A 57,671-nucleotide genomic window follows, 5' to 3' on the forward strand; every position below is an offset into this window, starting at 1 on the left:
ACCACGTCCCCAAGGTCGGTGACTTCATAGATATCGTCGCCGAGACCTCCAGCCATGGTATCGGCACCGACACCCCCGATGAGAATGTCATTGCCCGCGTCACCATTGAGGATGTCGTTGCCGCCCAAGGCGTTCAGGATGTCGTTGCCATCACCTGCGCTGGCCACGTCGTCGCCTGGCGTGCCAGTCCATATGTCAGCACCCGCGGTACCGACAAACACAACACCGACCACTGTCGTTGCGGCAGAAGTGACTCGCTCAAGTGTGCCGAGGTCATCGGTGTAACTCGCGACGACACGCAGTTGCTGACCGGACTGCGCCTGGCTGGGCGTGAAGGTCGTGCCCGTCGCGCCGGCGATGTCGGCAAAGATCGCACCGTTCCCCACCTGCCACTGATGGGCAATCACCGAGGTCGTGGTCCCGTTGGCGTCGGTGAACGCATCCGTGGCGGTCAAGGCCGAGCCTGGCGTCGGAGTCGTATCGCTGATCAGCACCGTTCCAACCGGCAGGACATTGACGGTGCCGGTACCGGCCGGCGTGATCGGTGCAGTCGGTGCCGAGAACACCTCCTCCAGCACGCCATTGGCGTCCTTGTAGACCGCCCTGACGCGCAGAGCCAGTCCGGTTGCCACGACGAGTTCCGGGATAGCCGGCACGGCGCCAATGAGGGTAGCCGGTGGTGGGACCCTGAGTTCCGAACCCACCGTGACGGTCGTGCCCTCCGCGCGCGCGACCTCTCCGGCGGCAAAGAAGGTGATGTCTTCGAAGACGCCCGAGCCCGCGCGCGGTTCGAACTGCCAGAAGAAACTGATGGGCCCGGTGATCGCACCGCCGGTCGCGGTATTGTCGGCATCAGTGATGTCTGCCGCCGATACCGTCAGCACCTGCCCGACGGCGGGCGTGGGATCGTCGATCCTCAACGAACCGACTGGCTCTGAGTTCACACCGCCGAGCACGATCGACTGATCGGAGAACTGCACCCGCTCGATATTGCTGAGGGTGTCGGTGCCGTCCCTGCCAGCGACACTGTCGGTGACCGTAACGGTGCCGTTGACGTTTTCGACCACGGTGTAATCCGCCAAATTGCCGGAGAACAGCGCGGTGTCGAAGTCGGGACCGGTCGCCGTCAGGATTTCGCGGACGACCTGGAGCTGGCCGGGGTTATAGGTGCCGTTCAACATAAGCGGGACCAGCGGCGTCATGCTGTCGAAGCTGGCGATTTCCGGTCCGGTGCCATCGATGTTCTGCCGCACACTGATGCGCACGTTGAGCCACTTGTCGCCGTCGATGAGGTCATCGCCGCCACGGCCTTGGAGCACGTCGCTACCGGCGCCACCCAGGACGATGTTACCCCCGTCGAACTTATCGTCGGCCGTGCCGGCGATGCCATCCGCGCCGTTGCCGGCGCTGCCGACGAACGCCCGCAGACCGCTGATGAGGTCGAAGTTGGTGAGCACGCTGCCCGTGGCGCCGGCAACGGCGAGCAATGCTGCAGTGGAGTCGTCGCCGCTGAGGAAATCGGCGTGTGCCGATCCCGACAGCCCTTCCACCAGGTCCAGGCGGGCAAGGATCGACGCGGTGGAACCGGGCACCGCCGGTTGATCGAAGAAGCGCAGCCTGGAGTTGAGGTCCATGGTCACGCCGACCGAATCGTCCTTGTAGGTCGCCCAGTCGTAACCGGAGAACCCGATGAAAACATCCGCCTCGCTGGGGCTGCCGACCATGATGTCATCACCGCCTTCCCCGTCGAAGTTGTCCGGTCCTCCATCGCCCATGAAGACATCGTTGCCATTGATAGGATCGTTGCCGAATGGGTCGAAGTTGTCGCCGGCAGCGCCATCGGCGGATCCGTTCTGGATCCAGTCGTCGCCTTCGCCGCCGCGCGCGAACTCGTTCGCCTTGCTGCCGAGGATGAAGTCGTTGCCCAGGCCGCCACTGCTGTCGGCCGCGTCCTCGCCGGTGATGATGAAGTCCTGTCCGGCCTGGCCGAGGATCAGGTTCAGGCCGTTACCGGCCTGGATGACGTCGTTGCCGTCCTCGCCGTGGATGACGTCGTCGCCGCCGATGTCGGTGATGATGTCGTCACCGGTACCGCCAAGGAGTTGGTCATTACCGTAGCCGCCATCGATCCGGTCGTTACCGGCATCGCCATAGACCGTGTCATCGTCCGAGTCGCCGGCAATGAGGATATCGTTGCCGGGCGTGCCGCCGAGCACGACCGTATCAGCGCCGGTGTAGTGCAGGTAGTTGGTATCCAGACCCGGCGTGGCGGGGTTGTCGCGGATCACCAGCGGCGTCAGAAAATCAGTGCGCGGTGAGCCAATCGGGTGGACCGACGGGCCAAAGGGATCGGCGTTGACTGGCAGATCATCGACCGTGCCGACGATGCCGTCGGGCCCGGCCACCACACTCGGGTTGTACTGGCGCGTCTGGTCGGTTTCCAGGATGTAGGCCGGCGTCAGGAAAACCCTGGCCGAGAGGTGTGTTGCATCGGTATTGGCCATGACCAGCGCGGAGAACGTGTTGTTCTCAAGCTCCGCGCCAAAGTCCATCGAGGCGGTACGCTCCAGATAGTAGAAGCGGTCTCCGTCCTGGAGTTTCTCCATCTGGTTCTCGAAGACGAAGTTGAAGGTCGAGCCGAGCATGCCGCCGAAGGGCATCTTCTCCTCGGCCAGTCCGCCAACCCAGAAGTCGACGTTGTCCAGGCCGGTGATGGTCACGTCGTCTGCGGTGTTCAAAATACCGTCCGCGCCGGCGTTGCTGGCCCAGACACCCGTGCTGTTCAGGAAGTCGACACGGTCGGCCGGTGCGGTCGCGCCGCCTAACACCAGGTCCGCAGCCGCGGCGCGCTTGTCCGCCAGCGTGATGGCGCCGGTGATGGTCGCGTGCGTACCGTAGGCGGCGATGAAGTTGATCAGCGATTCCGGATGCTTCATGTGCTGCACAAAATCGGCCCAGCTGGTGTAGGGCTTGAGCTCTGCGTCGCCGGTGGGCCCATAGAACTCCCGCCGCGCAGCGTTCAGCGACGGTATACCGGTATCGCGGCCGCGCGCCAGGTTGATGGCGGGCAGATCGAGCGGCAGGCCCAGCAGGTTATTGCGCAGGGCTTCGGTGACGAACTCGTCGATCTCGTTACCCACCTGGCGGGTTACGCCGCGCACGATGGCACCAGCCGCCTGTTCCGGGGTCGGACCGCTGCCCGCGAACTCGAGCGGGTTGAGGAAGGCCTGAATCAGCCCGATATCGCTCGAGGCGAAGTTCGGATCCAGCCGGTCGACCTGCTCCAGCAGCATCGAGTGCCCGAAGCGATAGACGGTGTGCGCGAACTCGGCAACGATGCTTGGATCGATCGCGGTGTCGTACACCTGGCCCGGGGCGAAGAAGGGATCGACCATCGGCTGGATCGTGCGCGCGAACTCCTCGAACACCAGGTGCTGGTACTGCATCTCGGTGCCGAACTTCGCCGTCTGGAACAGGCGCTCACCGTTCCAGTCGAGGGTCGAGGTATCGGCGGGAACGGCAGTGACGGGCGTCAGCAGCCACTCGTTCAGGAAGGACACGTCGCCGCTTGCCGCTGTCGCCAGGGCCACCGCCATGGTGTGATCGACCAAGCGGTTGTGCTCATGGTGAAAGATCGAATGGACGGTGGTCAGGCCGATGTTCTCGTTGACCCGGCCGTCGCCGGCAATGTAGTGCGCGTCCAGCAGTTCGTTGTCGTAGAAGCCCGGCGCAGGTGTACCACCCACGATATTGTCCGCATCGGGCAGGAGTGCTGCGCCGGTCTGGTCGTCGATCGGAACGGCGGTGTGCGCGATGTCGTTGAGGAAGGCATGGCCGGTGCGCGCGGCGTTGACCAGGCTGATGGGCGCCGCCGGATTGCCTTCAACGAGCACATCGTCGGCCGTGCCGGCAATGCCGTCCGGGCCCAACATCACCACCTGTGGGAAACCATTCGGACCCTTGATGAAATTGCCGTAGGCGTCGGTCGCCAGCAATGGCACGTTGTTGAAATCGGCATCGGTGAGGTTGATGCCGAGCAGATCATGGGCTTGCGCCTTGACCACCTTCCAGGTGGCCATGCCACCGATCCCGACGTCGTCGGCCGTACCGAACACGCCATCGGCGCCCAGATCACGATTTTCGATCAACTTGCCGGTGGCCACCGGATCGCCCGCTGCGTTGAGCTCATAGGCACGCAGGAACACCTGGTGCGAAGGATGCGAGCTGTAGGTCTGGTTCTGGTCGACAAACGGCGAGGTGGTGTTGGTGTTCTCGTGGATGTCGTCGGCCGTGCCCAGGATGCCGTCGGGGCCGGGCTGATTGGTGGCGCGCGTCAGCACCATGAAGTTGGTCGGGCTACCGGGCACGAACAGCGGGTCATCCGGCTGCAGCGGAACGAACACGGTGCCCGAGCCGCCCTTGGTGACGAGGTCCAGGCCATGGTCGAAGAACTGGCCAAAGAACGTCATCCATTGGTTGAAGGGCGCGGTCAGGCCCGCGTCGGGGCTCACGTTCGGGTCGAAGAAGGTCTGGAACGTCGTGCCGTCGGTGCGGGTTCCGGTAACCACCTGCGCACCGGCCTTGAGGACATCGTCAGCGGTGCCGAGGACGCCATCCAGGCCCGGATCAAACGTGGCCGCGACCGCCGCCGGGTTGTTGGCGGTCTGGTCGACAATCAGGTTGCTGATGGTGCGCGGCTGCGAATCGATCACCAGGCCGCTGGTCTGGGTGTAGCTCGTGCCGGCGTCGGTCGTGCGCAAGTCCGGCGTGGTCAGGCGCGGGAATACGTTATCGGCGGCACCGAACTCGGGATGGAGCAGGTTGTTGTCCGTCCCTTCGACCGTGCGCAATCCGTACGGCACTCGTACGTTCGGCAGCAGCGAGTTCAGGTTCTCACCGGCCGCGTGGTGTTCCGCTATCTTGATCTGGTCAAGGATGAACGCCAGGTCGGATTGCGTGTAACGCACACCGTTGCTGGCGGCCGTGGTCTGCGGATCGATCAGTGAAGGCGCCGCTGCGGGGGCCGGCGCCCCGGTCACTACTGCCGTGGTCGGTGCCGAGAATACCTGCTCGGTCACGCCATGATCGTCCGCATAAATGGCTTTGACGCGCAGCGCCAGTCCGGCGAGATCCGACGTCACCGTGAACGTGGGCGCGTCCGCCCTTACAAACCCGATACCGATGCGGCCTGGGCCGAGGATGATGTCCTCGAAGACGCCCGAGCCCGGTGTCGCTTCAAACTGCCATATGTAACTGATGGAATTGTGGATCGCCCCGCCCGCGTTGTCTGCATCGGTGATGCCTGCCGCCGACACGGTCAGCGTCTGGCCAACGGTCGGCGCGGTGTTGTCCACCGTCAGCGCGCCCACCGGCTCAGCGTTGAGCCCGGGCACGAGGACCACGGACTGATCGGAGAACTGCAGCCGTTCGATGTGGGTGAGACGGTCGGTTTCTTCCTTGCCGACATTGTCGGTCACGGTGACGATGTCGTCGGCAAAATCGAGCGCAGTGCCATTATCGTTGACGGTGACTGTGTAGTTCGCCAGCGGGCCCATGAAGTTGACGGTGTCGAAGCCGCCCACGCCCGGCAGGATCTCACGCACGGCGACGAGCTGGCCGGGATTGTACGTGCCGTTCAACATCAGCGGGATCATCGGCGTCATGCTTTCGAAGGTGGCGATCTCCGGCCCGGTACCATCCACGTTCTGACGCACGCTGATGCGCACGTTGAGCCACTTGTCGCCATCGATGAGGTCGCTGCCGCCACGGCCTTCGATGATGTCGCTGCCATCGTCGCCAAGGATGATGTTGCCCGCGCCGAACTGATCGTCGGCTGTCCCCCCGACACCGTCGGCACCGAAACCGGCGCTGCCGACGAAGGCCCGCAGGCCGCTGACGAGATCGAAGTTGGTAAGGATGCTGCCCCTGGCCGTGACGTTGGCGATGATGGCCGCGTTTTGTTCATCGCCGCGCAGGAAGTCGGCGAAGGCCGACCCCGACAGGCCCTCCACTTCCGCGAACCGGTCATAGACCGAGTCGGGCGATTGCGCCACCGCGCCCACGATATTGCCCGCGGCATTGGGCACCGCGTGATACGGACTGAAAAAGGGAACGACCATGTCGACGGTCACGCCGTACTTGTCGTTCTTGTAGGTGGTCCAGTCGAACCCGGACATGCCGTCCATCTTGTCCTGGGCGTCGCTGGCGACGAAGGTGTCGTCGCCGCCTTCACCGATCATTTCATCGAATCCGCCGGTGCCGATGAAGATGTCGTTGCCGGGCACATCGTCGGACAATGTCGGGCTCATGTTATCGCCGGGCGCACCGTCCTGGGTGCCGCCCTCGATCCAGTCATCGCCTTCGTTGCCGGTCGGCGCGAGGTTGACCTTGGCGCCGAGGATGAAATCGTCGCCCGCACCGGCGAACGTCAAGGTGATGTCTTCGGTGGTGATGATGAAATCTTTGCCCGCGCCGCCGATGACCAGATTGTTGCCGGCGAGGGTCGAGTTACCGGCCTGGATGACGTCGTTGCCATCCTCGCCGCGAATGACGTCGTCGCCGCCAATGTCGGTGATGATGTCGTCACCCGCGCCGCCGAAGAGGTTGTCGTTGCCGTAGCCGCCGTCGATCCGGTCGTTGCCGGCATCGCCATAGACAGTGTCGTCGTCCGAGTCGCCGGCAATGAGGATGTCGTCGCCGGCCGTACCACCCAGCACGACCGTATCGCCGCCGGTGTAGTGCAGGTAGTTGGTATCCGGGCCCGGTGTGGCGGGGTTGTCGCGGATCACCAGCGGCGTGAGAACGTCAATCCGTGGTGAGCCAATCGGATGGTCCGACGGGCCAAAGGGGTCGGCGTTGGCGGGCAGATCGTCGGCCGTGCCGACGATGCCGTCCGGGCCGGCCACCACACTCGGGTTGAACTGGTGCGTCGGGTCGACCTCCAGAGTGAAGGCCGGTGTCTGGAATATGTTAGCCGGCAGGTGTACTGCGTCGCTGTTGAGCATCACCAGGTTGGCGAACGAATTGTTCTCCAGCTCGGTGCCGAAGTTGAGTCCTGCGGTGCGGGCCAGATAGTAGAAGCGGTCACCGTTCTGCAGGTTTTCCAACTGGGTTTCGAAGACGAAGTTGAAGCTCGAACCCAGCAGGCCGCCAAAGGGCATCTTCTCCTCGGCCAGGCCGCCGATCCAGTAGTCGACGCTGTCCAGGCCGGTGATGGTCACGTCGTCTGCGGTGTGCAGGATTCCGTCCGCACCGGCATTGCTGCTCCAGACGCCGGTACTGTTCAAGAAGTCGAGGCGATCAGCCGGCGCCGTGGCGCCGCCGAGCACGAGATCCGCAGCCGCGGCGCGCTTGGCCGCCATCGTCGTAGCGCCAGTGATGGTTGAATGCGTGCCGTAGGCGGCGATGAAATTGATCAGCGATTCCGGGTGCTTCATGTGCTGCACGAAATCGGCCCAGCTCGTGTAGGGGGTCAACTGGCTGTCGCCGGTCATGTGGTAGAACTCGCGCCGCGCCGCGTTCAGCGACGGAATGCCGGTGTCGCGGCCGCGCGCCAGGTTGAGCGCGGCCAGGTCCAGCGGCAGGCCGACCAGGTTGTTGCGCACCGCGTCGGTCACGAACTCGTCGATCTCGTTGCCGACCTGGCGGGTCAGGCCGCGAACGATGGCGCCTGCCGCCTGCTCAGGGGAGGGGCCGCTCGCAGCAAATGCCAGCGGGTTGAGGAAGGCCGCGATCAGGCCGGTCTGTTGATTGCCCAGGGCAGCCGGATTGCCGTCGCCGACGACGTTGAAGTTGGCATCGAAACGATCGACCGTCTCCACCAGCATCGAGTGACCGAAGCGAAAGACCGTGTGCGCGAACTCGGCGACGATCGCCGGGTTGATCGTGGTGTCGTTGCCCATGGGTGCCAGGAAGACGTCCACTTGCGGCTGGATGGTGCGCGCGAACTCTTCGAACACCAGGTGCTGGTACTGCATCTCGGTGCCGAACTTGGCCGCCTGGAACAACCGCTCGCCGTTCCAGTGCAGGGCCGCGATGTCGGCCGGCGTCACAGGCAACGCCGCCAGTTGCGCGTCGGGCATCAGCCATTTGTTCAGGAAATCGAGGTCGGCGGAGGCCAGTACCGTCGCCTTGGTCTGGTCAACCAGCCGGTTGTGCTCGTGGTGGAAGACGGAGTGGACGGTGGTCAGGCCGATGTTCTCGTTGACGCGGCCATCGCCGGCGATGTAGTGCGCATCCAGCAACTCGTTGTCGTAGGTGCCGGGGGCTTGCGGGCCGCCAATGACGGTGTCCGCGTCAGGCGTCAGGCCGCCGGTCGGATCGGCGCTGTGCGCAATGTCGATGAGGAACTGGTGGCCGGTGCGCACGGCGTTCGTCAGGCTGATTGGCGCGGCCCGATTACCCTCGACGAGCACGTCGTCGGCGGTGCCGGCAATGCCATCCGCGCCTTTCATCACGACTTGCGGAAGGCCGTTGGGCCCCTTGATGAAGTTGCCATAGGCATCGGTCGCCAGCAGCGGCAGGTCGAACACCTCAGCATCGGTCAGGTTGATCCCGAGCAGATCATGGGCCTGGGCCTTGACCACCTTCCAGGTGGCCATGCCACCGATTTCGACGTCGTCGCCGGTGCCGAACACACCATCGACACCCAGGTCACGATTGGTAATCAGCTTGCCGGTGGCCACCGGATCGCCGGCGGCGTTGAGCTCATAGGCACGCAGGAACACCTGGTGCGAGGGATGCGAGCTGTAGGTCTGGTTCTGGTCGACAAACGGCGAGGTGGTGTTTTGCTGTTCGTGGATGTCGTCGGCCGTGCCGAGGATGCCGTCGGGACCGGGCAGATTGGTGGCCCGCGTCAGCACCATGAAGTTGGTCGGGCTACCCGGCACGAACAGTGGATCGTCGGGCTGCAGCGCAATGAACACCGTGCCGCTGCCGCCCTTGGTGACCAGGTCGAGGCCGTGGTCGAAAAACTGGCCGAAGAAGGTCATCCAGGCGTTGAAGGGCACGGTCAGGCCCGCGTCCGGCGTGATATTAGGAATCTGGAAGACGGAAATGTCATCGGCGGTACCGAACAGGCCATCCAGACCGGGGCTGGTGACGACCTGTGAACCCGGGTTGGCCGCTGCGGCCGCGACCGCCGCCGGATTGTTGGCCGTCTGGTCCACGATCAGGTTGCTGATGGTGCGCGGCTGCGAGTCGAAGACGGCACCGCTGGTCTGCAGGTAGGAGGTCGGCGTGGTTCCGCCAGGATCGGCGGGGCCGAAGAAGCCGGCCGGCTGGACCTGCGCGGTATTGAACAGCGGCGTCGTCATGCGCGGGAAGAAGTTGTCGGCGGCGCCGAACTGGATCTGGGGATCGGCCAGGTTGTTGTAGATGCCGGAGACGGTGCGCAGGCCGAAAGGTACTTCTACGTTCGGCAGCATGTCAGCCAGACTCGCGCCTGCCGCATGCCGTTCGGCGATGAAAATTTGTTCGAGAATGAACTCGAGATCGGACTTGATGAAGCTGGCCATGGCTGTTTCCTCGATGCTCGACTAATCAGGAAACCACACGCATAAAACACGGCTGCAAACGCGTGGTTTAGTGCTGGACCCCATAAATAAAAATCGAAAATTGAACGACGGGACCTGGTACCACGGCCGCACAGAGCCCTTACTGAATCGCGTGCGATCAGCAGTGCTCAACTGAGGATCAATGCCCCATGGCAACCGTATTTATAGGCTGGTGTTGCGCCTCAAGGAGGCGACGGCCCATGAACGCAGGTTGAATAGAAGGTGCAACTAACTAAAGGCCCCGTCACGTATCGGCGCTCTATGCATCTGTACATGATGCTCTCTCAGACATAGGCGGCTTGTCACAGATGCCACACATCCAGCGATCAGAGTCATTGGCCGGAATATGCTCGCGAAGATCGCCATAGTCCGGGACTTCCTGAGGGGTGATGGCACGGTTCTGCGTCCATGCGGTTTCGTCAACACGCCTTTTATCCATGAGAAAATTGGCATCGACTACGAATTGACTAGTATGTATTGGAGACCGGTTCCACACGCTTGGTGGTGGAGTCGGGAAATCATTAGCACCATAGGTTTGGTTCTGATTGAGTGGAACACCCGAACTGTTGTACTGGAGCGTTTTCTCAACAAAGATTTCAAGTGAACTGAGTTTGACTTGAATGCCAGGGTGCGAATGGCCGACCACACTATTGGTAATAAGCCCCGGCTGTTTTTGCCAGAAATAGCGATTACCCAGATTGATAGAGAATCTTTTTAAACTATTCATCGCGCCTCCCGCCTTCAACCTCAAACGCTAGCTATACACTCCATTAAAAATGAGTATTGAGGTGCTACCCGGATGTGTACAGAGACGAAAGCCCAGTCAAATTCTGAGACCTTGGTCAAAGAATCGGATCAGACCTTGGTCGAACCAGACACTGACCAAACGTCCAGTGGCGCAGTGCCCGGGAGACAGAGCCCGCGTGCGAAATTGCGCCATTTAAGCCGCTCAACCCAGTTCGTGATCTGCGCCACAATAATTCTGGGCTTGACCATGACGTTCGTTGGAAACCTCGTAAGCCGGAGTATCGAAGATGCAACGGTTCAAACGGCGGCAGAGACGGGGGCGCGTTATATGCAGAACTTTCTCGAACCTTTCGTCCAAGGATTAACCACTGCCAAAGAACTCCCCGATGGAACTATTCAGACTATTGATCACCTGTTGTCTAGCACTTCGTTGAGTACACATGTTGTCTCGGTGAAGATCTGGCTTCCAGACGGCACGATTGTCTACAGCGCCGACAAATCCGCGGTCCAAAAAAAATTTCCGACAGAGGAGATCTCACTGGCGCTGACAGGCAAGATCTATACAGAACTGGACAATGATTTTGAGGATGATACTGACGATGCTTTTGAGCGAAGCCTGAATATTCCGTTCTATGAAATTTTTGCTCCACTGCGCGAAACAGGTACTGGAAAGATTGTTGCGGTGGGCGAGTTCTACGAAACCGCGGAAGCGTTACAGCGCGAAATCAATAACATTCGCAAGAAAGTATGGGCGATTGTTGGGGCAGCAACGATGGCCATGCTTTTGCTGTTATTTTTTATCGTTCGGCGTGGCGACAAGATAATAAAACAGCATGAAACAGCACTTGAATGGCGAATGCATGAACAAGCCAGGTTGCACTCAAATAATGCCGCCCTTCAGCGCAAAGTCACTACAGCCAATCGCGAATTTTCCAGAATCAATGAACTCACTCTTCGTCGGATCGGAGCAGATCTTCATGATGGTCCTGCCCAGTTGTTGTCACTTATTCTCCTGCGCCTTGAAGAGCTCGAAGATTCGGAGGGCGCCCCAGATGGGGAAGTCCTCGAAATGATCAGGCGTGCCGGCGAGGATGCTTTAAACGAAGTGCGGGAAATATCACTCGGTCTGGCACTTCCGGAAGTCAATGATCTGACCCTGCACGATGCGCTGGTATTGCTTGCCGAGCGGCACGAAGAGCGAACCGAGACGCGAGTCGAACTGGAGCTTGATACTCTTCCAGACGATGTACCGATAGCGCATAAAATGTGTATTTACCGCTTCGCCCAGGAAGCATTGAGCAATGCCTATATTCACGCCGGAGGAAAAGGCCAAAAACTCAGCGCCTCTCACTGCGAAGGGCTACTGGAAGTACAAGTCGAGGATGCGGGAGTGGGTATTTCAACCGAGAAACCGAGTGTGCCAGGTCGAGGTAGAACTCATCTGGGTCTTGTCGGCATGCGCTATCGAGTCGAATCCCTCGGCGGAATATTCATCATTGAATCGGCGCCCCATGCAGGAACCAAAGCCAGGGCGCAGTTCAAAATCTGATCACCCGTGCCAAAGTGTTCGTTGCACCCAAGTAACCGAAAGCGCTTATGGCCCGTTATTTGTCTTGCCATTGTCATTCAAGTCGCGCCGTTGAAGAGCACCACATAAGCCAGGTATATGGTCACTCTCCCAATGCCGTCTCACTGCTGCGACTGCCTGCGTCCGGTTACGAACGCGTAGCTTGTACATGACATTCGTCATGTAGTGCTTGATTGTCTTCTCGCAGAGCTCAAGCTTGATAGCAACCTCGCGGTTAGTCAGGCCCTTCGATACTTCCCGGATAACTTGTTCTTCGCGATGGGTCAGCTCGACCTTTTGCTTATCACCCGCATGCTTTCTGAAATTGCTTAACAGCTTGCTGGCAAGCTTGGGTGTAATGAAGGTTTCACCACCGGCAACATTTCTGATGGCTTGGACAAGCTCTCGACCGCTTATGCCTTTCAACGCATATCCCTGCGCGCCCGCTTCGAGGGCGCAGTAAGCATCCTCGGTGGACTCAGATACCGTCAGCATCAAAACTTTAACTGCCGGCGAAGAAGCTGAGATCGCTCGCACGGCAGCAAAGCTATCGCCCGGCATATTTACATCCATCAGCAAAACATTCGGAGCAAAACGAGCGGCAATTTCCAGGGCATCATCGGCAGACCCACCCTGCCCGACCACCTGAAAGTCAGCTATTTTCTTCAGCGCCATTGTGACCCCATCCCTTAACAGCGGGTGATCATCAACGATGCCAATCTTGATCATGGAACTCATAGGAACTCCTCATAAGAGGCGATGGAGCTGCATGGAGCTGCCCGCATTTCAATTTTTACCCCTCGCGTCATGCCGAATCGGCAAACCCAGCCGTCTCCATGATGTCCGGGACGACAGCGGTTGTGGGTACCAAGGGAGTGCAACTAATGAGCCATTTCAATAGGGCGAAGAAAAAGTTCAAATTAATTAAAAAGATGTTTCTGAGTGTTTCAAGCGAGAAAAAGGGTGAGGGGAATATTCCTCAAATCAGGTGGTAAATACCCGGCTGGGTGGGTGAAATGCCCCATTTATGGAGACACTAGCGGCCCTGTCTCACCGACCGTTTTTGGTCAGGGCTGCTTGCCCAGAGAGCGGGTTGATCGGACATTTTTAGCGAGTTGACGCGCCAGTCCTTTTTGCATCATGTCGTATCATGGATCATCCGTACGCCCAGGAGAGCCAATGCCCATTTCAAATACAGGAGTCCGCGCCCAGCAAGCGGATTTGACCCGTGCGCGCATTCTGAAGGCCGCCATACGTGTTTTCAGCCAGGACGGTTTTTCGGGAGGGCGCATCGAGAAAATCTCGAGATTGGCAAAATCCAATGACCGGATGATCTACTACTACTTCAAAAGCAAGGAGCAATTGTTCATCCGCGTACTGGAAAGTATCTACTGCAGCTTCAACGAAGCACAGGGTCGCCAGCGTTTCGATCTCAGTGACCCGGTTGCCGCACTGCAGCAATTGATTGGTTTCGTGTGGAATTACTACATTCAACACCCGGAGTTCATCAGCATCCTCAACACCGAGAACCTGCACAAGGCGAGCCACTCCAGAAAGTCACCCGTGCTCAAGGCCCTTTCCGGAGAAGCGCTGGGTAATCTTGCGCCGATCATCGAATCTGGCCAGTCACAGGGCCTGTTTCGTCGAGACGTCACAATCAATCATGTCTACCTGCTCATTTCCTCGCTTTGTTATTTCTATAACTCCAACCTCCACACCCTGGGCGCGTTCCTGGACACCGACCTGACCCGCCAGGATGCCAGGGAGCAATGGTTGAGCTATGCGTGCGACCAGGTGTTACGGGGGCTTCGTAAAACACCGGAGATTGATCACTAGGCGTCTGTCTCAATGGCTGCCCGGATTGGCACGCAGCCACGCAACCTGTTTGGTCAGTTCTGGCCAGGCAGACTTCTGCGGGGCGAACTCTGCCCGCAGGTACGCCACCAGATCCGCTACCTGAGTGTCGGAAAAACTCGCCTTGAACGCCGGCATGTACCCCAGGTCACCGTTCGCCGGGCTTTCAATTCCCTGCAATATCACCTGGATCAGGTTGTTGGGCCGCTCACTGTGCACGCCGGTGTTGGCCGCCATGGACGGGCTGACACCGAACAGAACCGGGCCGCCTTGCGCGGCACTGTGACAGCCCAGGCACGCGCCTTCGAAAATCCTCCGTCCTGCCGCCAGATCGGCCACCCGCAGGCTCACATTGACCTTGGCCGGCGTGCGCTGCGCCGCCAGTTTTTCACCCGGCAGCGATATCAGGTAATTGGCAATCGCCCGAACATCCGACTCAGGCAGCATCGCCAACCCGGACACCACCGGTCCCATGGGACCGGCTGCCACGCCATGCCCATTGGAGAAGCCCGTGCGCATGTACTCGACCAACTGCTCTTCGCTCCAGGGCACCGATGCTGTAGCCATGCCCGCCAATGGTGGCGCTTCCCAGCCGTCGACAACCGCGCCCGCCAGAAACGCACGACCACCCTTCTCTGCCCCCATCAGGTTGCGCGGCGAATGACAGGCCGCGCAGTGCCCCAGTCCATTGACCAGGTAGTTGCCGCGGTTCCACTGCTCGCTCTGCCCGGGAACGTCCTGATACTCACCCCGGCCGAGAAACAAACTGTTCCAGCCAGCCATCAACGGGCGAACATTGAACGGAAAGCTCATGCTATTGGCCGGCGGCGTGCTCGATACCGCCGGTTGGGACATCAGGTAGGCGTAGAGCGCCTGCATGTCGGCCTCTTTCATGTTGCGAAAGGCCGTGTAGGGAAAGGCCGGATACAGGTGTTTTCCATCACGGCTGACCCCCTGGCGCATGGCTCGATCAAAAGCACTGAATGACCAGTTGCCAATACCCGTCGCCGGATCCGGAGTGATATTGCTGCTGTAGAGCTTGCCGAACGGTGTGTCCATGGCCAGCCCACCGGCATTGACAGTGCCGTTGGGGCCGGTGTGGCAGACCGCACAATCGCCCGCTTCAGCCAGCAGCCGGCCACGCTCCAGAGTGGCAGCGCTCCAGGTTCCCGCAGCGGGCGCTGCAACCCTGGGAATTTCCAGGCGCCACGGCATCGCCGTCAGGCCAATGCCCATGGCTGCGCCGAACAGGCCCGCGACCCCGCCGAATAGCCATTTACGCCGCTTCGATTTGACCGGGGCAGCGTAAGGCAAACCAATCGGGTCTTGAGGATCAGCTGGCTCTTTGAGCTTGAGCGCTGCCAGCACTCGCTCGGGCGTAATCGGCAGCTCACGAAAACGAATGCCCGTGGCATCGAAAATCGCGTTGGCAATAGCGGCTGCGCTGGGTACCGACGCGGACTCACCGGCCCCGAGGGGTGGCTCACTCTGTCGTGGCATCATCATCACATCGACAGCCGGCAACTCGGGAAAGGTCAGAATCGGGTAACCGCCCCACTCCTTGCTCGACACCCGCGATTCCTCGAATGTCACCTGTTCCTTGAGCACCCGGCTGGTGGACTGCATGACATTACCGTGGATCTGATGCTGCACACCGGCCGGGTTGATCATCATTCCGGCATCATGCCCCACCACCACCCGGGTCACCGCCACCTCACCGGTGGCCTTGTCGATTGCCACATCCGCCACCCACGCAGCCCATGCCGCACCAAAGCCCGGGAACTTGCTGTGGATGTAACGCGCATAGGCAAATCCGCGCCCACGCAGCACGCCATCTTCGGCCGGCGTCTGGCAGGGCTCGGTGCGCGGGGTCCAGGCCGCCCGCTGGGCAGTGGAGCGCACCAGCTCGGCAGCGCGCTCGTCCGGCAGGTAACGCAGGCGGTACTCTACCGGGTCAACCCCGGCCTCGAAGGCCAGCTCGTCGATATACGACTCATGGGCAAACACGTTCGGCAGCGCCGAGACCCCGCGCAACCAGGACGCCCGCACGATAGGCGCCATATCATTGATGCGCACGCGCAGCTCGGGGTACTCATAGTGCGGGATGGAGGTGCGGTCGCCCATTTCATAAATAACGGGTACAGGTTCTATACGGCCCGTCAGCAGCAATGCGAGGTTCGGCGCACCGTTGGAGGGATAACTGGTGCGAAAGTCATAGACCGCCAGGTCGCCGGCAGCATCGATGCCGCCGTCCACCTCCATCAACTGGGCCGTGCCCTTGGGCTCCCAGACGTGCTCCTGTGCACGCGTCAATTGCACGCGCACCGGCTTGCCGACCGCCCGCGAAAGCAACAACGCATCGGCACACACGTCATCTGCGCAGTTGCGCCCATAACAGCCAGAGGCTTCCATGCGGATGATTTCGATCAGTTGCTCGTCACACTCCAGCAGCCAGGCCAGATCCGCCCGCAACAGGTGCGGGTTCTGCGTGCCGGACCACAGGCGCGTGCCCTCGGGATGGTAATCGGCTACCGCGCAGGACGGCCCGATGGAGGCGTGCAGTTGGTAGGGCCACAGATAGTTGCGAGTCAATCGACGGTTGACCGAGGCGAGCGCAGCATCGACATTGCCGGTGTCGTGCACGACCCTTTCGATGTGCGGATTGTCACGAATCGCCTGTTCGACATTCTGCAGATCCGGCAGGTGATGCTGCCAGGGTTTCCAGCTGACCTTGAGCTCATTCGCCGCCTTGATCGCCTGCTCCTCGCGCTCGGCGACCACACCGACAAAATCGCCGAGAACCACCACTGCCACAATGCCGGGCAAGTGCGCGATCGAAGACTCATCGACGCCGAGCAAACTGGTGCCGACAAAAGGGCCGGTGTCGTAGCCATCATAGGGCGGCCGAACCATGCGCCCATGCAGCATTCCGGGCACGCGCATGTCATGGACAAACGTGCACTCACCGGTGGCCTTGGCCGGGATGTCGATCCGGGAAGAACTCTGCCCGACCAGTCGATAGTCTTCGACCGCCTTGAGTGGCGCATTACCCGAAATGCTCAGCTCAACGTGCAGTCCCTTGATCAAAGCCTCGAACGGAATCTGCCGGGCCTGCGGCCCCAGAATGCAGCCTGCCTCGATGCGCAAACTGGCGACTTCCACACCCCAGCGCTGCGCCGCCGCTTCCAGCAGCCAACGGCGCGCCTCCGCCGCCGCATTGCGCAATGGAATCGCCGAGATCTGCAAGGTGGCGCTGGCAATGGTTGCACCCTGGTTAGGCGCTCGCGAAGTATCGCCGAGCACCATGCGCAATTGGTCCATGCGCAGGTCAAGCTCTTCTGCCACGATTTGCGCCAATGAAGTCTGTATACCTGTGCCCAGGTCTACGTGACCGTTGAAGGCATAGAACTCGCCGTTGTCGCACAGGGCAATAAACAGCCCAAGCTCCATGGGTTTGAGCACCGGCTGTTGGCCCTTGGGTACAGGCCCTGAGGGCGGCTGAATCTGATTGACCACCAGTAAAACGCCATCGCGTGCGCGCAGTTGCGCCTGGGTAGGAACAGTAGAAATTGCATCAGTCACGGTGAGGGCACTCCCGGCAAAGCTGAACGGCGCGCTGCACCGCCTTGAGAATTTCGAGGTGAGTGCCGCAGCGGCACAGGTTGGCCGCCAGCGCCCGCCGTATCTCTTCATCACTGGGAGTGGGGTTACGATCAAGCAGGGCCTTGGTGGTCATGATCATGCCATTGAGGCAATAGCCACATTGGGCCGCCTGCTCCTCGATAAACGCCTGCTGAACCGGATGCAACAGCGCTCGGGAACCCAGGCCTTCGAGCGTGGTGATGTTGCGACCGGACATGCCGGCCCACGGCAACACACAGGAGCGCCCGGCCTTGCCATCGACAATGACGGTGCAGGCGCCGCATTCACCCAGCCCACAACCGTACTTGGGGCCGTTCAGCAGCAGGTCATTTCGAAGAATCAACAATAGCGGCGTGTCCGCCATGGCTGTGCAGCTCACGGCTTGCCCGTTGACCGTGCACGCGATACTGACCGGCGTTGTCGCAGAAACTTCCTTATTCATCATGTTACCAACCAACTCATGAAGTGCTTACTACATGAAAAGGCAAAATCGGTGCCAAGACCTGAAAAGGAAAAAATTTACGAGGGTGCTTATGCCTGGCTGTCTTGCTCTTGCGGATCGTCAATCATTTTGCGCAACAGAAACATCAGGGCCACGCGCTCACCCGGGTTGAGGTTGCTCATGGTCAGCTCGCTGATCTCCTGAGCACAGGGAACCGTCTGCTCCACGGCCGCAAGGCCTGCCTCGGACAGGCTGACAATCACCTTGCGCTTATCCTGCTCATCGTGCCCCAGCACTACCAGGTCCCGGGCCTTCAAGCGCTCGATGATGCCACGTATGGTCGCCTGGTCGACCGCCGTCATCTTCACCAGCTCACTCAGGGAGCTGGGACCGTTATCGCGGATGGCACACAACGTAATGAACTGAACCGCCGTCAACTGCGACTCGCCGACGTTTTGCTGGAAGATCGCCATATGACGCTGGTAGGCCTTGCGCAGCCAGTGACCGACCTGATCGGTGTAGGAGTAATCGGTAGAACGCATTGTGGGGAGATGTCCGAGGAAACAGGAAGGGGACCTACGATAGCTCAACCCAAGCCTCGATGCGCGTTCAGACAGCCCCGCGAGCCGTATCGAAGCCGGGTTCGAGCCTGGCTCAACGAGCCCTGGAAGCTTCGGGCGCAACCACATCGCCCTGCAGCACCACGGCCTGATCATCAAGATAGATATCGCAATTGCGCAACGGGATATCCAGGTGGCAAGGGGTTTTGCGCTTGCCGCCTACCTCGGTGTTGGGGCCAGTGGAGAACAGGAAGTTGCCATAGAACGCGCGGGCGTCCATGCACATCCCGTCGTTCTTGTCGTGCAGGCCCATCGCAGTCCATTGGGCGCGCGGCTGCAGGCCCCAGCCGATGTGCGAGATGCCATACACCTCGGGATCCTTGAAATAGGCCATGTACTCACGCAGGTACTGGGCCTCGAAGCCGCCGTGAATACCGGTGATAAATCCCTTTTCGATTTCCAGGGTGATGCGCTCGCGACAGTAGTTCTTGAACGGCAATACGATGTCGCCAATGTCCAGCACCAGCACGCCTTCGGCGGTTTCCTCGTTGGGCCAGGAGAACAGAAAGCCGCTGGGCCAGTGATCCCAACGCCCCGGTTCGTCGGCAAAGCCGTACTCGGTCACCGCCGGATACTGACCCAGCGCCGCGCGAAAATCGCTGCCGGCACCAGAGCGCACAGTGATCGAGCGCGCGGCCTTGAGCATCTCTTCGGCCGCCAGTACCCGCACCTTATCCGCTTCGCTCGGCAACATCCGCGCCAGCACTTCCGGGGGCTCCACCGCCAGCAGAATCCGCGTGCCGGTCTTGAGAATCTGCTCCTGCTCGGGGGAATGCAGCAGCATCATGGTGTCGATAATCAGGTCCGCGGCCTCCAGCGCCCGCTGGGCCGCCAGGTTGCCGGTCAACGCGGTATCCCCGCAATACGCGGTCATGTCATTGCCCATCGCCACCGGCGCGTTGAAAGCCGGCAATTCCACGGCATACACCTTGGCGCCCAGCCGTTGCGCAGCCTCGGTGGCGGCCCGCACGGTACGCTGGTTGGAGTAGTGGCTTTTAAGCACGGCAACGCTTTGACTCGAGTCGACTCGCGAAAGCTTGAGCACGTGCTCGAACATCTGAACCAACTCACCATCACTGACAGCCATTTCGCTTCTCCTCTCGCTGATTAAACGCACCAAATCCGCGCGACCGGCGCTGAACTGGTGCAAATTTATAATGTACACATTGGTTATTGGCAAATATTAATCGATTTTATCTGTGACACAAGCCATTCATAACAATGGGAACATCGGTAACACTGCCCAGCTATACATGGCCAAAATGAAACACGATCGCAAAAAAAGGCTGGCCGCAGAATTTTTAAACATCTACTTCCAAAAAAAATAAAAGAGTGCATACACTGTAATTGCGATCCGATCCCGCTCCCGGGTGATCGGCTTTGGAAGAGATGAGCGTTATGCGCACAACACAACGAATTGCCATCATTGGCGCCGGCCTCGGTGGCGCGGCCGCCGCTACTTCGCTGCAACAGGCCGGTTTTGAAGTGAATGTCTACGAACAGGCCCCAGCGTTCTCCCGGTTGGGTGCCGGCATCCATATGGGCCCGAACGTGATGAAGATCTTTCGGCGCATGGGCATTGAAAAGCAGTTGGAAAACATGGGCTCGCATCCCGACTTCTGGTTCAGCCGAAGTGCCGATGGCGAATACCTGTCCCGCATTCCCCTGGGCGAGTTCGCCCGCAAGGAATACGATGCGGCCTACATCACCGTGCACCGCGGCGATCTGCACGCACTGCAAATGTCGACCTTGAAACCGGGAAGCGTGCATTTCGGCAAACACCTGGCCAGTATCGAAGACACCGGCAATGAAGTGCGCCTGCAATTCGCCGACGGCACACACGCCCAGGCCGACATCGTGATTGGTGCCGACGGCATCAATTCCAAAGTCCGTGAACATCTGCTGGGTGTCGAGGCTCCGACCTACAGTGGCTGGGTCGGACATCGCGCCCTGATCCCGAGCAGCAAACTGGCGAAGTACGACTTCAATTTCGAAGATTGCGTGAAGTGGTGGTCGGGAGACCGTCATCTAATGGTCTATTACACGACCGGCAAACGCGACGAGTACTACTTCGTCAGCGGGGTGCCCCAGGCTGAATGGGAGGGTGGCAACGCCAGCTTCATCGGCAGCTCCAAGGAAGAAATGTTCAACACCTTCAAGGGCTACCACCCTTCGGTGCAGGCGCTGATCGAAAATGCCGAATCCATCACCAAATGGCCACTGCTCAACCGCCAGCCCCTGCCCGTCTGGAGCAAAGGCCGGCTGGTGCTGCTGGGCGATGCCTGCCACCCGATGAAGCCACACATGGCCCAGGGCGCAGCCATGGCCATCGAAGACGGCGCGATGCTCGCACGCTGCCTGCAGGAAACCGGCCTGAACGACTACAGCACCGGCTTCCGGCTGTATGAGGCCAACCGCAAGGAACGCGCCTCACGCGTGCAGACGATTTCCAATGCCAACACCTGGCTGCGCACCCAGGAAGATCCAGCCTGGGTCTTCGGCTACGACCTGTATTCCCATCCCCTCAAATCGGAATCGGCGGCATGAGCAACTTCCTCCATGGCGGCAACGTCCAGGCCAACGGCATTCGCCAGCACTATCTGCGCTACGGCGGCAAAGGCCAGCCGCTGCTGTTGATTCCGGGCATTACCAGCCCGGCCATCACCTGGGGGTTTGTGGCTGAACGTCTTGCCGAGCACTTCGATACCTACGTGCTCGACGCGCGAGGCCGCGGGCTATCGTCCACCGGGGAGCAACTGGCTTATGACACCGACACCTGCGCTGACGACATCCCGGCATTTGCCCAAGCGCTCGGACTGACCGACTACCACCTGCTCGGCCACTCCATGGGCGCGCGTTTTATTCTGCGTGCCGCAACTCGCCACCCACAGGCCCCGATCAGCCGCCTGGTACTGGTCGACCCACCTGTATCAGGGCCCGGCCGACGCGAATACCCCGGCAAGCTGCCGTGGTACGTCGATTCGATTCGCCAGTCACTCAACGGCATGAACAGCGAAGACATGCGCACGTTCTGCCCGACCTGGACCGAAGAGCAGCGAGCCCTGCGCGCCGAATGGCTGCACACCTGCCATGAGCCCGCCATCGTGAAGGCCTACGAGGACTTCCATACGGTCGATATCCATCAGGATTTCCCCTTGCTGACACGCCCCGCCCTGTTGATGGTCGCTGGCAAGGGCGGGGTGATTCTGCCCGAAGACGAAGCCGAGATTCGCGCCTTGCAACCGGCCCTGCAGGTCAGCCACGCGAGGGACGCCGGGCACATGATCCCGTGGGACGATTTCAGCGGATTTTTCGATGCTCTCGGCGACTTCCTCGACCCTTCATTCAACTGATACGGAGACACTCATGAACAAGCATTATCGCATCGGCCAGATTGTCCCCAGCTCCAACACCACGATGGAAACCGAAATCCCGGCCATGCTGACGGCCCGTCAGTTGATCCGCCCGGAGCGCTTCACCTTTCACTCTTCCCGCATGCGCATGAAACACGTAAAAAAAGAAGAGCTGGCGGCCATGGATGCCCAGTCTGACCGTTGCGCACTGGAGCTCTCCGACGCTCGAGTCGACGTGCTCGGTTACGCCTGCCTGGTGGCGATCATGGCCATGGGGCGCGGCTATCATCGCGAATCACAACTGCGCCTGGGGCAAGTGGTACGCGACAACGAATCTGACGCACCAGTCATCACCAGTGCCGGCGCGCTGGTAGACGGGTTGAAGGTTCTGGGCGCCAAGCGCATCGCCCTGGTCGCCCCGTACATGAAGCCGCTGACTGAACTCGTGGTCGACTACATCGAGCACGAAGGCATCGAAGTCAAGGTCTGGCACGCCCTGGAAATCCCGGACAACCTGGCCGTGGCACGCCATGACCCGGCCAACCTGCCAGGGATAGTGGCCAAGCTCGACCTGGAGGGTGTGGATGTAATCGTGCTTTCCGCCTGTGTGCAGATGCCTTCCCTGAGCGCCGTGGCCAAGGTCGAAGCCCAAACCGGCAAACCGGTGCTGACCGCTGCCATCGCCACCACTTACGCAATGCTCAAGGCGCTGAATCTGGAGCCGATCGTACCCGGCGCGGGCGCCCTGCTGTCGGGCGCTTACTGAGGATCTTGACATGGCCAGTGCACAGGACAACTACCAAGGCGTATGGGGCAATCGCATCGGTTTCGGCGACCACCCCGCACTGCTGATGATCGACTTCATGCAGGGGTACACCACCCGGGGCGCGCCCCTTTATGCACCTGGCGTTGTCGACGCCGTGGCCGAAAGCGTTGCGTTGCTGGCCAAGGCTCGTCAGGCAGGCATCCCGGTGATTCACACCAACATTCGCTATCATCCCGGCCATTTCGCCGATGGTGGCATGTGGGTGAAAAAGGCCCCGGTGATGAAGGACATGGTCGAGGGGAACCCTTTGGCCGCGTTCTGCCCCGAAGTACTGCCCCTGGCGGAAGAAGTAGTGCTGAGCAAGCAATACGCCAGCGCATTCTTCGGCACCTCCCTGGCACCGATGTTGCTAGCCAGCGGAATCGACACACTGATCCTTGCCGGCTGCTCTACCAGTGGCTGCATCCGGGCGACGGCCGTCGATGGCGTGCAACATGGTTTTCGAACCATCGTCGTGCGCCAGTGCGTCGGGGATCGGCACGAGGCGCCCCACGAGGCAAACCTGTTCGATATCGATAACAAGTACGGCGACGTCATCAACAAGCAGGAGGCACTGGATTACCTGAGCCGCCTCTGACGCACCGATGGCAACAACGACGCGGGCGCTGCATGGCTGCGCCTCGCTCGTGCACTGCCATCGCACGGACGATGTAGAGCAAACCGCCTCTTGAGGTGGACACACAATAAAAAAGGCCGTCCAGAAGCCTATTTTCCTGAACTGCCCCCTATGAATCGCTTTGCGCCGCTGTGTTTTCGCGGCAGATCCAGGAGATCCATCATGTCATTCAGCGACGCCCCCACCGTGAGCCTGGCCCAGGCCACCACCACCGACACCTATCGCAAGATCGTCTGGCGACTGATTCCGTTTTTGTGCTTTTGCTACCTGGCGTCCTACCTGGACCGAATCAATGTCGGCTTCGCCAAGCTGCAGATGCTCGACACGCTACACATGAGCGAAACCGCCTATGGACTGGGTGCCGGGCTGTTTTTCGTCGGCTATATCCTGTTTGAAGTGCCGAGTAATCTGGTGCTGGAAAAAGTCGGAGCGCGGCTCTGGATCGCACGCATCATGATCAGCTGGGGCCTGCTGTCGGGCCTTACCATGTTCGTCACCACCGAGTGGCAGTTCTACACCCTGCGCTTTTTGCTTGGCGCCGCCGAAGCCGGTTTTCTACCAGGCGTGCTGTACTACCTGAGCCAATGGTTCCCCTCGTACCGCCGCAGCCGCATCATCGCCCTGTTCATGATCGGCCTGCCGCTTTCGAGCATGCTCGGCAGCCCGATTTCCGGCTGGATCATGGGCAACTTCAATGGCGTCGGCGGCCTGCACAGCTGGCAGTGGCTGTTCCTGCTAGAAGCCATCCCGACCGTGGTTCTGGGTCTTTTGTGCTTTGCCGTACTGCCCAATGGAATCCGCCAGGCCAAATGGCTGAGCGACAGCGAAAAAAGCGAGCTGGAAGCCGTATTGGCCAAGGACGAAAGCGAGAACACCGGCGGACATTCGTTCCGGGACGGCTTCTTCAATCTCAAGGTGTGGATGCTCGGCGGTATCGATTTCTCGATTCTGCTCAGCGCCTATGCCATGGGTTTCTGGTTACCGACGTTCATCAAGAACGCGGGCGTCTCCAACCCCGGCGACATTGGCTTGCTGGTGGCCATTCCGAGCCTGGCCGGGCTGATCGGCATGCTGGCCATCGGCGCCAGTTCCGATAAGCATCGCGAACGCCGCTGGCACATCATCGTACCGTTTATCATCGGTGCGGCCTCGATGTTCATGGCGACGTTCTACACCCAGAATGTCGCGATCACCGTCCTGCTGTTCTCCCTGGCGTCGCTGACCATCATTGGTGCGGTGCCGGTATTCTTCAGCTTGCCGGCCACCTTCCTCAAGGGCACCGCAGCTGCCACCGGCTTCGCCCTGGCCTGCTCGGTTGCGAACATCGCCGGTCTGGTCAGCAACTCGCTGATGGGAGCGGTGATGGACCACTTCCACAGCCCACAGGTTGCCCTATGGTTCTTCGCCGCGTGTCTGCTTGCCAGCTCGCTGCTGGTGCTGGCGTTGCCGGCCAGGATCGTCAATCGCTGAACTGTCCCGGCAGGGCACTACCCTGCCGCACCAGGTAACCCGTCATTTCTGCAGCAGTCATCAGCACGGCTTCCCGAGCAATCGGGAAGCCTTTCTCGCTGTGTTGGTTTGCCCGTTATCAGGAAAGCTTCGCCCACTCGTCGCGCTGCATCACCTCGACAATGATGGGTACCGGCGTCATCAGGTGGGTGCGCATCAGGGTTGTCGCTCGAACGGTGTCGCGAGCCAGAATGGCTTCGACCAGTGCGGCATGTTCCTTGCGCTTCAACGCCAGGGCCTCTTCGGAGAACACCGTTTGCGTCAACCACAAGTGACGATAGCGCTCGGCCTGGTCGAACAGGTAAGTACGCGCCTGAAGTAATTGCCTGGAACCGCAACCCGCCGCGATGGCGCTGTGGAAGGCCTTGTGCCGCTCATCCCAAACGTCGAGCACCTTCTCGCGGGTTGTCACGTCCATGACCTTTGACAAGGTATGGGACTGCGCCAGGATCTGGGCTTCCCAAGCGTCATCACCCCGCTCGATGGCCAGGCCCACGATCATGGCTTCAAGATTGGCGCGAGCATCATAGATGTCCTGCATCTCTGACAGCGACATGGGGGCTACGCGGTAGCCTTTCTGACTGATGACCACCACCAGGTGTTCTGCCACCAACTGCGAAAGTGCTTCGCGCAGCGGGCCGACACCCAGGTCATAGCGCTCCTTGAGCCCGCTCATGAGGAGTTTTTCACCGGGCTTGAATGTGCCACGGATGATGTCCAGCTTGAGCCGTTCATACCCGCTGAATGCAGAGTTGAGCCTGGGGGTGACGCTATCCAAGGTGCTGCTCCAGAACTTGCCAAACCCCAATCATACCCAAACATCTATCAGACGAAAAACATTCGACAAATTCATATTTTGTCGCCTAATTATAAAAATGTAGACATTTTAGTTTTATGGCGATACTTTTCTTCTGCCAGATCCAGACCACTGCTGGAAGGCGCCAACCACTACCTTCCTCCGGGAGTTGCCATGAACGCCTTTACTCAAATTCAGGACCTTGTGATGCCTCTGCCATCGCAGAGCAAGGGCTTCACCCTTACCCCTTCCAGCCAGTCGCCGCGCCTGCTTGAGCTGAAATTCGCCAAGGAAACCGTCGACGCGTTCGTCAAGGCGGTGGCCGAGTGGCCGGTCCAGGCACTGGAGTACAAGTCGTTCCTGCGTTTCCGGATCGCCCAGATCCTTGACGAGCTGTGCGAAGGCACCCTGCGCCCGGTGTTGGTCAACACCATCCTGGACCGCGCCACCGGTGGCATGCTGATCACGCCTGAAGGTTTGAACGACGTGTCCCAGGCCGATGACATGGTCAAGTTCTCCTCTGCAGTCGCCCACCTGATCGGTCGCTCCAACTTCGATGCCATGAGCGGCCAGTTCTACGCTCGCTTTGTGGTGCTCAACACCGACAACTCCGACAGCTACCTGCGTCAGCCACACCGGGTCATGGAACTGCACAACGACGGCACCTTCGTCCAGGAGCGCACCGACTACGTGATGATGATGAAGATCGACGAGCAGAACATGGAAGGCGGCAACTCCCTGTTGCTGCACCTGGATGACTGGGAAGATCTGCACCACTACTACACTCACCCACTGGCTCGCCGTGAAATGCGCTTCACCGCACCACCCAGCAAGAACGTGCGCGAAGACGTGTTCCACGCAGTGTTCGACAACGACGCCGAAGGTCGCCCGACCATGCGCTACATCGACCAGTTCGTGCAGCCCAAAGACTTCGAGGAAGGAATCTGGCTGAACGCCCTGAGCGAATCGCTGGAAGGCAGCCCGCAGAAACTGTCGGTACCGGTGCCGGTCGGCAGCTTCGTGCTGGTCAACAACATGTTCTGGCTGCACGGCCGTGACCGCTTTATCGCCCACCAGGGCTTGCGTCGTGAGCTGATGCGCCAACGTGGCTACATCAGTTACCAGAAAACCCTGTACCAGCGTGGCCAATAAGGTTTGCCAAGGGTTGAACCGGCGAGGGCCGCCACGCGTGGTGGTGTTTCCAACAAGAATGTAATTCAGGTGGGTGCAGGCTAATGGCTGTGTACGACTTCATCATCATCGGTGCCGGCATCGTGGGCATGTCCACGGCCATGCAACTGGCCCAGGTTTACCCGGACGCCAAAATCCTCCTGCTGGAGAAGGAGTCCGGCCCGGCCAGGCACCAGACCGGCCACAACAGTGGCGTGATCCACGCCGGTGTCTACTACACCCCGGGCAGCCTGAAGGCGCGCTTCTGTCTGGAAGGCAATAAGGCCACCAAGGCCTTCTGCACCAAGCACAGCATCCCTTATGACGAGTGCGGCAAGCTGCTGGTGGCCACCAACGAGCTGGAAATGGAGCGCATGCGCGCGCTGTGGGAACGCACTGCAGCCAATGGCATCAAGCGTGACTGGCTGACGGCCGCCGAGCTGCGCGAGCGCGAGCCGAACATCGTCGGCCTGGGCGGGATCTTCGTGCCTTCAAGCGGCATCGTGAACTACGCCCAGGTCACTGCGGCCATGGGCGGCGAATTCGAAGCCGCCGGTGGCGAGATCCGCTACAACAGCGAAGTGGTCGCCATCGATGAGCGTCCCGATGAAGTGGTGGTGCGCTGCAGCGACCAGGAGCACCACGGTCGCTTCCTGATCACCTGCTCGGGCCTGATGGCCGACCGCGTTGTGCGCATGCTCGGGATCAAGCCGAACTTCATCATCTGCCCGTTCCGGGGCGAGTACTACCTGCTGCCCAAGCAGCACAACCAGATCGTCAACCACCTGATCTACCCGATCCCGGACCCGTCCATGCCGTTCCTCGGCGTGCACCTGACCCGCATGATCGACGGCACCGTCACCGTCGGCCCCAACGCGGTGCTGGCGATGAAGCGCGAAGGCTATCGCAAGACCGATGTCTCGCTGTCCGATATGTTCGAAACCCTGACCACTCCGGGCGTTCTCAAGGTGCTGAAGAAGAACCTGCGCCCGGGTTTGATCGAGATGAAAAACTCGTTGTTCAAGGGCGGCTACCTCAAGCAAGTGCAGAAGTACTGCCCGAGCCTCACCAAGAGCGATCTCACCGCCTACCCGGCCGGTGTCCGCGCCCAGGCTGTCTCGCTGGACGGCAAGCTGATCGACGACTTCCTGTTCGTCAACACCGCTCGCAGCGTCAGCGTCTGCAACGCTCCGTCACCCGCTGCGACCTCCGCCATCCCGATCGGTGCGTACATCGTCGACAAGGTCCGCGAACAGCTCACAAGTTCTGGCGTCAGTTTTGTCAAACCCGCCCCTGTGGCGGCATCCATCGCAGCCCCCCATTCACGATAACCAAGCAGCGAGGAATCACGCGTGCAACTCAACGATCCGAAACTGTTCCGCCAGCAAGCCTATATCGACGGTGTATGGGTAGATGCCGACAACGGCCAGACCCTCAAGGTCAACAACCCGGCCACCGGTGAAATCATCGGCAGCGTACCGAAGATGGGCGCTACCGAGACCCGGCGCGCCATCGAAGCCGCCGACAAGGCATTACCGGCCTGGCGCGCCCTGACCGCCAAGGAACGCGCCAACAAACTGCGCAAGTGGTTCGACCTGATGATGGCCAACCAGGAAGACCTGGCCCGCTTGATGACCCTCGAACAAGGCAAGCCGCTGACCGAGTCCCGTGGCGAAATCGCTTACGCCGCCTCCTTCCTGGAGTGGTTCGGCGAAGAAGCCAAGCGCGTCTATGGCGACATGATCCCCGGTCACCAGGTCGACAAACGCCTGATGGTGCTCAAGCAGCCGATCGGTGTCACTGCGGCCATCACCCCGTGGAACTTCCCTTCGGCGATGATCACCCGCAAGGCCGGCCCGGCCCTGGCCGCCGGTTGCACCATGGTCCTCAAGCCTGCCTCGCAAACGCCCTACTCGGCCCTGGCCCTGGCGGAACTGGCCGAGCGCGCCGGTATTCCGAAAGGCGTGTTCAGCGTGGTCACCGGCAGTGCCGGCGAAGTCGGCGCCGAGCTGACCGGTAACCCGATCGTGCGCAAGCTGACCTTCACCGGCTCCACCGAAATCGGCCGCCAGCTGATGGTCGAGTGCGCCAAGGACATCAAGAAAGTCTCGCTGGAACTGGGCGGCAATGCACCCTTCATCGTGTTCGATGACGCCGACCTGGACGCCGCCGTCGAGGGCGCACTGATCTCCAAGTATCGCAACAACGGCCAGACCTGCGTCTGCGCCAACCGCCTGTACATCCAGGACGGTATCTACGATGCCTTCGTCGAAAAACTCACCGCCGCCGTGGCCAGGTTGAACATCGGCAACGGCCTGGAAAACGGCATCACCACAGGTCCCCTGATCGACGCCAAGGCCATGGCCAAGGTCCAGGAGCACATTGACGATGCCGTGAGCAAAGGGGCTCGCGTGGTCGCCGGCGGCAAGCCGCACGCCTTGGGCGGGACCTTCTTCGAGCCGACCGTGCTGGTCGATGTGCCGCGCAATGCCGCCGTCGCCAAGGAAGAAACCTTCGGCCCGCTGGCACCGCTGTTCCGCTTCAAGGATGAAGCCGAGGTGATCGCCATGGCCAATGACACCGAATTCGGCCTGGCCTCGTACTTCTATGCTCGCGACTTGAGCCGTGTGTTCCGTGTGGGCGAAGCGCTGGAATACGGCATCGTTGGCGTCAACACCGGGATCATCTCCAACGAAGTGGCGCCGTTCGGTGGCATCAAGGCCTCGGGTCTGGGCCGCGAAGGCTCCAGGTACGGCATCGAGGACTACCTGGAAATCAAATACCTGTGCATCGGTATCTGAGCCTCCACGCCGCCTGCGCTGCGTAATACCAGACGCCCCGCTTGCGGGGCGTCGCTTTGTTCGCGGTTCAAGGGCTCGGGTCAGTCAACATTGCGTGCAGCATGCGCGCCATCAACTTGGGCGTGTCCTCGTCAGTGAGGTAGCCCGGTCTTTCCAACAGCATGGCCCGAGGTAGCACCGACCAGGTCTGGTAAACCAGAAACTCGGCTTTTTCCCGGTCCTTGACCCGGATTTCGCTGGCGAAGCGTTTCATCAAGGCCGAACTCGCGGTGGCGGTCCAAAGCTGCTTGGCCTTGACCACATCCAGTCGCACCAGCTCGTCATAATGAGTGGAGCGCACGCTGAACCCAGGATCGTAGAGGGTTTTCTTGTAATGGGCGGCCAGTACGGCCCGCAGGGCCAGCAAAATCCCGTCTAACAGCGTGGTGCCAGACGGCAGCGCCATTATGTCGGCGTACAGTCCGATGCGGGCTTCAGTCCGGTAATCATCAAACACTGCAGCGATCAACGACTCCATCGTCGGGAAGTACTCGTAGATCGAACTGATCGCCACCCCTGAGTCTTCGGCCAGGCGCATGGCGTTCAAGGCTTCCCGCCCCTCGCTTTCGAGAATCTGCCGGCCGGCCTGTTTCACGGCCGTGACCAGCGCGATCGAGCGTGCCTGCCGCGGTTCCTTGCGCGGCTGGGCAGGTATTTCGACCTGCACGCCCGGCTTGTCAGGGGTTGGTTTGATCATGGTGTCCTCTCCAGAATGCCGCTCATTGCCACCGTGGCAAAACCGACAAGCAGCAAACTGGAGTATGACCGAGCCGACTCGCTTAGTCAGCGAGTCTCGCGAGTACACAACGCACCGTTTCCGGGATGGGCACCGAGGTGTTGCTGGCGCGGTCGACGTACACATAGACGATATGGGCCGCTGCGGCCGCTTCATGCTCATCGTTGCGAAACAGTGCCAGCTCGTAGCGTGCGCTGCTGTTACCCAGGTGGGATATTTTCATTGCGACATTGATCTGGTCGGGGAAGCCGATGGACGCAAAGTAGGTGCAACCGGAATTGACGATCAACCCGATCACCGGGCTGTTGGCAATGTCCAGGGTGCCCTGTTCGACCAGGAACGCCGTGATCGCCGACTCACAGTACGAGTAGTAGACCACGTTGTTCACATGCCCAAAGGAGTCATTGTCACCAAAGCGCGTCGGTACTTTGGTGAAATGCCGAAACTCGTCCCGGCACGGCCGTTTGAGTTTGTTGCTCATAGGATTTCCCTGTAGATCGAGCGCACATCTTCCAGGCACAGCTCCCGCGGATTGTTGCCGAGCAGGCGCTGCTGCTTCATCGCATCGAGAGCCAGCGCCTCGATGTCGGACTCGACGATGCCCAGGTCACGCAAGCGGGTCGACAGGCCCAGTTCACCGGCCAGGGTGCCAAGGTAGTTGGCCAGCGTAGCGGCTTTTTCTGTATCGGTACCCAGGGTGCCAGGCAGGACGATATCGGCCAGTTGCGCATACAGCGGCGCCACCGCCTCGAGATTGAAACGCATCACCGGCCCCAGCACCAGCGCATTGGAAAGGCCGTGCGGTATATGGAAACGTGCGCCGAGGGGATACGCCAGGGCATGCACCGCCGCCACCGGCGCGTTGGCGAACGCCATGCCCGCCAGGCAGGCACCCAGCAACATGTTCTCCCGCGCTTGCACGTTGCTGCCATCCAGGCAGGCCTGGAACAGACTGCCGGATAACAGACGCAGCGCCTCTCGTGCCAGGCAATCGGAAATCGGATTCTTCAGGTTTTTGGTGGTGTAGGCCTCGATGGCATGGACCATGGCATCGATACCGGTCGCTGCAGTGACGTGGGGCGGCAGGCCAAGGGTCAGCTCCGCATCCAGCACCGCCAGGTCGGGCAACAGCATTGGCGAATAAACCACGTTCTTCTCACCGGCACCGGTGGTCACGACCGAGACCGAAGTCACCTCCGAACCGGTCCCTGCCGTGGTCGGCACCAGAATCAGCGGCAGGCGCGGGCCCTTGGTCTGGTTGATGCCATAGACTTGACTCAACGACTCGCCACTGCTCGCCAACAGCGCAGCCAGCTTGGCGGCATCCAGCGAACTGCCGCCGCCCAGCCCCACCACGCAATCGGCGCCACAGGTTTTCGCGGCATCCACCGCGGCCAGGATCACCGACTCCGGCGGGTCGGCCTGTACCTGGGAAAACACGCTGACAGCTATGTCCTGGCCCTCGAAACCGGCGAGCACCGCATCCAGTAGCCGAGCCGCAATAACCCCCGCATCGGTCACCAGCAAAACCGATTTGCAGCCCTTGGCGCGAACATGATCGGCGAGCCGGGTCGCAGCACCGCGTTCGATGATCATTGATGGAGTGGTTTGAAATACCATTTTCAACATGGAAGCCTCACGAATAGGTGTGTGTTGCGCTGAGTTTTCATGGCGATTGCAAAGCCCATACGCCAACCGGAAACCCCTCACGAATAGCCGTCTGAGTGGCAGCGCTCCCCTCATTGACAGGAGTGAGCGAGACAGAGTGTATGCCAGCCCACTTCCTGATCCCGCCTGAAATACGGTCACTCACCCCGAATCCGGAACGGCCTGCACGGGCATCTCGATACGCTCACTTTTTTCCTTGTTTTTCAGTTACTTGGGCGATATCGACCGGCACATGAATCCGGAACAAATTCCGAGGCGGCATCCCCATACTTGAGCCGCACCCTTCCCCGGCCTCGCCGGTTCCCACTAGTCGAGTAGCGAGCCAGAAAATGCCCACTGCACAACTGTCGATAGAACAAAAAACCCAGCAGCTGCTGAACAACCCGGCAGAATTGGTCAACTATTCCCAGCAAGCCTGGAACCATTTGCCCCGCGCCGAAATCGACGCGCTACAGCTCAACGCCCTGAAGCAACGCTTCGAAGAACTTCGCGAGCGCATACCGGTACTGAAGAAACTTGCCGACGCCCAAGGCGTGGAAAAGATCGAGCAACTCGACGACGTAGTGCCGCTGCTGTTCGAACACACCGTTTACAAGTCCTACCCGCCATCGTTGCTGGAGAAGCGCAGCTTCGGCCAGATCAACAAATGGCTGGGCAAACTGGTGACGCCAGAGGTTGCCGAAGCCATCGCCGCGGTCAACGTCAGCGATTGCCAAGGCCTGGATGACTGGTTCGAGACCATGGACGAAGGCGTGCCGCAGCTGCGCATCAGTCACACCTCGGGCACTTCCGGCACCCTGTCGTTCCTGCCCCAGGGCGTACATGAGTGGGAAAAATTCGCTCAACTGCGCAAGATGATGGTGTGGAACATGGAGGGTCCGGACACCCCGGAGCCCAACTTGCACACGATCTACCCTTACTACCGCAAGGGCTACCTGAGCCATGTGCGCGTCCATGCCGCCATGATTCCAGCGCTGTTGCCGGACGAATCGCATTTCCATGCCGCTTACCCGACCACCCTCAGCACCGACGTGCTGCACCTGGGGGCCAAGCTACGTGCGGCACAGTCCAAAGGCACCCTCGATCGCCTGGTGATCAGCCCGGAACTGCTGGAAAAGAAAAAGGCTTTCGACCAGTTGCAGGCCGACATGCCACAGCACCTGGCGACCTTCTTCGATCATATGTCCACCAAGCTCAAGGGCCAGCGCGTGTACATCGGCGCGACCTGGAACCTGCTGCACAGCATGGCCAAGGCCGGCCTTGCGCGTGGCCTGGAAGGTGTCTTCCACCCTGACTCGTTCGTGCACACCGCCGGTGGCGGCAAGGGTGTCGTACAACCCGAGGGCTGGCGCGAAGACGTGCTGCGTTTCACCGGTGCCAGGACGCTCAACGAATCCTACGCCATGTCCGAAATCGTCGGCGGCGCCCATGCGCGCTGCGAAGCGGGCCACTTCCACTTCGCCCCCACCGTCATCCCCTACCTGCTCGATCCAGAGACCAGCAAGCCACTGCCGCGCAAAGGCCGCGTGACCGGTCGTGCAGCCTTCTTCGACCTCGGCGCCGAGATCCGTTGGGGCGGCTTTATCACCGGCGATGAAATCACCGTCGAATGGGACAAGCCTTGCGCGTGCGGCCGGCCGAGTTGCTACGTCGTCGGGCCGATCCAGCGCTACAGCGAACTCAATGGTGGCGACGACAAGATCACTTGTGCAGCAACAGAAGACTCCCATCGTCAGGCGATGGATTTCCTGAACACATTAGAGGGCTAACCCCATGAGCAAACCTATTGCGCCAATGATCATCCGCGGCAAAGTCATCACCGACAACCTGATCGACGTGGGTGGCCGCGGCGGTGACCTGGTGTTCCAGACACCGGATGCGCACAAGTATATCGACCAGTTGCCGCTGGGTAATCCGGCCAGGCTGGCCGATCTGTACACCCTCAGTTTCAACGACATCCTCGACTACGCCGAAGCCCTCGGTGAACGTCTTGAATTCGACAAAAACCCCTACTTGCAGGAAGCCTGCGAGCTGTCGTACCTGACTGCGCCGGTCACTCCGAGCATGGTCAAGGGCAGCTACATGGGGCTGCGCCACATGCTCACCCGTGAGTCGGTCACCGAACAGGTGGAGAACTCAGTGGGCGTCAAGTACCTGGAAGGCTGGGTCAAGCAACGCTTGATCGACGGCACCGAACTGGATGTGCGCTGCTTCGGCGCCCGCACCTTGCATATCGTCGCCGGCAACGCGACCGGGTTGTCCCTGCTGACCATCCTGCGCAACATGGTGCTGCGCAGCGACGCGATCATCAAGGCGCCGTCCAACGACCCGTTCACGGCCCTGGCCATCGCCCGCACCATGGTTGAGATGGCGCCGGACCACCCGCTGACCAAACACCTCAGCGTCGCCTACTGGAAAGGTGGCGACCAGGCCTTCGAAGAACGCCTGTACCAGCCGCAGAACCTGGAGAAGATCGTTGCCTGGGGCGGTTTCAATTCGATGAAGCATGTCACCCGCTACATCCAGCCGGGCCTGGAGCTGATCTCCCTCGACCCGAAACGCAGCGCCAGCATCATCGGCAAGGGTGCCTTCGACAGTGAAGCGACCATGCGCGAGGCCGCCCTGCGCCTGGCCAGCGACATTGGCGCACTGAACCAGAAGGCCTGTGTGTGCGCCCGGGTGGTCTATGTGCAGAGCGGCACCGATGAGGCCGGCCTGGCGAATCTGAATACCTTCGGCCGTTATGTCTACGACGCCATGCAGACCCTGCCCAACACCCTCAGCACCGTGCCCAAACGCTACGACCAGGGCCTCAAGGCCGAAGTCGACGCGCTGCGCCTGGATGATGAGTGGTACCAGGTGATTGGCGGCCAGGACGGTGAAGGCGCCGTCATCTGCTCACAGATTCCGGAGTCGGTGTCGTTTGCCACCCGGCTCGACGACCGCACCGCCAACCTGGTGCCGGTCGATGACCTGACCGAGATGATGGATGCCGTGGATGCCTATACCCAGACCGTCGGCGTCTATCCGGAAAGCATCAAGGAAGATCTCAAGGACATTCTGCCTCTGTATGGCGCTCAGCGAATCGTCTCGCTGGGCTACGCGGCGGGGCTGAAATGGGCGGGTCCGCAAGACTCCATCGAGCCACTGCGGCGCATGGGCAAGTGGATCGTCAACCAGATCGCCTCGCCGGAAACGACCCCGGCGCCATGGTTGCGCCCGTCGATCTAACCCCTCCTGTACCCCTGGCCATTGCCGGGGGTACGCGTTGATTCATACAGGACTTACCCATGACCACTTGCCTGGGATTTGCCGCCTTCGAGCCCCACTCCGCCCTCACGCCGTTTCGTTTCGAGCGTCGCGACTTGCGTGCCGATGACGTCGCTATCGATATCGCCTATTGCGGTGTCTGCCATTCCGATGCCCATCAGGTGCACAACGACTGGAACAACACGGTCTACCCCATCGTGCCAGGTCACGAGATCGTCGGGCATGTCACTGCCGTCGGCAGTAACGTCAGCCGCTTCAAAGTCGGCGACCGGGTCGCCGTCGGTTGCCAGGTCGATAGCTGCCTGCAGTGCGCACCCTGCCACGAGCATCAGGAACAACTCTGTGCCCATGGTCCGACGCCCACCTATAACGGCAAGGATCGTCACACCGGCGAGATCACCTATGGCGGTTACTCCGAGCATATTGTCGTCCGTGAACAGTTCGTACTGCGCATGCCCGAAAGCCTCGATCCGCGTTTCGCCGCACCGCTGCTATGCGCCGGCATTACCGTGTGGAACCCGATGCGCCGCTACGGTGTGGGCAGGGACTCGAAAGTCGCGGTGGTCGGCCTCGGCGGGCTCGGGCACATGGCGGTGAAGCTGGCCGTGGCGCTCGGTGCCGAGGTGACCGTGATTACCACCTCACCGGGCAAGGCCGACGATGCCCGCGCCCTGGGTGCCAAACACGTATTGCTGTCCAACGATTCGCCGGCCATGACGGCGGCGGCCAATGCCTTCGAATTCATCATCGACACCATTCCCAGCCGGCACAACGTCAACCCCTACCTTATGCTGCTGGGTCGCGAAGGCGTACTGGTGCTGGTCGGCGCCATCGAACCGCTGGAGCCCATCCATGGTGGCTTGCTGATTCGCAACAACCGCAGCATCGCCGGCTCGCTCATCGGTGGCATCCAGGCGATCCAGGAACTGCTGGATTTCTGCGCCGAACATCAGGTATTGCCCAGCTGCGAAATGATTGATATCAAAGACATCAACACAGCCTTTGACCGCCTGCAGCGCAATGACGTGAAGTATCGCTTCGTGATCGACATGAACAGCATGCGTGACGTTATGCGCTAATCAAGCTCAGGCTGCGGCGCGCATCGCCGCAGCCTCCCCTTGAGGCAAGGTGCTGCAGGTGGGTACGGTTGTCACAGACGAACAAATTCCAATCCTCCCGTCGCACGGACTGACTCAAGGACCATCATGAAAGCCATTCAACTCCAACACCCCGCTGGCCTGGACAATCTGCGCCTGGTCGACATGGCCGCCCCCGGCGCACCCGCAGTCGGCGAGATCCAGGTACGCATCCATGCCAGCTCGCTCAACTACCACGACCTCGGTGTGGTCACCGGCCACGCTCGTGCAGAGGATGGCCGCATTCCCATGTCCGACGGCGCCGGCGTCGTCACTGCCGTGGGCGAAGGCGTGACGGAATTTGCCGTGGGTGATTGCGTCGTGTCGTGCTTCTTCCCCCACTGGCAATCCGGCCGCGTCGTGCCCACCACCTTCCAGACCGTGCCGGGCGATGGCGTGGACGGCTTTGCCCGCGAACGGATCAACCTGCCCACCGAGGCCTTCACGCTGGCGCCCAAGGGCTACACCCATGAAGAAGCCGCCACGCTGACCACCGCCGGTTTGACTGCCTGGCGTGCATTGGTGGTCGATGGTCACATCCAGGCCGGCGATACCGTATTGGTGCTGGGCACCGGCGGCGTGTCGATTTTTGCCTTGCAAATGGCCAAGGCGATGGGCGCCCGGGTGATTGCCACGACGTCGTCCGAGTCCAAGAAAGAGCGCCTGCTGGCACTGGGCGCCGACCATGTCATCAATTACAAGGATCAGCCCGAATGGGGCGATGCGGTTCTGGCCGCCACCGATGGCCGCGGTGCCGACATCGTGGTGGAAGTGGGTGGCCCGGGCACGCTGCCGCAGTCCATCCGCGCCTGCGCAGCGGGTGGCCACATTGCGCTGATCGGTGTGCTCACCGGGTTCGCCGGTAGCGTGCCGACCCTGGAATTGATGCGCAAACAACAAACCCTGCGCGGCCTGATCGTCGGCAGCCGTGAGCAGCAACAAGACATGGTGCGGGCGCTGGAGAACGTCAGCTGGCGCCCGGTCATCGACAGCCGCTATCCGCTGGAGCAGATTGCCGAGGCCTTTGCCCATCAGCAGTCTGCCGGGCACTTTGGCAAGATCTGCCTGCACTATTAACCCTGTAGGAGCGAGCTTGCTCGCGATGGTCTTCAACGATAACGCGTGTTTACTGGTAAAACGCGGCGCTCTTGAGTCCATCGCGAGCAGGGCTCGCTCCTACAGATACGCCGCTGGCAGGCAGATACTTCAGCGCGAAGTTTTTCTCGGGCTGCGTTCTTCGAGGATGTCACCCATGCGCACCTCGACCAAGCTCTTGATCTTTTGATGCGGCAAAATGTAGAAGCGGTTTTCCTTCACCGCATCAAGGGTGATGCGCGCGATATCGGTCGCACTGAGCTTGCCGGCCTGGGTTGCCTTGCGCGTCTGCTCTTCGTACTTCTCTTTCAGCGGGTTGGCGGCTGCCAACTCGTCGGGACGGTTGCGTCCGGCATCGGCAATGCCCGTCGCTACGAAGGCCGGGCACAGCACCGACACGCCGATCGATGCGTTTTCCTCCTGCAATTCAAGCTGCAGGCATTCGGACATCGTCACCACCGCATGCTTGGTCGCACAGTAGATGCCGTTGCCCGGCACCGACAGCAGGCCGGCGACCGAGGCGGTATTGACGATATGGCATCGATCCTTTTGCGCCAGCATCCGCGGCACAAAACTGCGGATGCCATGGGCGACGCCCATCACGTTGATGCCGAACATCCACGCCCAATCCTGTTCGGTCGTGGTCCACAGCGGGCCGCCGACCAGTACGCCGGCGTTGTTGAACAGCAGGTGCGCGGCGCCGAAGCGCGCGTAGGTGGCAACCGCCAGTTGTTTGACTTGCTCGGCCTGGGCGACATCACAGGTCATCGTCAGCACCTGCGTGCCCGACGGCAGTAACTCAACCGTGCCATGCAGGTTTTTTTCATCGATATCGGTCAACGCCAGGCGCATGCCTTCGTTGGCGCAGGCTATCGCCAGTTCGCGACCGAAGCCGCTGGCGGCCCCGGTGATCACCGCGACTTTGTCGTGCAGTGGGTTCATGTTGGTTTTCCAGTCCTATCAGTTTAAGGCGTGCGGCACTCGTTAAAGATCCCGCTATAACGTGCTGCACAAATGCCCTGCATCTACGACAATTTCACTGCCGGTCATGCCACGGCTGGCATCGGTGGCAAGCAGTAGCAAGGCACCGTCCAGATCGGCCGGCGTGCAAAAACGTCGGGTGGGAATACGGGCGCGCAACTTTTCGCCTGCCTCACTGCGCAGGAAATCGCTGTTGAGTTCAGTCATCACATAGCCGGGGGCGATGGCATTGACCCGGATCTCGTGACGCGCCAATTCCAGGGCCAGGGAACGGGTCAAATGGCTCAAGCCGGCCTTCGCCGCGACATAGGGGCTCAGGCTGCCGGCAACGCGGCTGGCCAGGATCGACGTCACGTTGATCAGACTGCCGCCGCGCTGCGCCTCGACCATGCGCCGTGCCACTTCCTGGGCGACGATCCAGGCCCCCTTGAGGTTGGTGCCGACCACCCGGTCCCAATCATCATCGGTGTACTCCAGCACATGGAGGCTGTCGCTGACGCCGGCGTTATTCACCAGAATGTCCAACGGACCCAGTTCCTCGGCAACCCGCGCAAGGCAGTTGTTGACCGATGCCCGGTCGGTCACGTCCAGGGTGAACGCACGGGCGCGCCCGCCCTCGCCTTCGATTTCTTCGACCAAGATCTGCAACTGCTCGACCCGGCGCGCCGCCACCGCCACTTCGGCACCCGCCGCCGCCAGCGTCCGGGCGAAATGCCGGCCAAGCCCGCTGGAGGCGCCAGTGACCAAGGCTCGACGGCCAGTCAGATCGAAAAGCTGAGTGATTGCAGGTTTCATCGGGAAAACTCCTTGTGTCCTTCGAGGATTTTTTTCGCCAGGCTCATGCGATGCACCTCGCTTGGGCCGTCGTAGATACGGAACGGGCGGATGTCGCGGAAGATGCGCTCGACTACGGTTTCCCCGGTCACACCGCGCCCCCCCAGAATCTGTACGCAGCGATCGACCACGTGCCACAAGGCTTCAGCACTCAGCACCTTGGTCATGCTCGACTCGACATTGCCCCGACCGCCTTCGTCCAGGACCCAGGCGCAATGCCAGATGGCCAGGCGGGTGCTGTGCAGCGCCATCTGGTTGTCCGCCAGCATGAAGCCGACACCCTGGTGCTCTCCCAGGGTTTTACCGAACGAATCGCGGGTTCTCGCGTAGTCGCAGGCGATATCGTGGGCACGGCGGGCAGCGCCCAGCCAACGCATGCAGTGGGTCAGCCGCGCGGGCGCGAGGCGCACTTGCGCATAACGAAAACCCTTGCCGATTTCGCCCAGCACATCGGTGGCCGGAATCCGCACATTTTCAAATCGCAGTATTGAATGGCCGCCTGCGAAACAGCTGTCCAGGGTCTTGAGTTGCCGTTCATGGATAATCCCGGGCGTGTTCATGTCCGCCAGGAACATGGTTGCCGAGCCATCCTCCATGCGCGCCATGATGATCGCGAACCCGGCCCCGTCGGCCCCGGTAATCAGCCATTTACGACCGTTGATGACGTAGTGGTCGCCGTCGCGCACGGCGACAGTCTGCATCATCGACGGATCGGAACCTGCACCCGGCGCTGGCTCGGTCATGGCAAAACAGGAGCGGATCCGGCCGCTGACCAAGGGACGCAACCAGCGGTCTTTCTGCGCCGCGGTGGCCACCTCGTCCATCAGGTGAATGTTGCCTTCGTCCGGTGCATGGATGTTCAACGCAATCGGACCTAACGGCGAATAACCGGCTTCTTCGAAGACGATTGCCTTGGCGAAGTGACTCAAGCCTGCACCGCCCATTTCACGACTGGCGTGCGGGCACAACAGACCGGCACGACGGGCCTTGTCCAGCAGCTCCTGGCGCAACGCTTCGCTGGGACCGTGCGCCGTGAGGCGCGGATCGGTCTCCATGGGGATCACCTGTTCGGCGATAAAAGCGCGAGTCTTTTCGCGCAGGTCCAGCAACTCTTGGGGGATGGTGAAGTTCATGGTGGTCCTGGTTTCTGTTCGACTAGGGTCGTTGTTCGGCAAGAGGCGCGAGCTGCGCGTAGATGCGCTCCATCACGGTTTGTCGCTGGCGGGTCTTGGGGAGGTCGTAAGGCGTCAGGTTCACGACCCGCACGTAGCAGCGCAGGACGCGCCCGGCCTGCATGTCGATATCGATGATGTTCAGGCAGGCGTTGTCCTGTTCCAGGGCCGCGGCGCAACCGCTCGCGCCACCCAGAGCCCAACCCAGCAGCAGGCGATTGACGGCGTCATGACTGACCAGCAGCAAGCTCTGCCAGTCGGGCTCGGCCAGGACCTCTTCGAAGCGAGCCATGATGCGACGGTCGAAATCGCTCCAGCGCTCCCCGCCCATGAAGCTGCCCTCAGGATCGGCAAAGCTGTCGTAGGCGTAGCTGACCTGCTGTTGCAGTTGCTCGGGGGCAATCTCGCGCAGACGGCCGGCACGCACTTCCCGTAGCTGCGCGCACGCCTGCAGTTCGATCTGGCGATCGCCCAACAGCCCTTCAGCGGTCTGCCGCGCGCGTGGGTAATCGGAGCACAGCGCACGGTCGAAACTGATCGACTTCATCACCTGCGCCAGCTTCCGCACCTGATCTTCTCCCAGACCGGAGAGCGGCACGCTGCGTGGGTCCAGCGGCTGGCCTTCGGCGGAGAAATAGTCCACATGGCCATGGCGTACCAGGTAGCAACGACGTCGCAAAACTGCTGGAGCACTCATTGGCCAAGCGCCTTCGGATTGCTGATGGACAGCCCTGCACGGGTGATCACCGAGAGCGCCGATAACAGGCGATCCTGTTCACTCCCGGGCTCATCGAAACGGCCCAGGCGAATAGCCCGGCACAGCGCCTGACGGGCATCCGTCAGTGACGCCTGGTCATCGTCCAGCAGTCCCGCAAGCAGTCGAGCCTCGGTAGCCTGCGCGGTCTCGCCTTCAAGGTATTCGCGCCCGGCAATGGCCATGGCATTGGCGACCATCAGCGCCTGGTAGCGCAGCCTGCCTGGTAGCTGCGGCAACAACTCGTCGAGCAGGGTCTGGCGGGCAATCGCCAACAGTTCATGCGCATCGGGACGGATATTCATCGGCGCAGCCCTCCGGTCAACCGCAATATGTCCAGTTCCAGTTCGGGGACCCGCGTTCCCGTCAAGGCCAGTTCCAGCGAAGGCTCCTCGCCGGACAAATGCCGCTGGGCCTGCTGCTGGGCGATGATCGCCCAACGCAACGTGGCCATGACCTGCCAGAAGACCAATTCTTCAGGCTCGATATTGAGGGGAGACACCTCGGTGTAACCGCGCATGAAGTGCTCCAGCGTGCCGATGCCGCCGGCCTCCAGGTCAGGCCGGGCGAACCGCCAGCAGCGGGCGGTGAACCAGCCAATGTCCTGGCGCGGATCACCCCAGCCGGTGAATTCCCAATCCAGTACCGCCTGCAACCTGCCGGACTCGGCCAGGTAATTGCCGGTGCGGAAGTCACCATGGAGCAAACACCGGGCGGTGCTTTTTGGCGCGTTGGACTCGCACCAGCGCAGGCCCCACTCCAGCACAGGTTGAACCGCGCCGAGGCGGTCCAATACGGCACGCAGGGCATCAATCGACGCTTGCACCGAGACCCGCTGCGGATCACCAAGGAAATCCAGGCCGGCCTCGCCAGGCGCGATGCAATGGATACGTGCCAGGTTGGCGCCCAGGTCGGACACCAACTGCATATCGCCTTGCGCTCCCAGCTGACTGGTGAGCCGATGGCCGGCCGTGATACCGGACACCCACTCCATGATGAAAAAGGCCCGCCCGTGCACCGCGGTGTCTTCGCACAACCAGAGTGGTCGGGGCACCTTTACCCCGACACGGTGAACTGTGCTCAACACCGCGAATTCCTGGGCACGGCTCAGGCTCTCCTGCACGGCCGATTGAGCGTCGCTGCGCAGGACCCAGCGCTGGAGACCTGCATACGCGCCGCCCTCCACATTCACGTCGAGCAACCAGTTTTCCTGGATGGCGCCGCCAGACAGGCGCTGCTGATTGTCGACGGTCACCCGTTGTGCGCCGGCCTGGGCGCACAGGAAGGTTTCCAGCCTGGTTTTTTTCAGTTGTGCTTCGGGCTGCGGCACTGTCACCGCTGCTACGTTCTGACCACTCATTAGACGCCGCACCTGACCTGTTGGAATTGTTGTTGAAGAGGATGGCTTCACTGCAATCATTGACGGAGCAATTGCCAGGCCAGCTTTTGCTGCACGTCCTGACCGTCTGCTGGACGCCAGGCAACGCAGGCGCTGCAGCCATTTCACCGGGTGACCGTGAGGCTTTATAGCGAAGACAAACGTTGCATTTCTGCAACATCTGCATTCAACTATGAAACCTTCCTGAAACCCTCATCAGAGCTCGCTCGCCATGCAGCCCCGCCAACCCCGGATCATCGTTCTCATCAGCCATCTGGAACGCCCGCTGCAACAAAGCCGCCTGGCGCGCGTGGTGAACAGCGTGATGGCTGACTATTCGGCCGAAACCAGCATCCGCGTGCTGGACACCACCGTCGCCGAGTCATTGCAACTGGCCCGCGAGCTGGAGCAGAACAACGAAGTCGAAGTCTTTATTTGCGCAGGCGCTACCGCTGCCTACCTGCGCAGGCACCTGACCCGCCCGGTGCTGTCGATGCGCGTGGGCGGCGCCGATCTCCTGCGCGCCCTGGAACAGGCACGCCTGCATTCACCGCACATCGCCGTCATCAGTTATGCGCGAATCAACGCCGACCTCGAGTCGATGGCAGCACTGTTCACGGTGCAGATCCACCAGGCGTGCTACCTCACGCTCGAAGAGGCTCGACAGGCGGTGGAGCACGCCCGCAGCCTGGGTTACCAGACGGTGATTGGCTCATCGACCGTGGTTGAACTGGCGGAACGTATTGGCTTGCACGGCGTGCTTTCATTGAGCCAGGACACCGTGCGCAAAGCGCTGGAAGAAGCGCTGGGCATCTTGCACAGCCAGCGCCTCGAAATTGCCAAACGCCGGCATTTGAACGGTGTGTTGCAGCACATTCCGACAGGCGTTGCAGCCGTGGACAATCGGGGAATCGTGCAATCGGCGAACCCGGCACTGGAAGCCCTGTTGGGCATGCCGGCAAACCTCATGCTGGGCCGTCCCCTGCAGGAGCTCTGTCCGGAACTGGCGCTGGACGAAGTGCTGCGCAGTGGCGTCGGCGAAGAGAACACCGTCATCCGCCTGGGCCAGAACCTGGTCGTCAGCAATATCCTGCCGATTCTGGAAGACGGCCAACGCACCGGGCTGGTGTTGACTTGCCAGGATACGTCCGCGGTACAGCGCGCCGACCAGCGCATCCGCTCGACGCACCGTCCTGGCGGGTTCTCGGCCAAATACCGCCTGGAGCAAATCAACGGCAAAAGCCTGGCGACCCGACAGCTGCTGAAACTGGCCGAACGCTATGCAGCCACCTCCTCTACCGTGCTGATCACCGGCGAAAGCGGTACCGGCAAGGAGTTGCTGGCGCAAGGCATGCACAATGTCAGCAACCGCCAGCGTGGTCCGTTCGTCGCGATCAACTGCGCGGCGTTTCCCGAATCGCTGCTGGAGAGCGAACTGTTCGGCTATCAGGAAGGCGCCTTCAGCGGCTCACGCAAAGGCGGTAAACCCGGGCTGATCGAAGCCGCCCATCGCGGCACGTTGTTCCTCGACGAAATCGGCGACATGCCGGTGTCACTGCAGACCCGCCTGTTGCGCGTCTTGCAAGAGCGTGAAGTCCTGCGCCTGGGCGCAACAGAACCGATCAGCATCGACATCCGAATCATCGCCGCCACCCATCAGGACCTCTCCCGATCCATCGAGGCCGGAGAATTTCGCAGCGACCTTTACTATCGCCTGAACATCCTGCGTCTGCAGACGGTGCCTTTGCGGGAACGCGGTGAAGACATCGCAGACATCGCCCGCGCCATTCTGCTGCGCCTGAATGCAGACAAACGCCCGCCGCGATTGCAGGAACGACTGCTGGATGCACTGCTGCCCAAGCTCATGGCGTATGCCTGGCCAGGCAACATCCGTGAACTGGAAAACATCGTTGAACGTGCGGCGCTTTCGGCACAGGACCTGCTGCAAGGCTGCGCGATCGATGAGCCGGGCCTCGCCCTGGTGATCCCCGAACTGCTGAAAAGCCAAGCCTTGCCCCAGGCACCAGGTCAGGTAGCACCGGCAGTCAGCGACTTGAAAAACATCGCCAAGGAAAAGGAAAAGCAATACATACGCGAAACGCTTCTGGCCTGTAACGGCAATCTGGCGCAAACGGCTATTGAACTGGGTATCAGTCGCTCCACGCTGTGGCGGCGCCTGCAATAAAGACACTGCGCACAGGGTGTGAGCCAGGTGCGCAGTGATTGGATTTGCCGCAGGCCTGGCACCCAGGTGCTTACTGGAACACCTCGAAGAGTCCCGCCGCGCCCATGCCGCCGCCAACGCACATGGTCACCACCACATACTTCACGCCGCGTCGACGGCCTTCCAGCAAAGCGTGCCCGACCATACGTGCGCCACTCATGCCATAAGGGTGGCCGATGGCGATAGCACCGCCATTGACGTTCAATCGGGCGTCGTCGATGCCCAAGGTGTCGCGGCAATAAAGCACCTGGCAGGCAAACGCCTCGTTGAGCTCCCACAGGCCGATATCGTCGACCTTCAGACCGTGTTGCTTGAGCAGCTTGGGAACCGCCAGCACCGGGCCGATGCCCATTTCTTCCGGAGCCAGGCCGGCGACCGCGATGCCGCGGTACAGGCCCAGCGGCTTGAGGTTGCGCTGCTCGGCCAGACGCGCATCCATCAGCACGCAGGCGCTGGCGCCGTCCGACAGTTGACTGGCGTTACCGGCAGTGATGCAGCCGCCCTCGATCACCGGTTTGAGGTTGATCAGGTCTTCCAGGCGGGTCTGCGGACGGTTGCCTTCATCCTGACGCAGGGTGACTTGCTCCAGGCGCGTCTCGCCAGTGGCTTTGTCGATTACCTGCCGCATGCTGCTGACCGGAACGATTTCGCCGTCGAACAGCCCGGCCTGCTGCGCCGCTGCGGTGCGTTGCTGCGATTGCAGGGCGTAGGCGTCCTGCGCCTCGCGACTGATGCCATAGCGTTGAGCAACCAGCTCGGCGGTTTGCAGCATGGGCATGTAGGCGTGGATGGCGTTGCGCTCTACCTGCGGGTCGTGCTCGGCGTAGGCCCATTCCATGTTGCGGTTCTGCACCGCGCTGATGTTTTCCTGACCGGCACCGATCGTGGCCGGCATGCCGTCGACGATAATCTGCTTGGCGGCTGTGGCGATGGCCATCAGGCCCGAGGCGCACTGGCGATCCAGGGTCTGCCCGCTGACCGACAACGGCAGGCCCGAGGCCAGTGCCGCCATGCGTGCGAGGTTCAAACCGGCAGTGCCGCTGGTCAGTGCGGTGCCCAGGACCAGGTCTTCGATCTCCCCGGCTTCGATACCGGCACGTTCGACCGCCGCATGGATCGCGTGGCTGGTCATGGTCGGTGACTTGATAGTGTTGAACGCGCCCCGGAAAGCCTTGGCGATGGGGGTACGGGCGGTGGAGAGAATGACGGCTTCTTTCATGTTGCAATTCCTTGCGTGACGGGTCAGGGGCGGCCAATGTGCAGTGGCCGCCGAAAAGTCAGATGCGTTCGATGCGGGTCTTGCCGCTGGCCACCAGGCGCTCAAGCAGTGCTGCCGGCTGGAACCACATCGCTCCGTATGCGCCGAGTGTCTGGCGGTAATGGCCGATACGTTCCAGCACCTGTGCCAGCCCCAGCCCTTCGGCGTAGTGCAGCGGGCCACCGCGCCAGGCCGGGAAGCCGTAGCCGTTGATCCAGACCAGGTCGATATCGCTGCTGCGCCGGGCAATGCCTTCGTCGAGCAACTGGATGCCTTCGTTGATCAGCATCAACAGGCAACGGTCGTGAATTTCCTGATCGCTGATGACGCGGCGCTGGATGCCCAGTTCGCCTGCGATGCGCTCGGCCAAGGCGAGCACTTCAGGGTCATCCTTACGCTCGCGGCCTTCGTAGCGGTAATAGCCGCGACTGCTCTTCTGGCCAAAACGGCCCAGTGCGTAAAGCGCATCGGCAAGCTTGCAGTAGCCGGGATCGTGGGCGATGACGTCACGGCGCGATTCGCGCACCAGGAAACTGACATCGATGCCCGCCAGATCGTGCATGGCCATGACCCCCATCGCCAAGCCAAGACCGGTGAGCACCTTGTCAATCTGAGCAGGCGTGGCGCCTTCCAGCAGCAAACGATGGGCCTCGCGGGAATAGGGTTCGAGCATACGGTTGCCGATGAAGCCGAAGCACACCCCGGATACCACCGGGATCTTGCCGATGCGCCTGGCGATTTTCAGCGTGGTGGCCAGGACATCGGCGGCCGTGGCCGTTCCGCGTACCACTTCGAGCAGGCGCATGACGTTGGCCGGACTGAAAAAATGCAGGCCGACGACGTCCTGCGGCCGGCGCGTGACGGCGGCAATGGCGTCGACATCCAGGGTGGAGGTATTGCTGGCGAGAATCGCGCCGGCCTTGCACACCTCGTCCAGGGTACGGAACACCTGCTGCTTGATTGGCAGGCTCTCGAACACGGCTTCGATCACCAGGTCAGCGTCGGCGATATCGGCGTAGTCCAGGGTGCCGTGGATCAGCGCCAGGCGCTCGTCCATCTGCCCGGCCGTGAGCTTGCCGCGCTGGACACTGGTTTCGTAGTTTTTGCGAATCAGCTCAAGGCCACGTGCCAGGGCATCGGCGTTGAGCTCCAGTAACGTCACCGCCATGCCCGCATTGGCGAAGTTCATGGCAATCCCGCCGCCCATGGTGCCGGCGCCGATCACCGCGACCTGAGTGACAGGACGGATCGGCGTACCGGCATCCAGACCCGGCAATTTGCCGACTTCACGCTCGGCGAAAAACACATGGCGCAGGGCCTCGGACTCGCTGGACGCCTCGGCCTCCTTGAACAGCTCGCCCTCCCTGGCCAGGCCCTCGGCCAACGGCAGGTTGCAGGCTGCTTCGATCGCCGTCACCACTCGCTGCGGCGCGCTCTGGCCTTTCCAGCGAGCCTGATTGGCGGCGCGATAGTCGGCGAAATAATTCGCCGGCAGGGCTGCGCCCGGGTTCGCGTGCGGCCAGGTCGGGCGAGCCGGCGCCTGCCCGGCAATCAGTTCTGCGGCCAATGCCTTGGCCGTGTCGAGCAAGCTGTCCGCGCTTTGTGCCACGCGATCAAGCAGTCCCAGCGTCAGTGCCCGATTAGCGTTGATCGGCTGGCCCGAAACGATCATCTCCAGTGCGGCCTTGGTACCGATCAGACGCGGCAAGCGCTGAGTACCACCGGCACCGGGTAGCAAGCCAAGCTTGATTTCCGGCAGGCCAAGCCGAGCCCCGGCTTCAGCCACGCGGTAGCCGCAGGCCAGGGCTAGCTCCAGTCCACCGCCGAACGCCAGACCACCGATGGCGGCGATCAGTGGTTTGTCCAGCTCGGTCAAACGGATCAGCAGGACTGGCAGGTCTGGCCTGGCGAACGACGCCGGGCTGCCGAACTCGGAAATATCCGCGCCCGCGCTAAACGGCAAACCCTCGCCGTAGAGCACAATCGCTTTCACGCTGGCATCGGCAGCGGCGCGGTCACAGGCCTCCAGCAATTGTTCGCGCAAAGCCTGGCCCAGGGCGTTGACGGGGGCACGGGCGAGGCCGATCAGAGCCAGAGGACCTTCGTTTTGATAATGGATCAAGTCATTCATGGATGTTTTCTCGTTCGGAAAAAGCAGTGAGTGCCGTGGAATAGCTCGACTCCCTCAGCTCAACTCGCTTTCCCGAATCAGCTTCTTGTTGATCTTGCCGACGCTGGTCTTGGGAATTTCCGCGACGAACTTGAACTGCTTGGGGATTGCCCATTTGTTGATGCGGCCACTGGCCACGAACTGTTGCAGGTGGGCTTCGAGCATCTGTTTGTCGACGAACTGCCCCGGTTCACACACCACCAGAGCCATGGGCCGTTCGCCCCATTGCTCATCGGCAATGCCCACCACGGCGACAGAGGTGACCGACGCGTGCTCGCTGATCAGGTTCTCCAGGTCCAGCGAACTGATCCACTCGCCACCCGTCTTGATCACGTCCTTGATGCGGTCCTTGATTTCCACCCTGCCTTGCGAATCGATGGAAGCCAGGTCGCCGGTGTGCAGCCAGCCGCCGTGCCACAGTTCTGCACCCTTTTCCGGGGCCTTCAGATAGCCTTGGGTCAGCCATGGCGCGCGGACGACGATTTCGCCCAGGGACTCGCCGTCATGGGCGACCGCATGGCCGTTGGCATCAATGATGTTCAGGTCGACCATGGGTATTGGCATACCGGTCTTGATGCGAGTGGGTAACTGCGCCGACATGGACTGTTCAAGTTCCTCGCCCCGCAGGAAGCTCAGGCAAAGCATCGGACAGGTCTCGGACATGCCATAGCCACTGTGGACCTGAATGCCTTTGGCACTTGCCTGACTGGCGATACCCAACGTCAACGCGCTGCCGCCCAAGAGCATTTTCCAGCCGTCGAACCGGGTCGCCTTGCCTTCCTCACAGTTGAGGACCATTTGCAGGACGGTCGGTACGCAATGAGAAAAGGTGACCTTCTCTTCACGAAAAAGCCGGACCAGGCTATTGGGCTCGTAACGGCCGGGGTACACCTGCTTGATGCCCATCAGGGTCGCGACATAGGGCACGCCCCAGGCATGCACGTGGAACATCGGCGTGATCGGCATGTACACATCATTCGAACGCAGCAATGGCAGGCTTTGGTAAACGCCCAGGGTGCCCACGGCATTCAGGGTATGCAGCACCAGTTGGCGATGACTGAAGTACACCCCTTTCGGCTCGCCAGTGGTGCCGGTGGTGTAGAACAGCGTCGCCACCGAGTTTTCATCAAAATCGGCAAAGTCATAGTGGCTAGCTGCCTGGGACAACAGGCTTTCATACTCACCCAACACAGGAAGCCCGGTGTCGGTTGCGGCGTCGTCCGTCAGCCGGATATAGCCTTTGACGGTGCTCAGGCCCTGATGAATCTGCTCGATCATCGGCACGAAATCATCATGCACCAGCACCAGGTCATCCTCAGCGTGGTTCATGGTGTAGAGCACCTGCTCCGGCGACAGGCGAATATTCACCGTGTGCAGCACCGCGCCGATCATTGGCACGGCGAAGAAACATTCCAGATAGCGATGGCTGTCCCAGTCGAGCATGGCCACCGTGTCCCCGGCCTTGACCCCGGCCGCCGTCAGCGCATTGGCCAGCCGATGGATTCTTTCGATGAGGGTCCTGTAGCTGTAGCGCAGCTTGTCGGCGTAGACGATTTCATTGGCAGGTTCGTGTCGCACCCCTGACAGCAACAAGCTCTTGATCAACAGCGGGTAGGTGTATGCGCCTTGTGCCGGTGGAATTATTTTTGTCTTCAGCATGGTTGTACCTTCCTGATTCAGAACTGCGCCGCATCCAGCGAGTAGAGGCTGTCGCTACCGGCCTTGACCGAAGTGCTCAGTGAGTGGATACGCGGCAGCAGGCGGGCGAAGTAGAAGCGTGCGGTGCCCAGTTTGCTGGCGTAGAAATCGTCTTCACCTTGCTTGCCCAGGGCCGCTCTGGCCATCAGGGCCCACATGTAGGCATAGGTGGTGTAGCCGAATACCTGCAGGTACTCGACCGAGGCCGCGCCGATTTCATTCGGGTTGCCCTGGGCCCGGTCCAACAGCCACGCCGTCAGTTCGTCGAGGGTGTCCATGGCGGCGTTCAACGGTTGGGTGAACTCGCCAAGCTCTGCGCTGGCGTTGGCGGTGAAGTGGCGAACCTCAGCGGCAAACAAACGGTAGAGCGCCCCGCCGCTGCCGACGATCTTGCGCCCGGCCAGGTCCAGGGACTGGATACCATTGGTGCCTTCGTAAATCTGGGTAATGCGCACATCGCGCACCAACTGCTCCTGACCCCACTCACGAATGTAGCCATGGCCGCCGAAAATCATCTGTCCGTGCAGGGTGGTTTCCAGCCCCACGTCGGTGAGAAACGACTTGGCGATCGGGGTCAGCAAGGCCACCAACTCTTGGGCGCGGGTGCGCGCCACCGGGTCTTCGCTGTACTTGGCGGTGTCGAGTTGCAGGGCCACGTAGCTGGAGAACGCCCGCCCGCCCTCGTTCAACGCTTTCATGGTCAACAGCATGCGCCGCACGTCCGGATGCACGATGATCGGGTCGGCGGCCTGATCCTGGTGCTGCGCACCGGTTGGCGCACGGCTCTGCAGACGATCACGGGCATACTCGACGGCGCTCTGGTAGGAGCGTTCGCCCTGCGCCAGGCCCTGGATGCCCACGCCCAGGCGTTCGTAGTTCATCATCGTGAACATCGCCGCCAGGCCCTTGTTCGGCGCGTCGACGATCCAGCCCGTCGCCCCGTCGAAGTTCATCACGCAGGTGGCGGACGCCTTGATGCCCATCTTGTGTTCGATGGAACCGCAGGACAGCGAATTACGCTCACCCAGCGAACCGTCGTCATTGACCAGCACTTTCGGCACCAGGAACAGCGAAATGCCTTTGGGCCCCGCGGGTGCGTCCGGCAGTCGGGCCAGCACCAGGTGGATGATGTTCCCGGTCAGATCGTGTTCGCCACCGGTGATGAAAATCTTGCTGCCACTGACCTTGTAGCTACCGTCGGACTGGGGCTCGGCCCGGGTGCGAATCAGCCCCAGGTCAGTGCCGGCATGGGCCTCGGTCAGGCACATGGAGCCGCTCCAGACCCCGGCATACATATTGGGCAGGTACTTCTTTTTCAGGCCTTCGCTGGCATGCGCATCGAGCGACAGGCAGGCACCGGCAGTCAGCATCGGATACTGGCCGAACGACAGGTTGGCCGAGGTGACCATTTCCTCGACCTGGGCGCAGATCACCTTGGGCATACCCATGCCACCGAACTGCGGGTTGCCACCGACACCCACCCAACCGCCGTCGGCGAAGGCTTGATACGCCTCGGCAAAACCCTCCGGGACTTTCACCGCGCCATTGCTCCAGGAGCAACCTTGCTCGTCGCCACTGCGGCGCAACGGTGCGATGCTGCCAGCACTGATCTTGCCGGCCTCTTCGAGGATGGCGGCAGCCGTTGCTTCGTCGACTGCCTCGGCCAGACCGGGCAGTTGTGCCCAAAGCCTGGACACCTCGAAGACTTCATTGAGTACGAAGCGCATGTCGCGCAAAGGGGCTTTGTAATCAGACATGGTGGGCTTACTCGGTCAATGTGAGGGCATGGGGCATGCCTGTTTTTTGGGGATGGCCGGTCTCACTGACGGGCAGCAGCGACTCATGCACCACTGGCTCATCCGAGGCCGTACGACGGTTCAACGAGGGCCCGCGCAACAGGAAGTACGACAGAGCGGGAATGAGGATCAGCGCGCCGAGCATGTTCCACAGGAACATGAAGGTCAGCAGGATGCCCATGTCGGCCTGGAACTTGATCGGCGACCAGACCCAGCACACCACCCCGGCAGCCAGGGTGATGCCCACCAGCCCGACCACCCGACCGGTGAACGACACCGCTTTTCGGTAGGCATCCGCCAGCGACAGACCCTGGCGCTGGTGGTACAGCTGAACGCTGAGCAAATACAGCGCGTAATCCACGCCGATCCCGACGCCGAGGGCGATCACCGGCAGGGTCGCGACTTTCACGCCGATGCCCATCACCACCATCAAGGCTTCGCAGAGGATCGAGGTCAGCACCAGCGGCAACAGGGCCACCAGCGTGGCGCGCCAGCTACGAAAGGTGATCAGGCAGAACAGCGTCACCGCGGCATACACGTAAAACAGCATGGTGCGATTGGCTTCGCGCACCACGATGTTGGTCGCAGCCTCGATGCCGGCGCTACCGGCAGCCAGCAGGAACTGACGATCCTTGGTGCTGTTGTCCTTGGCGAACTTGTCGGCAATCGCCACCACGGCGTCCAGCGTCTCAGCCTTGTGGTCAGTGAGAAAGGCAATCACCGGCATCAGCGAGCAGTCGTTGTTGAACAACTCAGGCGAGTTGACCGAGGCTTGTTGCGCGGCATAGTTCAGCACGTCCTGGTTGCGCTGGATGCTGTTGAGCTTGGGATTGCCTTCATAGGTGCCGGCCGTAATCTGGCGCACCGCGTTGACCAGCGAAGACGTGGCCTGCACGCCCGGATACTGTTGCAGCTCCCAGGCCAGACGGTCGGCGAGGACCAGGGTCTGGTAGTTCAGGCAGCCTTCCGGCGCGGTCTTGATCATCACCGCGAACATATCGCTGGACAGTGCGTAGTGGCTGGTGATGTAGGCGTTGTCGCGGTTATAGCGCGAATCGGCACGCAACTCCGGCGCCCCGCTGTCGAGGTCGCCGATTTTCAGTTGCAGGCTGATCATGAAGCCGCCGATGCCCATCAGCGTGGCCACCAATACCGCCCCCGTGGCCCACTTGCGCGTGGTGAAGCGATCGAGCGCGTCCCACAGTTTGCCGAAGCCTTTATGCTTTTCTGCACGAGTGTCGATGTTCAGCGCACGCTCGGCGGCCTTGGCGCCGACACCGATGTAAGACAGCGCCACCGGCATCAGCAGCAGGGAGGTAAAAATCAGCACGGCGACGCCGATGCTGGCGGTGATCGCCAGATCCTGGATCACCGGGATATCGATCAGCATCAGCACGGCGAAACCCACGGCGTCGGCCAGCAGCGCGGTGACACCGGCGATGAACAGGCGGCGGAAGGTGTAGCGCGCGGCGATCAGCTTGTGGGTGCCACGGGCGATGTCCTGCATGATGCCGTTCATCTTCTGTGCGGCGTGGGACACGCCGATGGCGAAGATCAAAAACGGCACCAGCACCGAGTACGGATCGATGGCATAACCCAGCCAGGCGACGATGCCCAGTTGCCAGACCACCGCGATCAGCGAACAGCCGACCACCAGCAGGGTGCTGCGCACGCAACGGGTGTAGGCATAGATAATCACCAGCGACGTGACGACCGCCAGGCCGAAGAACATCATCACCTGGATCAGGCCGTCGATCAGGTCGCCCATCAGTTTGGCGAAACCGATCACCCGCACCTTGTACTGGCCGGTGCCCTCCGCCCCGGCCTTGCGCGCGGCGCTGTCGCCAGCGAACTCGATCTTGTCGCGCAGCTGTTCTTCGAGTAACCGCGAGAACTGGTGGTAGTTGATGCTCTGGCCAGTGGCCGAGGCCTTGTCCAGCAATGGCACGATCAGCATGCTCGACTTGTAGTCGCTGGCCACCAGGCTGCCGACGATGCCGGCGCGGGAAATGTTCTGGCGCAACTGTTCGATTTGCTCAGGCTTGCCCTGGTAGGAATCGGGCATCACCGGCCCACCCTGGAAGCCTTCCTGAGTGACTTCGGTCCAGCGCACCCCTGGGCTCCATAGCGACTTCATCCAGGAGCGGTCGACGCCTTCAGTGAGGAACAACTGGTCGTTGACCTGCTTGAGTACGTCCAGGTAACCGGGGTCGAAAATATCGCCCTGGGTGTTTTCGACCACCACCCGCACCGAGTTGCCCAGGCCGCGCAGCGACTGGCGGTTCTCCAGGAAATTCTGGATGTACGGCTGGCTCTGCGGAATCATCTTCTCGAAGCTGGGTCGCAGTTCCAGACGGGTCAGCGCCATGTAGCCCAGCACCACGGTCGCCAGCGCCATCAGCAGCATGAACAGCGGGCGGAAGTTGAACACCAGCCGTTCCAGCCGGTTGCCGGAGCACCGATCGAAGTCACGCAGTTCGCGGATCACCGGCATGGCGTCTTGTTTGATATTGCCCATGTCTGGGTTCTCGCTCTTAGGGTTCGAGGGCTGGGTCGACGGACAACGTCCGCGCACCACGGCTGCCGGCCAGTACCAAGGCGCCAGCGGCGGACTGGGTGGCGCCGGCTATTGGCGTCGGCGTCGGAGCCGGTTGCTGCAGCAGATGCAGTTGCGCGCCAGTGCCCTGGCTGACCAGCATCTGCCCACCTTGGGTGAACAAGCGGTAATGGCCACGGGCATCGATCAAGCCGGCGGTGATACTGACGTGCAGGCCGGTGTCCAGCGCGGTCCAGCTCTGACCGCCATCGGTGCTGCGCAGCACATTGCCGCGCAAGCCGTAGACCAGCACTTCGCCGGGCTTGCCGAGCACGCCGAAGAAGCTGCCCTGATAAGGCGTTGGCACGGCGGCGAAGCGTTGGGCGCTGTCGTCCCATTTGAGTAACAGGCCTTGCTCGCCGGCGATGTACAAACCGTCGCCGGTGGAGGCGATGGCGTTGAGGTGGAAACCCTGGGGGTTGTCGGTGCGATCCTGGAATGGCGTCCAGCTCCGACCACCGTCCTCGGTGCGCAGGATCAGGTTGAACACACCGACCACATAGCCAAGCCGGTCGTTGGCGAACCACACATCGAGCAGCGGCTTGTCGGCGCCCTGCTCGACCAGGCGCTGACCCTCGGCGACCAGCAGCGGCCACTGCTCGTTGGCCGGCTGGGCACTGGCCAGCGCTGCATAATGCTTGACCAGCAAGGCGCCGATCTGACGTCCATCGAGCTGCTTGTGCCAGGTGGTGCCGGCATCGCTGCTGTGCAGCACGACACCGTCGTTACCGACCGCCCAGCCCTGTTTGGCGGAAGGAAAAAACACTGCTGTCAGATCGCTGCTCAGCGGAACGCTGGCCTGCAGCCACTGCTTGCCAGCGTCATCGGAGTAAAGAATATGGCCACGCTGACCAACGGTGACCAGGCGTTCACCGGCGCGAGCAATGCCGATCAAGGGGCTACGCACGGCCAAAGGACTCGGCTTGGCTGGCAGATCCAGCACATCGGCATAACCGGCCGCCTGAGCGACACCCTGCGATAACGCCAGCATCGAGCACAGCAGCGCCAGCACGAAATTTTTCAAGGAACCCATACCGCACCTTCTAGGAAAACGGCACCGGAAAGCACACGAGGTACAGCCCGGCGTCGGAGTCGGCAACCCAGGACGAACGACCCTCAGGCCGTCCATCTTCCAGTCACTCTGCCGGGGGATCTCTACCGATCGCCCCGGACTGTTATCGCCTGACGCTTAGCGGATGCCGGACGCTGCCAGCGCATCCGGCGCCCACTGCGCCTTCGACAGAGACTCGATGTACTTGATGCCGCCGTACGTGCCCGTGATGCCGTTGATGTTGTAGGAACCGCCCACCAGGTCGTAGATCATGAAAGGCGAGACATCGGGGATGTTTTTGTCGTAACTCTGGCTGAGGAAGGCGAAGGAGCCACGGTAGAGCTTGCCGCTGGAGTCATACTGGTCCGAAGCCAAAGCGATCCAGCTGTCTTCATCCAGGTACATGCGGCGCTTCTGGTAGATGTGCCGCGCGCCGGATTTGAGCGTGCCTTCCACCACCCAGACGCGGTGTTTCTCCCAGCGCACAAAGTCAGACGCGATGTGGTTGGGGGTCGTCAGTTGCTTGGCGTCCACAGCGTAAGTCAGCTTGTAGGTGTTGTAGGGCACGACCATTTCCTGCTTGCCCACCAGCTTCCAGTCGAAGCGGTCCAACGCACCGTTGAACACGAACACGTCGTCGTAAGTACCGGCACCGCCCGTACCAGGGTTAGGCGTGTCATAGGCCAGGTCCGGCGCCAGCTTCACTCGACGCTGGCCAGGCAGGTACTGCCAGCTGCGGCGTGGCTGCTCCAATGGGTTGGCAGTGTCCTTGAGCATGATTGCCTCTCCCGCACGGCGCGCGGGACCGGTGTAATACAGCTTCATCTGAAAGAACACGTCAGTGCTCTTGAACGGCTTCGTCATGTCGTCGTAGATCGGATAGTTCGAGAACGACAGCGCCGTGGTGGACAGTGTCGGTACACCCGCCGAGTCAACGTTCCACGAGTCATATTTGACATTGCGATTGCCCCCTACGCGCAGCAGGTGGTTCCACATGGCTTCACTGCCCGAGGTCGGGATCGGGAACGGCACGCCGGGCAGCAGGTTATCGATGGACAGACCGCCATTGATGGACTGGGTACCGGTGGCATTTTTCACGCTGTTGTCCAGCACCGCCTGAGGCAGGGCGACAGTGCGATGGGTCGGATACACATTGATGTGGTAAGTGGGATAGCGCCTGGCAAGCTCTGCCGTGGTGGCGGTCAACTGACTCTTGTACTGGTCAACGTTTTTGCCATCGATGACCAACAGCGGCTTCTCGTCGGCAAACGGGTCCGGACGCATGCCGTCGCCCGCCTTGAAGCCGGCTGGCGGGGTGGTCAGGCCGCCTTTGTAGGCTGGAATCGAACCATCGGCATTAGCTGCCATCTCGGCGCCCACATTGGTCAGGCTGGCGCCCAACCTGGCTGCTTCCTGAGCCGATACAGCCGCTTGGGCCTGACCGGCAATGACAGCCGCCAGGGAAGCTGCCAACACGCTATTTAGCAATTTCATCTGAATTCTCTCCACTTGTTTTTGTGATCTGAGCGTCAATCAGAAGGTGGTTTTGAACGAGGCCGTGAGCATCCCGCGATCCTTCAGCAGCGGCGCCAGGCCTGCCTGCGAAGTGATCTGGCCGGGAATGCAGCGGTACTGCCCACTACTACCGGGGGTGTTGTTATCGAGCCCGGTTTCACAGGTATTGAAAGGACCAAAAGAATCCACGTACTTCAGGTCGAACTTGTACTTTTGATAGACGTCCGCGGCGATGCCTACGGAGTAGCTGCCGGTGTTCTCGCTGCCACCCAACTGGACAGCCGAGTTGCCCTTGAGGCCGACGTTGTAGGAAACGGGCATGGACATATCGACACCCGGGAATACCTGGAACCAGGTCGGGGTGAAGTTGGTCGCGATGGAGTAGGCATTGGTGTCGACTTTGTCGACGCCCTGGTAACTGGAATTGCCCTTGAAGGACTGCTCGCCCTTGTCGACGCTGACCAGGTGAGTCATGGAACCTTCTACAGCCAGCGAGGACGAGTCCCACAACGGGGTATTGCCGAAACTCACCAGGCCGTTGAGTACCACGTGGAAAGTCTTGCCACGGGCCGTTCCGGTGTCACCTCTGCCCGGCACGGCACCGATAAGGTTGTCGCCGTTGACCAGCCCCTGCGCAGCCTGTGCACTCAAGGTCGGGTTGATGGTGGTGAAATTGCTCAGCAGCGGCATGTTCTCGCGATAGTTCACATCAAGCCCGACGCTGACCGGACCCACATTTTTCGACAGGCTAATGCCGTAGATGTCGATGTCATCGGCATAAGCGGCCAGGTATTCGGCACCCG

At 61.2% G+C, this 57,671-nt stretch carries 40 protein-coding genes (1 of these 40 running past the window's edge); 15 read left to right on the plus strand and 25 right to left on the minus strand.

Annotation, left to right across the window (positions count from 1 at the left end):
• Together KGB28_RS05735 and KGB28_RS05740 are read right to left on the minus strand one after the other, a co-directional pair.
• Nucleotides 1-9,515: peroxidase family protein (locus KGB28_RS05735; RefSeq protein WP_223443262.1), on the minus strand; the 9,515-nt coding region annotated here is incomplete at its 3' end.
• 298 nt (nt 9,516-9,813) lie between these two features.
• On the minus strand, nt 9,814-10,281 hold the full coding sequence (locus KGB28_RS05740) for a hypothetical protein (RefSeq protein WP_223443264.1): 468 nt from the start codon (nt 10,279-10,281) through the stop codon (nt 9,814-9,816).
• A gap of 72 nt (nt 10,282-10,353) precedes the next feature.
• Between KGB28_RS05740 and KGB28_RS05745 the strand changes: the two genes are divergently transcribed.
• Nucleotides 10,354-11,850 (plus strand): sensor histidine kinase, encoded by a 1,497-nt coding sequence (locus KGB28_RS05745; RefSeq protein WP_223443266.1) that lies wholly within the window; start codon nt 10,354-10,356, stop codon nt 11,848-11,850.
• A 45-nt stretch (nt 11,851-11,895) separates the two neighbouring features.
• On the opposite strand, the gene KGB28_RS05750 is transcribed toward KGB28_RS05745, so the two are convergent.
• Entirely contained in the window at nt 11,896-12,606 is a 711-nt protein-coding gene (locus KGB28_RS05750; RefSeq protein WP_223443268.1) for a response regulator, read from the minus strand.
• A 441-nt stretch (nt 12,607-13,047) separates the two neighbouring features.
• On the opposite strand from KGB28_RS05750, the gene KGB28_RS05755 reads away from it, so the two are divergent.
• Entirely contained in the window at nt 13,048-13,704 is a 657-nt protein-coding gene (locus KGB28_RS05755) for a TetR family transcriptional regulator (RefSeq protein WP_223443281.1), read from the plus strand.
• A gap of 9 nt (nt 13,705-13,713) precedes the next feature.
• Here the strand turns inward: KGB28_RS05755 and KGB28_RS05760 are convergent, their stop codons facing one another.
• The 4 genes from KGB28_RS05760 to KGB28_RS05775 all read right to left on the minus strand — a co-directional run bounded on the left by KGB28_RS05760 (nt 13,714) and on the right by KGB28_RS05775 (nt 19,513).
• Entirely contained in the window at nt 13,714-17,304 is a 3,591-nt protein-coding gene (locus tag KGB28_RS05760) for a molybdopterin cofactor-binding domain-containing protein (protein ID WP_223443298.1), read from the minus strand.
• Nucleotides 17,297-17,806, minus strand: coding sequence for a (2Fe-2S)-binding protein (locus KGB28_RS05765; RefSeq protein ID WP_223443470.1), 510 nt, complete (start codon nt 17,804-17,806; stop codon nt 17,297-17,299). The genes KGB28_RS05760 and KGB28_RS05765 overlap by 8 nt, the downstream gene beginning before the upstream one ends.
• An 89-nt stretch (nt 17,807-17,895) precedes the next feature.
• Entirely contained in the window at nt 17,896-18,348 is a 453-nt protein-coding gene (locus KGB28_RS05770) for a MarR family winged helix-turn-helix transcriptional regulator (RefSeq protein ID WP_223443300.1), read from the minus strand.
• 112 nt (nt 18,349-18,460) lie between these two features.
• Complete coding sequence (locus KGB28_RS05775) at nt 18,461-19,513, minus strand: 2,5-dihydroxypyridine 5,6-dioxygenase (RefSeq protein ID WP_223443310.1); 1,053 nt, start codon at nt 19,511-19,513, stop codon at nt 18,461-18,463.
• 311 nt (nt 19,514-19,824) lie between these two features.
• Between KGB28_RS05775 and KGB28_RS05780 the strand changes: the two genes are divergently transcribed.
• The 5 genes from KGB28_RS05780 to KGB28_RS05800 all read left to right on the plus strand — a co-directional run bounded on the left by KGB28_RS05780 (nt 19,825) and on the right by KGB28_RS05800 (nt 24,691).
• A complete protein-coding gene (locus tag KGB28_RS05780; RefSeq protein WP_223443314.1) occupies nt 19,825-20,973 on the plus strand; it encodes an FAD-dependent monooxygenase in 1,149 nt (382 codons plus the stop codon).
• Entirely contained in the window at nt 20,970-21,779 is an 810-nt protein-coding gene (locus tag KGB28_RS05785; RefSeq protein ID WP_223443317.1) for an alpha/beta fold hydrolase, read from the plus strand. The genes KGB28_RS05780 and KGB28_RS05785 overlap by 4 nt, the downstream gene beginning before the upstream one ends.
• Nucleotides 21,780-21,792: 13 nt before the next feature.
• On the plus strand, nt 21,793-22,545 hold the full coding sequence (locus KGB28_RS05790) for an Asp/Glu racemase (RefSeq protein WP_223443320.1): 753 nt from the start codon (nt 21,793-21,795) through the stop codon (nt 22,543-22,545).
• Between the two features lie 10 nt (nt 22,546-22,555).
• Nucleotides 22,556-23,182 carry an N-carbamoylsarcosine amidohydrolase gene (locus KGB28_RS05795; RefSeq protein ID WP_223443323.1) on the plus strand — a complete coding sequence of 209 codons (627 nt, stop codon included), beginning with the start codon at nt 22,556-22,558 and terminating at the stop codon, nt 23,180-23,182.
• A 201-nt stretch (nt 23,183-23,383) separates the two neighbouring features.
• Nucleotides 23,384-24,691: an MFS transporter gene (locus tag KGB28_RS05800; RefSeq protein ID WP_223443326.1), complete on the plus strand. Its 1,308-nt coding sequence runs from the start codon at nt 23,384-23,386 to the stop codon at nt 24,689-24,691.
• Nucleotides 24,692-24,809: 118 nt separating this feature from the next.
• Here the strand turns inward: KGB28_RS05800 and csiR are convergent, their stop codons facing one another.
• A complete protein-coding gene (csiR, locus tag KGB28_RS05805; RefSeq protein WP_223443327.1) occupies nt 24,810-25,508 on the minus strand; it encodes a DNA-binding transcriptional regulator CsiR in 699 nt (232 codons plus the stop codon).
• A gap of 192 nt (nt 25,509-25,700) precedes the next feature.
• On the opposite strand from csiR, the gene glaH reads away from it, so the two are divergent.
• The 3 genes from glaH to gabD all read left to right on the plus strand — a co-directional run bounded on the left by glaH (nt 25,701) and on the right by gabD (nt 29,497).
• On the plus strand, nt 25,701-26,678 hold the full coding sequence (gene glaH / locus KGB28_RS05810) for a glutarate dioxygenase GlaH (protein WP_223443335.1): 978 nt from the start codon (nt 25,701-25,703) through the stop codon (nt 26,676-26,678).
• 89 nt (nt 26,679-26,767) lie between these two features.
• Entirely contained in the window at nt 26,768-28,027 is a 1,260-nt protein-coding gene (lhgO, locus tag KGB28_RS05815) for an L-2-hydroxyglutarate oxidase (protein ID WP_223443472.1), read from the plus strand.
• A 21-nt stretch (nt 28,028-28,048) separates the two neighbouring features.
• Nucleotides 28,049-29,497 (plus strand): NADP-dependent succinate-semialdehyde dehydrogenase, encoded by a 1,449-nt coding sequence (gabD, locus tag KGB28_RS05820; protein WP_223443337.1) that lies wholly within the window; start codon nt 28,049-28,051, stop codon nt 29,495-29,497.
• Nucleotides 29,498-29,564: 67 nt separating this feature from the next.
• Here gabD and KGB28_RS05825 read toward each other — a convergent pair whose 3' ends face one another.
• The 3 genes from KGB28_RS05825 to KGB28_RS05835 form a co-directional block, all read right to left on the minus strand.
• Nucleotides 29,565-30,233, minus strand: coding sequence for a TetR/AcrR family transcriptional regulator (locus KGB28_RS05825; RefSeq protein WP_223443339.1), 669 nt, complete (start codon nt 30,231-30,233; stop codon nt 29,565-29,567).
• Nucleotides 30,234-30,315: 82 nt separating this feature from the next.
• A complete protein-coding gene (locus KGB28_RS05830; RefSeq protein ID WP_223443340.1) occupies nt 30,316-30,753 on the minus strand; it encodes an acyl-CoA thioesterase in 438 nt (145 codons plus the stop codon).
• Nucleotides 30,750-31,901 carry an iron-containing alcohol dehydrogenase gene (locus tag KGB28_RS05835; protein ID WP_223443342.1) on the minus strand — a complete coding sequence of 384 codons (1,152 nt, stop codon included), beginning with the start codon at nt 31,899-31,901 and terminating at the stop codon, nt 30,750-30,752. The genes KGB28_RS05830 and KGB28_RS05835 overlap by 4 nt, the downstream gene beginning before the upstream one ends.
• 368 nt (nt 31,902-32,269) lie before the next feature.
• On the opposite strand from KGB28_RS05835, the gene KGB28_RS05840 reads away from it, so the two are divergent.
• The 4 genes from KGB28_RS05840 (at nt 32,270) to KGB28_RS05855 (ending at nt 37,423) form a co-directional block, all read left to right on the plus strand.
• A complete protein-coding gene (locus tag KGB28_RS05840; protein ID WP_223443345.1) occupies nt 32,270-33,709 on the plus strand; it encodes a hypothetical protein in 1,440 nt (479 codons plus the stop codon).
• A gap of 4 nt (nt 33,710-33,713) precedes the next feature.
• Entirely contained in the window at nt 33,714-35,171 is a 1,458-nt protein-coding gene (locus tag KGB28_RS05845) for an acyl-CoA reductase (protein WP_046038015.1), read from the plus strand.
• 59 nt (nt 35,172-35,230) lie between these two features.
• Complete coding sequence (locus KGB28_RS05850; protein WP_223443348.1) at nt 35,231-36,289, plus strand: NAD(P)-dependent alcohol dehydrogenase; 1,059 nt, start codon at nt 35,231-35,233, stop codon at nt 36,287-36,289.
• A gap of 126 nt (nt 36,290-36,415) precedes the next feature.
• Entirely contained in the window at nt 36,416-37,423 is a 1,008-nt protein-coding gene (locus KGB28_RS05855) for a zinc-dependent alcohol dehydrogenase family protein (RefSeq protein WP_223443351.1), read from the plus strand.
• Between the two features lie 129 nt (nt 37,424-37,552).
• Here KGB28_RS05855 and KGB28_RS05860 read toward each other — a convergent pair whose 3' ends face one another.
• From KGB28_RS05860 to KGB28_RS05885, 6 genes are read right to left on the minus strand one after another with little or no spacing between them, the layout of a single operon-like run.
• Nucleotides 37,553-38,383 (minus strand): SDR family NAD(P)-dependent oxidoreductase, encoded by an 831-nt coding sequence (locus tag KGB28_RS05860; RefSeq protein ID WP_223443354.1) that lies wholly within the window; start codon nt 38,381-38,383, stop codon nt 37,553-37,555.
• A 54-nt stretch (nt 38,384-38,437) separates the two neighbouring features.
• Nucleotides 38,438-39,217, minus strand: coding sequence for an SDR family NAD(P)-dependent oxidoreductase (locus tag KGB28_RS05865; protein ID WP_223443357.1), 780 nt, complete (start codon nt 39,215-39,217; stop codon nt 38,438-38,440).
• Entirely contained in the window at nt 39,214-40,389 is a 1,176-nt protein-coding gene (locus tag KGB28_RS05870) for an acyl-CoA dehydrogenase family protein (RefSeq protein WP_223443359.1), read from the minus strand. Before KGB28_RS05870 ends, KGB28_RS05865 begins: the two co-directional genes overlap by 4 nt.
• A gap of 22 nt (nt 40,390-40,411) precedes the next feature.
• Nucleotides 40,412-41,125: a histidine phosphatase family protein gene (locus KGB28_RS05875; protein WP_223443361.1), complete on the minus strand. Its 714-nt coding sequence runs from the start codon at nt 41,123-41,125 to the stop codon at nt 40,412-40,414.
• On the minus strand, nt 41,122-41,487 hold the full coding sequence (locus KGB28_RS05880) for a DUF6285 domain-containing protein (RefSeq protein ID WP_223443364.1): 366 nt from the start codon (nt 41,485-41,487) through the stop codon (nt 41,122-41,124). The genes KGB28_RS05875 and KGB28_RS05880 overlap by 4 nt, the downstream gene beginning before the upstream one ends.
• The gene (locus KGB28_RS05885; RefSeq protein ID WP_223443375.1) at nt 41,484-42,542 is read right to left on the minus strand and encodes a phosphotransferase family protein; all 1,059 of its coding nucleotides are present in this window, start codon (nt 42,540-42,542) and stop codon (nt 41,484-41,486) included. Before KGB28_RS05885 ends, KGB28_RS05880 begins: the two co-directional genes overlap by 4 nt.
• Nucleotides 42,543-42,792: 250 nt before the next feature.
• On the opposite strand from KGB28_RS05885, the gene prpR reads away from it, so the two are divergent.
• Nucleotides 42,793-44,745: a propionate catabolism operon regulatory protein PrpR gene (gene prpR / locus KGB28_RS05890; protein WP_223443377.1), complete on the plus strand. Its 1,953-nt coding sequence runs from the start codon at nt 42,793-42,795 to the stop codon at nt 44,743-44,745.
• A gap of 70 nt (nt 44,746-44,815) precedes the next feature.
• Here prpR and KGB28_RS05895 read toward each other — a convergent pair whose 3' ends face one another.
• The 8 genes from KGB28_RS05895 to KGB28_RS05930 form a co-directional block, all read right to left on the minus strand.
• A complete protein-coding gene (locus KGB28_RS05895) occupies nt 44,816-46,003 on the minus strand; it encodes an acetyl-CoA C-acyltransferase (protein ID WP_223443379.1) in 1,188 nt (395 codons plus the stop codon).
• A 58-nt stretch (nt 46,004-46,061) separates the two neighbouring features.
• Nucleotides 46,062-48,173, minus strand: a complete 2,112-nt coding sequence (locus KGB28_RS05900; RefSeq protein WP_223443381.1) for a 3-hydroxyacyl-CoA dehydrogenase NAD-binding domain-containing protein — start codon at nt 48,171-48,173, stop codon at nt 46,062-46,064.
• A gap of 54 nt (nt 48,174-48,227) precedes the next feature.
• Nucleotides 48,228-49,871: a fatty acid--CoA ligase gene (locus tag KGB28_RS05905; protein ID WP_223443384.1), complete on the minus strand. Its 1,644-nt coding sequence runs from the start codon at nt 49,869-49,871 to the stop codon at nt 48,228-48,230.
• Nucleotides 49,872-49,888: 17 nt separating this feature from the next.
• A complete protein-coding gene (locus tag KGB28_RS05910) occupies nt 49,889-51,667 on the minus strand; it encodes an acyl-CoA dehydrogenase C-terminal domain-containing protein (RefSeq protein WP_223443386.1) in 1,779 nt (592 codons plus the stop codon).
• 7 nt (nt 51,668-51,674) lie between these two features.
• Nucleotides 51,675-54,224 carry an efflux RND transporter permease subunit gene (locus KGB28_RS05915; RefSeq protein WP_223443388.1) on the minus strand — a complete coding sequence of 850 codons (2,550 nt, stop codon included), beginning with the start codon at nt 54,222-54,224 and terminating at the stop codon, nt 51,675-51,677.
• Between the two features lie 16 nt (nt 54,225-54,240).
• Nucleotides 54,241-55,335, minus strand: a complete 1,095-nt coding sequence (locus KGB28_RS05920) for a WD40/YVTN/BNR-like repeat-containing protein (protein ID WP_223443391.1) — start codon at nt 55,333-55,335, stop codon at nt 54,241-54,243.
• A gap of 156 nt (nt 55,336-55,491) precedes the next feature.
• On the minus strand, nt 55,492-56,847 hold the full coding sequence (locus KGB28_RS05925) for a DUF1329 domain-containing protein (RefSeq protein WP_223443394.1): 1,356 nt from the start codon (nt 56,845-56,847) through the stop codon (nt 55,492-55,494).
• A gap of 39 nt (nt 56,848-56,886) precedes the next feature.
• Nucleotides 56,887-57,671, minus strand: the 3' end of a protein-coding gene (locus KGB28_RS05930) for a DUF1302 domain-containing protein (RefSeq protein ID WP_223443397.1). The gene runs 1,087 nt beyond the window's last position; 785 of the gene's 1,872 nt are visible here — the last part of the coding sequence; its start codon lies beyond the right edge, outside the window — the gene reads right to left on this strand; it ends in the stop codon at nt 56,887-56,889.

This window comes from Pseudomonas sp. BF-R-19 (genome assembly GCF_019956445.1).
GTDB classification, from domain to species: Bacteria; Pseudomonadota; Gammaproteobacteria; order Pseudomonadales; family Pseudomonadaceae; genus Aquipseudomonas; species Aquipseudomonas fluorescens_BH.

Bases quoted from the DNA above. Each gene is read 5' to 3' on its own strand.
- KGB28_RS05915 (WP_223443388.1), bottom strand. From the start codon at position 54,224: ATGGGCAATATCAAACAAGACGCCATGCCGGTGATCCGCGAACTGCGT.
- KGB28_RS05860 (WP_223443354.1), bottom strand. From the start codon at position 38,383: ATGAACCCACTGCACGACAAAGTCGCGGTGATCACCGGGGCCGCCAGC.
- KGB28_RS05840 (WP_223443345.1), top strand. From the start codon at position 32,270: ATGCCCACTGCACAACTGTCGATAGAACAAAAAACCCAGCAGCTGCTG.
- KGB28_RS05885 (WP_223443375.1), bottom strand. From the start codon at position 42,542: ATGAGTGGTCAGAACGTAGCAGCGGTGACAGTGCCGCAGCCCGAAGCA.
- KGB28_RS05825 (WP_223443339.1), bottom strand. From the start codon at position 30,233: ATGATCAAACCAACCCCTGACAAGCCGGGCGTGCAGGTCGAAATACCT.
- KGB28_RS05920 (WP_223443391.1), bottom strand. From the start codon at position 55,335: ATGGGTTCCTTGAAAAATTTCGTGCTGGCGCTGCTGTGCTCGATGCTG.
- KGB28_RS05835 (WP_223443342.1), bottom strand. From the start codon at position 31,901: ATGTTGAAAATGGTATTTCAAACCACTCCATCAATGATCATCGAACGC.
- glaH (WP_223443335.1), top strand. From the start codon at position 25,701: ATGAACGCCTTTACTCAAATTCAGGACCTTGTGATGCCTCTGCCATCG.
- KGB28_RS05875 (WP_223443361.1), bottom strand. From the start codon at position 41,125: ATGAGTGCTCCAGCAGTTTTGCGACGTCGTTGCTACCTGGTACGCCAT.
- KGB28_RS05740 (WP_223443264.1), bottom strand. From the start codon at position 10,281: ATGAATAGTTTAAAAAGATTCTCTATCAATCTGGGTAATCGCTATTTC.
- KGB28_RS05830 (WP_223443340.1), bottom strand. From the start codon at position 30,753: ATGAGCAACAAACTCAAACGGCCGTGCCGGGACGAGTTTCGGCATTTC.
- KGB28_RS05870 (WP_223443359.1), bottom strand. From the start codon at position 40,389: ATGAACTTCACCATCCCCCAAGAGTTGCTGGACCTGCGCGAAAAGACT.
- KGB28_RS05800 (WP_223443326.1), top strand. From the start codon at position 23,384: ATGTCATTCAGCGACGCCCCCACCGTGAGCCTGGCCCAGGCCACCACC.
- KGB28_RS05745 (WP_223443266.1), top strand. From the start codon at position 10,354: ATGTGTACAGAGACGAAAGCCCAGTCAAATTCTGAGACCTTGGTCAAA.
- KGB28_RS05845 (WP_046038015.1), top strand. From the start codon at position 33,714: ATGAGCAAACCTATTGCGCCAATGATCATCCGCGGCAAAGTCATCACC.
- KGB28_RS05900 (WP_223443381.1), bottom strand. From the start codon at position 48,173: ATGAATGACTTGATCCATTATCAAAACGAAGGTCCTCTGGCTCTGATC.
- KGB28_RS05785 (WP_223443317.1), top strand. From the start codon at position 20,970: ATGAGCAACTTCCTCCATGGCGGCAACGTCCAGGCCAACGGCATTCGC.
- prpR (WP_223443377.1), top strand. From the start codon at position 42,793: ATGCAGCCCCGCCAACCCCGGATCATCGTTCTCATCAGCCATCTGGAA.
- KGB28_RS05850 (WP_223443348.1), top strand. From the start codon at position 35,231: ATGACCACTTGCCTGGGATTTGCCGCCTTCGAGCCCCACTCCGCCCTC.
- KGB28_RS05775 (WP_223443310.1), bottom strand. From the start codon at position 19,513: ATGGCTGTCAGTGATGGTGAGTTGGTTCAGATGTTCGAGCACGTGCTC.
- KGB28_RS05770 (WP_223443300.1), bottom strand. From the start codon at position 18,348: ATGCGTTCTACCGATTACTCCTACACCGATCAGGTCGGTCACTGGCTG.
- KGB28_RS05910 (WP_223443386.1), bottom strand. From the start codon at position 51,667: ATGTCTGATTACAAAGCCCCTTTGCGCGACATGCGCTTCGTACTCAAT.
- KGB28_RS05905 (WP_223443384.1), bottom strand. From the start codon at position 49,871: ATGCTGAAGACAAAAATAATTCCACCGGCACAAGGCGCATACACCTAC.
- KGB28_RS05880 (WP_223443364.1), bottom strand. From the start codon at position 41,487: ATGAATATCCGTCCCGATGCGCATGAACTGTTGGCGATTGCCCGCCAG.
- KGB28_RS05765 (WP_223443470.1), bottom strand. From the start codon at position 17,806: ATGAATAAGGAAGTTTCTGCGACAACGCCGGTCAGTATCGCGTGCACG.
- KGB28_RS05780 (WP_223443314.1), top strand. From the start codon at position 19,825: ATGCGCACAACACAACGAATTGCCATCATTGGCGCCGGCCTCGGTGGC.
- KGB28_RS05925 (WP_223443394.1), bottom strand. From the start codon at position 56,847: ATGAAATTGCTAAATAGCGTGTTGGCAGCTTCCCTGGCGGCTGTCATT.
- KGB28_RS05865 (WP_223443357.1), bottom strand. From the start codon at position 39,217: ATGAAACCTGCAATCACTCAGCTTTTCGATCTGACTGGCCGTCGAGCC.
- KGB28_RS05750 (WP_223443268.1), bottom strand. From the start codon at position 12,606: ATGAGTTCCATGATCAAGATTGGCATCGTTGATGATCACCCGCTGTTA.
- KGB28_RS05895 (WP_223443379.1), bottom strand. From the start codon at position 46,003: ATGAAAGAAGCCGTCATTCTCTCCACCGCCCGTACCCCCATCGCCAAG.
- KGB28_RS05755 (WP_223443281.1), top strand. From the start codon at position 13,048: ATGCCCATTTCAAATACAGGAGTCCGCGCCCAGCAAGCGGATTTGACC.
- KGB28_RS05855 (WP_223443351.1), top strand. From the start codon at position 36,416: ATGAAAGCCATTCAACTCCAACACCCCGCTGGCCTGGACAATCTGCGC.
- KGB28_RS05795 (WP_223443323.1), top strand. From the start codon at position 22,556: ATGGCCAGTGCACAGGACAACTACCAAGGCGTATGGGGCAATCGCATC.
- KGB28_RS05790 (WP_223443320.1), top strand. From the start codon at position 21,793: ATGAACAAGCATTATCGCATCGGCCAGATTGTCCCCAGCTCCAACACC.